A 55,646-nucleotide genomic window follows, 5' to 3' on the forward strand; every position below is an offset into this window, starting at 1 on the left:
GACATACGGGTGTACTGCGCGGTGAAGATCGTCGACATCACGAGCCAGGGGAGCAGCAGCCCCATGAACCAGCCGGCGGGGTCCGAGGTGAAGTCCACGTACTTGGGGGACTCCATGATGCCGCTGTAGACGAAGAGGCCGAGCGCGATCGGACCGAGGATGTAGATCTGCGCCGAACTCAGCACCATCGAGATCGAGGTGAGCGCCTTGTCCAGGAACGACCCGCGCTTGTAGGCGGCGATCAGTCCGGTGCCCAGGCCCACGGTCAGGAACACCAGGGCGCCGCCGATGGCCAGCGAGGCGGTGGTCGGCAGCCGGTCCATCATCGTCGACCAGACGTCCTGCTTGGTCGCGAAGGAGTAGCCGAAGCACGGGGCGCTGCAGTGCCCGATGGAGTAGTCGCGGCCGGCGAAGATGCCGACGATGAAGTCCCAGAACTGGGTCGTCAGGGGCTTGTCGAGGCCGAGGTTCTGGTGGATCAGCGCGATGTTGTCCGCGGTGCAGTTCTTGCCGCAGGACATCGCGGCCGGGTCACCGGCACCGAAGAAGACGAAGAAGGTGAAGGCACTGAGCAGAACAAGGATGACAACAGCGCCGAACGTCCGGCGAAGTAGGAATTGAAGCATGGCAGTTCGCTGCTCTCAGGACGGCGGCGGCAGTGGGTGTGAGGGGTGGGCTGGGAAGGCCCCGGAGGGCGCGCGTTCCGCCGTGTGCGCGCTCTCCGGAGTGCCTTCGTCAGACGAGGTGGTGCGCTCTCGTCACTTCTTCAGGAACAGCGTGTTCGGGTCGACGTAGCTGACGTCCAGGTTGTAGCGCGTGCCGCCGACGTTCGAGCCGTAGAGCTGGAGCACCTTGGTGTAGAAGACCGGCGCGGCCGGGTTGACCTTCTCCACGATGTACTGGTGCAGCTTCTGCCACTCGGCGGTGGCCTTGGCGACGTCCGTGATCTTCGTGATGCGGGCGATCTCGGAGTTCACGTGCTTGTCGTTGATGTGCGAGTAGTTCGACGAGCCGTCCTGGATGGTGGTGCCGTCGTAGGACGGCGGGATGACGGTCGAGGCGTCCGGCCAGTCCTGGCCCCAGCCGGTCATGTAGATGTCGAAGCCGTTCTTGACCTTGCCCATCTGCTCGTACCAGGAGGCGGCGTCGACCTCCTTCTTCTGCACGTTGAAGCCGGCCTTGGTCAGCGCGTCCTCGATGACGACGGCTTCCTTCTGGCGCGCCTCGGTGTTGGAGTAGGCGTAGACGAGCTTCATGCCCGTCTTGCCGGCCTCCTTGAGGAGCTTCTTGGCCTTCTCCGGCTCACCGTTGGGGTGCGAGAGCTTGCCGTAGGGGTCGTAGCCCTTCTTGTAGCCCGCGACGGTCGGGGCGAGCAGACCGCCGGCGTTCTCACCGCCGTAGCTGCCGCCGTTGACCCGGACGATCTGCTGGTTCGGCAGGGCGTAGGTGATCGCGTCGCGGATCTTCTTGTCCTTGAGGCGGTCCATGTTGAAGTTCATCTGCCAGACGTAGGGCTGGTAGCCCTGGACCAGGCGCTTGCTGGCGCTGGGGTTGTCCAGCACGTTCTTGGTCAGCGTCGGGTCGACCGAGTTGGTGAAGCTGATCGCGTTCTTGGCCTCACCCTGGTCGGCCATCAGGCGCTTGGTGGAGTCCGAGGCCTGGTGGTTGAAGGTGATGTTGTACCCGTCGGGGTACTGGTGGCGCATCGCGTCCGTCTTCGGGTCCCAGTTCTTGTTCCGGACCAGCTGCATGGACTTGCCGGACTTGAACGAGGCGATCTTGTACGGGCCGGAGCACACCGGGGCGACGTCGTAGGCGTCCTTGGTGTCCTTCGCGCTGTCCGGCACCGCGCTGTAGCCGGGCATCGTCAGCGCGTACGGCAGCTGCGAGTTCGGCTCCTTGAAGTGGAAGATGATGGTCTTCGCGTCCGGGGTGTCCAGCACGTTCTTGGGCAGGTGATCGCCCTTGTACGGACCGTCCGGCAGCGCCTTGCGGTACGCGGTGCCGGCGCCGGACAGCCAGGTCTGGATGTAGGTCGGACCGTCGGTGATGAACTTGGAGTACAGCCGCTCGATACTGTGGCGGATGTCCTTCGAGGTGATCGGCGTGCCGTCCTCGAACTTGATGCCGTCCTTGAGCGTGTACTTCCAGGTCTTGCCGCCGTCGGACATCTGGCCGGCGTCGGTGGCGAGGTCGCCCACGACCTTGGCGTTGCCCTTGTCGTCCTGCTTGAAGCTGGTCAGGCCGCGGAAGATCAGCTGCGACAGCGCCTTCATGTCGCTGACGTACATCTGGCCCGGGTCCAGGTGGTTGTAGCTGTCACGCTGGTAGACCCGGATCGTGCCGCCGGCGTGGGCGCCCTTGACGGCGACCGCCGGGCCGGTGGAGTCGGCGGCGGTACCCATCGGGATCGCCTTCGCCTGGGCCGCGGCGTCCTTGTCGGTCTGCGACTTGTCCTGGTTGGAGCCGCTGCCGCCGCTGCAACCGGTGAGCGCGAGCGAGCCGGCCGCGAGGGCCACTATCGCCGCGCGTGCTCTGCGCGTAGAAAGTGCGTTCATGGGATTCCAAGCACCTGCCTGTCAGTTGGTGACGAGATGTGCTGTCTGACGCATCCCGGGCAGGCCCGGCAGGGGTGACAGCAAGCCCCCCTTCAAGTGGACGATCAGCGCCCGGACTTGGGATCGAAGGCGTCGCGTACCGAGTCTCCGAGGAGGTTGAAGCAGAGCACGAAGATCAGCATGGCTACGGCGGGGAAGAGCAAGAAGGTGGGGTCGTTCTCGTAGTACCGGGCGCCCGCCTGGAACAGCCGGCCCCAGTCGGGGGTCGGCTCCACGATGCCGACACCCAGGAAGGACAGGCCCGCCTCGGAGGTCACGAAGAGGGGCAGCATGTAGGTGCCCTGCACCAGGACCGGGGTGACGACGTTCGGCAGCAGCTCCTTGCGGATGATCCGCCAGGGCGAGGCGCCGGTGATCTTGGCCGCCTCGACGAACTCCCGCTCGCGCAGGGACAGCACCTGACCGCGCAGCAGTCGCGCCAGACCCATCCAGCCGAGGAACCACTGCACGATGACCAGGGCGCAGACCCGCACGTACGTGGGCGTCTCATCGCCCGGCGGCACGAAGAGGGCCACCACGACCGGCATGAACGCCACGAACGTCAGCTGGCTGGGGAACGCCAGCAGGAAGTCGATCACCCGGCTGAGGAAGTAGTCGGTCCGGCCGCCGACGTATCCGGCCGTGACGCCGATGAGGATGCCGGTGACCACGGTCAGCAGGGTCACCGCGACGGAGATGCCCAGCGACATCCGCATCCCGTAGATCAACTGCATGAACACATCGCGGCCCAGGGACGGTTCGACGCCGAACCAGTGCTCGGGGGAGATGCCGCCGTTGGCGCCCGCGGGGTAGCCGAACTCGTCGAGGAGGTTGGGGTCGTTGTTCCCGTACAGCGTGTACGGGTCCTTGCCGTACAGCGAACCGATCACCGGGGCCAGCGCCGCAATGACGAAGAAGGCCAGCACGACGATCGCGCAGATGACGCCCGTGCGGTCGCGCTTGAAGCGCATCCACATCAATTGGCCGGGGGATCGGCCGACGAGCTCACCGCCCTTGCTCTTCTTTTCCTTCTTCAGACCTTGGGGCTCAAGTCCTGGGGTGTCGGACTGTGCAGCCGCGGTCTGGGATGGACTAGTCATCGCGAAGTGCCCCCGCGCCGAGTTCTCTTGGAACGTGAAGCGGCACCGATTCGCACCGCTGGATGAGCGGACTTTCGCAAGTTATTTACGGCGGAGTCAAGGGGATCGCGTGCGCTCATGCGCAGGTCGTCTGCTTCTTGAGCGAAGATTGCGCATATCGACGCCCGGGCGTGCTTGACAGGTGGGCGGGATATGCGGCATGAGCGGACATATCGGTACGAATTGCTTTAACATGCTGGCAACTTCCCCGTCGCAACTCCGATATACGGACGCGCCACGATGAACAACGTACGGCCGTGCGGGTGCCGTAGACCGGCCGGGACGCCAGGTGAGCGCCCCGGCCGGTCGTCGTGTGCGGGTTTCGTCCGTTGCTCCATTCGGGTCAGTTGTCCCGGCGCCGAGACTGCAGTAGACCTGCGGTAGGTGCCGCCGGAACGGGGGCGCCGGGAACGAACCGAGGACAACGACGTGGACAGGGGGCAGGCCGTGTCCACAGTGCGGGACAGCGTTCTCACCCGCGGTGCGCGCGGGGCCGGCGCCGTGATCTGCCTGCTGCTCGCGCTGCTCGCCGCGGGCTGGATCATCCGGGACCTGGTCGTCGCCGGGCACCCCGCGGATGTGTGGTGGGCCTGGCTCGGCGAGACCCGCAGGCCACGGGAGTTCACCGCCTGGGCCACCTCGGCGCTCGACCCGCTGCTGCTGCTCGGTGCGCTCGCCGCCGCGGTGGCCCAGGTGCGCACCGCCGTCGCCTCGTCCGTCGCCGTGGGCGCCCTGCTGTCCCTGGCTGCCGCCGTCGCGCTGCTGCGGATCCCGCTGGTGTGGGTGCTGGGCGCGGACTGGCTCCAAGGGCTGGACGGCGGGCTCACCGCGTGGGCACGGATCACCGTCCTCGCCCAACTCGCCCTGGCGGCGGCACTGTTCGTGGTGGTCGCGACGGGTCGGCGGCGGCCGCCCGGCAGGCCGGGCCGGCACACGGCGGGGGCGCCGGCGCCGGTGTACGGCGTGGTCCGAGCGGTGCCGTCCGTAGGGGGGCCCGGGCGCCCCGGCAGCCCGTACCGGGGGCCGGCCGTCACTGCCGGCGTCCTCCTGGGAGCCGCCGGCCTCACCCTCGCCGGCTGGGAGATCCACTGGCGGCAGCAGCTCGGCTGGTACCTCTACCGCAAGGGGCTGCTGGGCGACGCCTCCGTCTTCCGGGCCCTGTTGCAGCCCCCGGTGCACTGGCAGGGGGCGGCGCTGGCCGTCCTGGCCCTGGGGGCCGCGGCCGCCGCACTGCGCCGTGCGGCCGCCGGCCGGCCCGCCGCGCTGACGGCCGCGGCGCTGCTGCTGACGCACGCGGCCGTGGCGCTCGTCCATACCGCCCGGGCCGGGGAGTTCGGCCGCCTGGCCGCGCTGCCCGCGCACACCCAACTGGAGGCGGGAACCGCCGTGTTCGTGGCGGCCGCCGCCCTCGTCGTCCTGCTCGCGGCGGCCCGGCCCGGCCTGCCGGACACCTCCCGGGACCTCGACGCCGTGCGGGCCTACGGCATGGCCCCGGACGAGGAGCGGCCGCCGCACGCCCCGCCCCCGCCGTCCACGCTGCCGCCCGGCTGGTAGCGCGCGCTCCGCCGTCCCGCCGTGTCCCCGGGGGCACGGCGGGGGCGTGGCGTGTCAGGCGGACATCCCCAACGACCGCTTGAGGAAGTCGACTTGGAGCAGCAGCAGGTTTTCGGCCACCTGCTCCTGCGAGGCCATATGGGTCACCCCGGTCAGCGGCAGCATCTCGTGCGGCCGGCCTGCGGCCAGCAGCGCCGCGGACAGCCGCAGCGCATGCGCCACGACGACGTTGTCGTCCGCGAGGCCGTGCACCAGCAGCAGGGGACGGTGCGGCTCCACCGCTCCGGACAGCCCCTCGTCCGTGACCAGCGAGTTCGCGGCGTAGACCGCCGGTTCCTCGTCCGGGTGGCCCAGATACCGCTCCTGGTAGTGGGTGTCGTACAGCCGCAGGTCGGACACCGGCGCACCCACCACCGCCGCATGGAAGACATCGGGGCGGCGCAGCGCCGCCAGCCCCGCGAGGTAGCCGCCGAAGGACCAGCCGCGGATCGCCACCCGCGACAGGTCGAGGGGAAAGGATCCGGCCAGCGCGTGCAGGGCGTGGATCTGGTCGTCCAGCGCGACGCCGGCGACGTCGCGGAACATCGCCTTCTCCCACGCGGGGGAGCGGCCCGGGGTGCCCCGGCCGTCCGCGACGATCACCGCGAAACCCTGGTCGGCGAACCACTGCGAGGTCAGATGGGCATGGTGCGAGGCGACCACCCGCTGGCCGTGCGGACCGCCGTACGGATCCATCAGCACCGGCAGCGGACCGTCGTCGTCCTTGTATCCGGCGGGCAGCAGCACCGCGCACGGAATCTCCCGCTCCCCGGCCCGGACCAGGCGGGGGCGGGCGGTCAGCACCGGCTCCTCGGCGCACGAGCCGATCGTGGCGAGGGTCTTCTCCCCGCCGTCCGGATCCAGCCGCACCACCTCGGCCCGGGTACCGGGCCACTCCAGCGACGTCTGGGACAGCACGGTCAGCGCGCCGCCGCGCACCGCGGAGGACACCGTCGGATACGGCCGCTCGCCCACCCGCTCCCAGCCGCCCTGGTCACCGCTGCCGCGGAACCAGGCGCGATAGACCCCGATGTCGTGCATGTCGGCGCCGCTCGCGGAGAAGAGGACGTCGTCCTCGCCGATGTCCAGGACGGCCCGGACGTGCAGCGGCGCCCCGGTCAGCGGGCGGGCGCCGACGAACAGCTTGCGTGCGCCGCCCTCGTCGGCGATCCGCACCAGCCGGCCGTCCGGGGTCCAGGCCGGCACCCCGGGGAACGGCTCGACCCATGCCGCGTCCTCGTCGTCGTGCACCGTGCGGGTCGCGCCGGTCGTGGTGTCGACGGTCAGATAGCGCTGGTCGCGCTGGTCGCGGGCCTGGACGAGCAGCAGCGGCGGCCCGGCCGCGGACCAGTGGACGCGCGCGAGGTAGGGGTAGCGCTCGGTGTCCCAGACGACGTCCGTGCGCGAGCCGTCCAGCCCGAAGAGTGCGAGGGTGACCTCGGCGTTGCGGGTGCCCGCCGCCGGGTACGCGATCCGGACGGGCTCCTGGTCCGGATGGGCGGGGTCGGAGATCCACCAGCGCTGCACCGGCGCCTCGTCGACCCGCGCGGCCAGCACCGCGTCGCTGTCCGGGGACCACCAGAAGCCCCGGTAGCGGCCCATCTCCTCGGCCGCGATGAACTCCGCGAGCCCCCAGGTCACCTCGGGCCCGTCGGGCTCCGCCAGCACCCGGTCGGCCTGCCCGGCGGCCGCGGGATCCGCGTCGCCCGCGTCCGAGGTCGTGGTGGAGTCCACCGCGACCACCCGCAGCCGGCCGTCCGCCACGAAGGCCACCTGACGGCCGTCCGGCGACGGGCGGGGGTCCACCACCGGTCCCTGGACCGGGAGTTCACGGGTGGTGCCGGCCCGCAGCTCGGAGACGAACAGCCGGCCGGAAAGGGGGAAAGCGGCCAATTCCACCGCGGAGTCCGTGGCGTAGCCCACGATGCCCGCCGAGCTCTCCCGGCTGCGCTCACGGCGGGCCCGCTCCTGCGGCGGAAGCTGCTCTTCCGCGCCGGCCAGGAGGGCCTCGGGGTCGGCGGCCGTGAACTCCCGCCCCTGCTCCAGGTCGAGGACCCACAAATGCTGTCGTCGATCGGTGCCCGAAGGGGAGCGGAGGAAGACGACGCGGGCACCGTCGGGGGAGAGCGCATAGCTGCGCGGTGCACCCAGAGTGAAGCGCTGCGTACGGGCGTATTGCCGCGGGAACGAAGGCTGTCCGGTCATGGTGTCGAGCCTACGGGCTCACCGCGGTCGCGTTCGTGAAGATCATGTGCGCCCCCGCTCTGCTTCCGTGCTCCGATTTATGCGCTAGCACGGAAAGTTATGATCCCTTGCGCGTAGTGGGTTCGGGGTAAAGAGCCTTTGGCATACCCCGGTGTGCGTGCCGCGCAGGCGGCTCGGGCACCATCAACCCTGTCCGGACCACGAGTACTTGGAGGTGAGCCGCCGTGGCACTCTCGATTTCGGCGGTGGTGCTGCTGGCGATCATCGTCTTCTTGCTTGTCAAGAAGTCCGGGCTGAAGGCCGCGCATGCGTTCGTCTGCATGCTGCTGGGCTTCTATCTCGCCGGCTCGTCCATCGCCCCGACGATCAAGCAGCTGACGACGAACGTCGCCGGCATGCTCGGCAACATCAAGTTCTGACGCGTTCCGGGCCCGGCCCGTCCGTCCCGTGCCCGCCCTCGGGCGGGGCGCACGGGCGGCGGCCGGGCTCGGCTGCGGGCTGCGGGCCGGGCGGCTCGTAGGCTGTCGGCATGACCGACCGGCCCGCCTCCTTCACGCCAGCGTCCGCGCCTTCCGGTACGGAGCCCGCCCCGCGCCCCGTCCCGGCGCGCCGGCTGCTGCTGGTGCACGCACACCCCGACGACGAGTCGATCAACAATGGCGTGACCATGGCCAGGTACGCGGCCGAGGGCGCCCAGGTCACCCTGGTGACCTGTACCCGCGGCGAGGAGGGCGAGGTCATCCCGCCCGAACTCGCCCACCTCGCGCCGGACCGCGACGACACCCTCGGCCCGTACCGCGGCCGCGAGCTGGCCGCCGCGATGGGAGCCCTGGGCGTCACGGACCACCGCTTCCTCGGCGGGCCTGGCCGCTACCGCGACTCCGGCATGATGGGCGCCCCGCAGAACGAGCGGCCCGACTGTTTCTGGCAGGCCCCGCTCGACGAGGCGGCCGCCGAGCTGGTCGCCGTGATCCGCGAGGTCCGGCCGCAGGTCATGATCACGTACGACCCGCAGGGGGGATACGGCCACCCCGACCACATCCAGGCGCACCGGGTGGCGATGCGCGGCGCCGAGCTCGCCGCGGCCGCGGACTTCCGGCCCGAGCTGGGCGGCTCCCACACGATCGGGAAGATCTACTGGAACTGCAACCCCCGCTCCGCGGTCGAGGAGGGCTTCGCGCGGCTGCGCGCGGCCGGCCACACCTTCCCCGGCATCGCCTCCCCCGACGACGTGCCCGGAGTGGTGCCGGATGCCGAGGTCACGGCGTCCGTCTCCGGCGGTCGCGCCGCCGCGGAGGCGAAATCCGCGGCGATGCGCGCGCACTACACCCAGATCGCGGTCGACGGACCGTTCTTCGCGCTCTCCAACGACCTGGGCCAGCCGCTGTTCGCCACCGAGCACTATCGGCTGGTGCACGGCGTGCCGGGCGCGGCGGACGGCGTACGCGAGGACGACCTCTTCGCCGGCGTCGGTGACACGGTGGGGACGCAGGAGAGCACCCGGATCGAGGAGGCGGCGGAATGAGCACACCCAAGGGCGGCGGAGCCGCCGGCAAGAGGAACGGCGGAGCCGCCGGCAAGGGGAAGGGCGGAGCCGCCGGCAAGAGCAACGGCGGGGCCGCCGGCAAGGAGAGCGGCGCGGCGGGCGCCGGCAAGGGGCAGCGGTCCAGGGCGGGCTCGGGCGCGTCCGCGGCCGGGCCGCCGGTGGCGGACGCCGGCGTCCCCCCGCTCACCGGGGGCCGGGCCGGCACCTATGTGCTGCTGCTGGTCACCGGCGTACTGGTCGCGTTCGCCGGGACGCTGGTGCAAGCGGCGTGGTTCCCCGGCGGGTTGCTGCTGGCGCTCGCCGGTGTCGGCGGCCTCTTCTACGGGGGCGGCCGCGCGACCGGCACTCCCGCGGGCGTGCTGGTACCCGGCGCGGCCTGGCTGGTGACCGTGTTCCTCCTGCTCGGCGATGTCCGGCCGGAAGGGGACTTCCTCTTCGGCGCCGGGCTCGGCTCGTACATCTTCCTGCTGGGCGGCATCCTGGTCGCTGTGATCTGCGCCACCGCCGCCCAGATGCGTGTGGCGGGTGTCCGGCACGGCCGAGTTGGCGGATGACGTGGTGCATACCGGGGCGGATGCCGCGCGGGTCGGGGTGAACGGACCGGGTACCGGGGGTTCGCCCATGGCGGCGGTGTTCGTACGCTCCCCGGGTGCCCGCCCGCGGCGGACAGTATGGTGGTGCGCGCCGTCGCGCCGCCCTGGGGGCGCCTCCCGGCCTGTGGGCCGGGAAACATCTCTGACGAGCGGCGGAGCCAACCGGGAGAACCTGCTTTGAGTCGTGAATCTGACAGTTCGTCCTCCGGCCCCCAGGGCCGTGGCGGAGCCGCGTACCCGTCAGGGACGCCGCCGTACGGCTCGCCCAGGGGAGATGCCGACGAGGCGCCGGCGCCCGGTGCCGCGGCGCGGCCGGAGGAGCCCAAGACCGAGACCACGCTGACGACGCGGATCAAGATCAACATTCCGGGGTCGCGCCCCATCCCGCCGGTCGTCGTGCGCAAGCCCGTCGGTGAGGAGTCCGGCATGAACGGATCGGCTGGATCCGGCGGTTCCGCCGGCTCCCGGGGAACGCCGCGCCCAGGCGGCGAGCGGAACGCGGAGCGCACGGCGAACACGCCGCGGCCCGAGGCTCCGGCGGAGGAGGCCCCCGCGGCCGGCCGGCCCGAGAAGACCAGCGACTGGTTCGCGCCGCGCAAGCCGCAGGCCGGCTCCGGCGGTCAGTCCTCGACCACCGGTTCGCACCCGGCGCCGCCCGCCCCGGGCGGTGCGACCCCGCCGCGCGGCACCTCGGGCGCCACGCCGCAGCAGCGCCCCGACCTGCCGTACTTCTCCGACAGCCCGGCCCCGCAGGACCGCCCGGGCCCGCGGGAGGGCGCGTCGCCGTTCGACAGCGGTGCCCGTACGGACGGCGGTTCGCCGTTCGACGGCGGTGCGGCCGGCGGCCCGTCGCCCTTCGACGGTGCGGCCGGCGGCCCGTCGCCGTTCGACGCCGCCGCGGGTCCCGCCCGCGACCGCAGCCCGTTCGACACCCCGGGGGCCGGCCCCAGCGGACCGACGACCGGGCCGGCGCGCGGCAGTTCCGCGCTCAACCTCCCGCCCGGCTTCAGCGACTCCGGCACCGGCGGCACGCCCCGGATCGACGACACCGCCGAGCTCACCCCGCAGCCGCCGGCGCCGCTCGCCGGGCCGGGCAGCGGCCTCGGTGCCGGCGGCGGGATCGCGGGCGGACTGCCCGGCGGCCCCCAGGGCGGCGCGCCCGGCGGCCCGAAGGGCGGGCGGGGGAAGAGCGGCCCGGCCGGCGGCCACGACCGGGTGTCCGGGGACACGCTGGTCAGCGGCATCCCGAAGACCCCCGGCGCGGACGGCCCGTCGTCCCCGTCGCCGTTCCCGGCCGGCCCGGCCGGTGAGGGCGACAGCGCGGCGCCCAAGCCGCGGCCCAAGATCCCCGAGCCGATCAACCCGCCCAAGAACGGCCGCAACAAGCTCGTTCTCCTGGGGGTGGCCGTCGTGGTCCTGGCCGGCGTCGCCTACGGCGCGGGGCTGCTGCTCGACCATGCCGACGTGCCCAACGGCACCACCGCGCTCGGGGTGGACATCGGCGGCTCCAGCAAGGAAGACGCCGTGAAGAAGCTGGAGGCGGAGCTCAAGGACGTCCGCAGCCAGCCCCTCAAACTCACCGTCGACGGCAAGTCCGAGACCCTCCAGCCCGCCAAGGCCGGCCTGGACATCGACCCGCAGGCCACGGTCCGCAGGGCGGCCGGCCGGGACTACAACCCCGTCTCCGTCATCGGCTCGCTGTTCGGCGTGAGCCGCACGGCCGAGCCGGCGGTGCTCGTCGACGACGAGAAGCTCCAGATCGCGCTGGAGAACGCCGCCGGCCCCGGAGGAGCCACCGCGGACGGCGGGATCACCTTCGAGAACGGCAAGGCGGTGCCGCACTACGGACGGCCGCACAAGGCCATCGATGTGAAGGCGTCCAAGAAGAAGGTCGCCGACGCCTACCGCTGGCGCGCCACGACCGGCAGCGACGCCCCGGTGGTGCTGGCCGCCACCACCCAGCAGCCGCAGGTGAGCAAGGCCGCGGTGGACAAGGCGCTGAAGCAGTTCGCCGAGCCCGCGATGTCCGGCCTGGTGACGGTCCGTACGGACGCGGCGCACACGGTCTCCTTCAGCCCGCAGAAGTCCATCCCGAAGTTCCTGTCGTTCAAGATCGTCAACGGCGCGCTGGTGCCGTACTACGACCGTCCGGCGCTCAAGGCGCTCTACGGCGACACCTTCAACGGCGTGCTGGTGACCAAGGGCGACGGCTCCAAGCACCCGGTCAGCGTCGAGGAAGTGGCGAGCGCGGTCGGCCGGGCGCTGCTCGGCACCACCCCGTCCGAGAGGGTCCAGACCATCGCCACCAACGGCAACTGACCGCCGCGCGGCGCCGGATCCGCAGGCAGGAGGCCCCCAGGGCGCGTTCCCGGTTCACACCGGGGACGTCCCCTAGGGGGCCTTCCCCATGACAGATGTCATCGCACACTGCGGACACCCGACACTGCCGCTCGCCGGGCGCCTCCCGGATGCTGAGGGGTATGACGACCACATCGACCACCACAGCCGATACCGCGCAGGGGGCGGACCGGGCTCCCGTGGTCAGCTTCCGGCAGGTCAGCAAGAGTTACGGCGCGGTGCGCGCGGTGGCCGACCTCGATCTGGAGCTGTACCCGGGTGAGACCGTCGCCCTGCTGGGCCCCAACGGCGCGGGCAAGTCCTCCACCCTGGACCTGCTCCTCGGGCTGCGCACCGCCGACGCCGGCCGCGTGACGCTGTTCGGCACGACGCCGCAGCGCGCCATCGAGCAGGGCAAGGTCGGCGCGATGCTGCAGAGCGGCGGCCTGATGGAGGGCGTCAAGGTCAGGGAACTGGTCAAGCTCGCCCGCGATCTGCACCCGCGCGGCCGTCCGCTCGACGAGGTCCTGGCCGCGGCGGGCCTCACCGACATCGCCGACCGCATGGTCGACAAGCTCTCCGGCGGCCAGGAGCAGCGGGTCCGCTTCGCGCTGGCCACCGCCGGCGCGGGCGAGTTGATCGTGCTGGACGAGCCGACCACCGGTATGGACGTCTCCGCCCGGCAGACCTTCTGGGGTGCGATGCGCCGGCAGGCCGAGCAGGGCCGTACGGTCCTCTTCGCGACCCACTACCTCGAAGAGGCCGACGCGATAGCCGACCGGGTCATCGTGCTGCACCGCGGCCGGGTGCTCGCCGACGGCACCGCCGCCGAGATCAAGGCCCGGGCCGGCGCCCGCCGGATCGCCTTCGACCTCGAAGAGCCGATCGACCGCGAGGCGCTGCTGGGCCTGCCGTCCCTGACCTCCCTGGAGGTCTCGGGCCGTACGGTCCGCATCCAGTCCCAGGACGCCGACGCCACCGTCCACGCCCTCTACGCCCTCGGCTGCTACCCGCACCACCTCGAAGTCTCCGGCCTCGGCCTGGAGCAGGCCTTCATCGCCCTCACCACGGCGTCCGACGCGCACACCACCACCGCCGAGGAGGCGGCCCGATGACCACTCTGATCAAGCTGGAGATCGTCCGCGCCCTGCGGAACAAGAAGTTCATGTTCTTCTCGGTGATCTATCCGCCGGCGCTGTATCTGATCATCGCGGGCGGCGCGGACAGCAAGCCGATCCCCGGGATGCAGCTGAACATGGGGCTCTACTTCATGGTGTCCATGGCAGCATTCGGTGCCATGACCGCCGTCCTGCTGGGCAACAGCGAGCGCATCGCCAAGGAGCGCGAGAACGGCTGGGTGCGCCAGCTGCGGCTGACCGCGCTGCCCGGACGCGGCTATGTCGCCGCGAAGATGGCTGCCGCCGCGACCGTCAGCCTGCCGTCGATCCTGCTGGTCCTGCTGGTCGGCGCGGTGGTCAAGGGCGTACGGCTGGAGGCCTGGCAGTGGCTCGCCATCGCGGTGGGCACCTGGCTCGGCAGCTTCGTCTTCGCCGCCCTGGGCGTGGCCATCGGGTATCTGGCCACCGGTGACGCGGTGCGCCCGCTCTCCATGCTGTGCTACTTCGGCCTGGCGTTCCTCGGTGGCCTGTGGATGCCGCTGACGTTCCTGCCGCAGTGGGCGCAGAATGTCGCCGAGTGGCTGCCGACGCATGCGTACGCGGCGCTCGGTACCGCCGTCGAGGCAGGCGGCGCACCGCACGGGAAGGACATCGCCATCCTGGCCGGCTACCTGCTGGTCTTCGCCGGCGGCGCGGCCTGGCTGTACCGCAAGGACACCAGAAAGGCGTGAGAGGCGGGGAGATGAGGAGCGAGCCCGGGGTCGGTAACCCCATGATGATGGGGCAGGCGGCCCGCACCCGCCGCCAGGCGCTCGGCAAGACGGCCTGGATCTCGGTCTGGCTGCTGTATCTCGCCGGCCCGGTGAGCCAGATGCTGCAGCCCCGCACGCCCGCCGCCGAGCGGATATGGGGCGTCCTGGGGCTGACGCTCTTCGTCCTCGCCTACGTCCTGCTGATCTTCCGTCATCTGTGGCGCAGGACCAGCGTCCTGCCGATGTACGGCCTGCTGGCCCTGATGCTGACGCTGTCCGTCACCCTGTCCTGGACGCTGGACGCCTCCTGGCTGGTGCTGTTCGTCTTCACCAGCGTCGGCTCGGCGGTGGTGCTGCCCTGGCAGCAGTCCCGGTGGTCCATTCCGCTGATCACCGCGGCACTGCTCGCCATCGGGGCGAGCTATCCGCAGATCCACGGCTACTACGTCTTCGCCTACGGCCTGCCCGCGCTGGGCAGCGGCTTCATGATGGTCGGGGTGCAGTACCTGATCCATACGACCATGGAGCTGCGCGCCGCCCGCCAGGAGGTCGCCCGCCTGGCCGCCAACGACGAGCGGCTGCGGCTCGCCCGCGATCTGCACGACCTGCTCGGCCACTCCCTCTCGCTGATCACGCTCAAGAGCGAGCTGGCCGGCCGGATGCTGCCCGACCGGCCCGAGGACGCTGCCCAGCAGGTCGCCGACATCGAGCGGGTGAGCAGACAGGCGATGGTCGACGTGCGGGAGGCGGTCTCCGGCTACCGAAGACCGCGGCTCGCCGTCGAACTGGCCGGTGCCCGGGCCGCCCTGCGCACCGCGGGGATCGCGGTCACCGTCGACCCGGCGCTGGAGGGCGACTACCGCGGGCTCGCCGCCGATGAGGAGGGCGCGCTGGCCTGGGCGTTGCGCGAGGCCGTCACCAACGTCCTCCGGCACAGCGGGGCGCACCGCTGCGAGCTGCTGCTCTCCGAGGAGTGGGAGGCCGATGAGCGCCGCTTTCTGTGTCTGACGGTGCTCGACGACGGCGCGGGCCCGCCCCGCGCCCAGCACGACGGCAACGGTCTCAGCGGTCTGCGCGAACGCCTCGGGGCGGCCGGCGGCCGGCTGGAGACCGGCCCCGCCCCCCGCGGGCGGGGCCTCGCCCTGCGCGCCTATGTCCCGCTGGGCGCCGCCGCGGGGGGCCCCGTCCCCGCCCCGGGCAGCTCTCCCGAGCCCGTCACCGGCCCGGACCGGGACGGGCCGGTGGAGCACGGCCTCCCGTCCCCCGGTGCGTATCCGGCGCCGCGGCACCCCACCCGTACGGCTTAGGCTGGCCCGCATGATCAGAGTGCTGCTGGCGGAGGACCAGTCGATGGTCCGCGAGGCGCTGGCCGCGCTGTTGTCGCTGGAGGCCGATCTCGACGTGGTCGCCCAGGCGGCCCGCGGGGACGAGGTGGTCCCGGCCGCGCGCGACCACGCCGTGGACGTCGCGCTCCTGGACATCGAGATGCCCGGCCTCAGCGGACTGGACGCCGCCGCCGCGCTGCGCGAGGCGCTGCCCGGCGTCAAGATCGTCATCCTGACCACCTTCGGCCGCCCCGGCTATCTGCGCCGGGCCATGGAGGCCGGCGCCGACGCCTTCCTCGTCAAGGACGCCCCGGCGGCCCGGCTCGCCGACGCGGTGCGGCGCGTCCTGCGCGGTGAGCGGGTCATCGACCCGGTGCTGGCGGCGGCCGCGCTCGCCGACGGCGCCAGTCCGCTGACCGAGCGGGAGCGGGAGGTGCTGGGGGCCGCCGCCGACGGCTCCACCAACGCCGAGATCGCCGGCGCGCTCCATCTTTCCCAGGGCACGGTCCGCAACTACCTGTCCCTCGCCATCCAGAAGACCGCCGCCCGCAACCGTGCCGAGGCGGTCCGCACGGCCCGCGACAAGGGCTGGCTGTGAGCCGGGCCCCGGCCGCCGCCCGTCCCCGGCGCCATGGTCCCGGTGCGCTGCCGGGCGGCATATCGCAGGCTTGAAGTGTGAGGGCTGACGACCGGGGCACGGCCAGCGGCCGCTGGACCCCGGTGTTCCTGAGCACGGTGATCGTCGTCGTCGCCGTGCTGGACGCGACGACCGGCCCGGAGCTGCACATCTCCTCCTTCGTGGGCTTCCTCCCGCTGTATGCCGCGCTGCGCTGCTCGTTCCGCCGGACCCTGATGGTGTCCGCCGTCTTCGTCGTGTGCCTGACCTATGTCGACCTCTTCACCGTGCCCGACTGGATTCCGGCCACCCGGGCGGTGGGCATCTTCGGCTCCTTCCTGGTGGCCGCGTTCGCCCTGGTGCTGTGCCACTTCCGGCTCCAGCGCGAGGCGCTGCACGCCCGGACGTCCCTGGTGGCCGACACCGTGCAGCGGGCGGTGCTGCGCGAGCTGCCGCTGCGGGTGGGCCCGGCCGAGGCGTACGGCTTCTACGTCTCCGCTCAGGAGGGGGCCCGGGTCGGCGGTGACATCTACGAGGTCATCGACACCCCGCACGGGCTGCGGCTGGTGATCGGCGACGTACAGGGCAAGGGCATGCCGGCGATCGGCGCGGGCATCGAGGTGCTGGCGTCGTTCCGCGAGGCCGCGCAGTACCAGGCCTCGCTGGAGTCGGTGGCGGGGCGGATGGAGCAGGCGCTGGCCCGCTACAACGCGCGCTCGGCCGAGCCGGGCATCGAAGGGCGCTTCGTCACCGCGCTGCTGATGGAGGTGCGCAGCATGCCCGGCCGGACGCAGGGCCAGGTGCTGTCCTGCGGCCACATCCCCTACTACCTGGTGCGCGACGGTCAGGTCCACGAGCGCCGCGACGGCGAGGGCGCCCTGCCCCTCGGCCTGGGCGCGCTCAGTGGGGAGCCCCGGCACAGCGTGCGGATCCACCCCGCGCCCGACGACTGGATCGTGCTGTGCACGGACGGGGTGACCGAGGCGCGCTGCGCGGACGGTGAGTTCTACCCGCTGGCCGAGCGGCTGGCCGGGTGGACGCACCTGGAGCCGGCCGAACTGGCCCGTACGCTCCGCGCCGACCTGGAAGCCTTCACCGACGGCGACCTCAAGGACGACGCCACGGTACTGGTCGTCCGCCGCACCCCCGCCGCCAGTCAGTTGAGCATGGCACGCGCTGCCGCGGCCTGACGCCGGATCGCCCGCGCCCCGGCGGGTTCGACCGCCTCCACCACCCGCGCGTACTCCTCCAGCTCGGCCGCGCCCGCGAGGAACTCGCCGCGCTCGACGAGCAGTTGGGCCCGCTCCAGGCGCAGCCGCGCCGGATGGCTCGGCAGCAGCAGCGACAGCTCCAGCGCCCACAGCTGCACCGCGCTGTGCTCGGGCCGCGCCCGTGCCCAGGCCCGGATGTTGTTGAGCACCCGCAGCACGATCTCCAGGGGGTCGGCGGGCGCCGTCATCCGCCGGCTCAGCCGCTCGCCGGTCGCGCCCGCGACCAGCAGCTCGGTGTCCTCCTCGGTCAGCAGCCGGCCGCCCCCGAACGGATCGGCCAGCACATGCGCGCCCAGGGGGTCGCCGAAGCCGACGACGAAATGGCCGGGCAGCGCCACCCCGTACACGGGGGCGCCGGCCCGCCGGGCGACCTCCATCCACACCACCGACAGCAGGATCGGCAGGCCACGGCGCCGCCGCAGCACCTCGTGCAGCAGCGAGGACTCCAGCCGCCGGTAGTCGGCGGGCGAGCCGCCGAAGCCGTACCGGGTGCCGAGCAGTTCGGCGAGGTTGCGGGCCCAGGCGGCGGGACCGCTGTCGGACGCGCGGCGCGCCGCGCTGTCGGGCGGGGCGGAGGCCGGGCGGCGGTCGGGCGCGTACGGGAGCAGCCCGGCCAGCCGGTCCAGTTCGATCTGCGCCGCGTCCAGGCCCGCCTCATCGAGCGCGGGATCGGCCTCGGCGCAGATCAGCAGGCACAGCAGCGCCAGATCGGGCCGCTCGGCGCGCGCGGCCTCGGCGAACTGCTGCCGTCGCGCCGCGCGGGCGCCGTCCGCGTCGTGCTCGGGTTCCTGCCCGGGTTCCTGAGGCATGGGGGCACACCCTTCAGCGCCGGGCGTCCGGCCGGGGCCGCCGGTAGTGATAGCCGTGGTGGTCGGTGAAGCCGAGCCGGTCGTAGAACCCGAGGGCGTCGGTGTTGTCCGCCTCGACCTGGAGATACGCCGCCGAGGCGCCCTCCGCGAGGGCCCGTTCGGCGAGCGCCGCCATCACCAGGGTGGCCAGCCCCTGCCGCCGCGCGTCCGGGGCCACCTCGACCGCCGCGAACCCCGCCCAGCGCCCGTCGACCACCAGTCGCCCGATCGCCGCGGTCCGGCCGTCCGCGCCGCGCACCGTCGCGCACCACACCGAGGGTCCGCCGGTCAGCACCTTCAGGGCGTCCTCGGTGACCTCCTGGCCCGGGCCGCCCTCGCCGGTCCGGTTGTACAGGGCCAGCCAGTCCGCGTCCGGCTCCCGGGACAGGGCGACCCGGGCGGTGTCCGCCCCGGTGTCGGCGAGCGGCGCCAGCGCCGCGATCCGGACCCGGGTGTGCGCCTCGTCGGCCCAGCCGCGCTCCGCCAGCCGGGCGGTCAGCTGCGCGTCGGTCTCCGCCCGCCCGGTGGCGACCGCGATCACCGGCGGCAGCCCGCGGGCGCCGTACCACCGGCCGACGTGCTCCAGCGCCGCCTCCAGCGGGAGACCGGGGTCGCCGAGGGGCAGGACGGAATTGGCGCGGCGGGTGAAACCCCCCGAGGCACGTAGCGTCCACTCACCGAGACGCTCCGTCTCGACGGCGGGCCAGCCGCGGGCCGCGACCTCCTGGAGTTCCCGGGCGGCGGCCGCCGGGACCTTCCGGCGGGCCGGGGCGGCGGGCACCACCTTGGCCGCCACCAGCGAGGACTCGTCGACCCGGACACACTCGCCGGTGCGCCGTGTGATGCTCAGCACACCTTCGTCCCAGGATGTGAGAACGCCGACCGCGTCCGTGAACGCCTCCGGCCCCTCCCCGCCCCCGGTCAGGCGCCGGACGGATACCCTTTTGCCCACGTCAGCGCGGGTGATGCGAACCTCCCCGCGGCCACCGGCCAGGAATTCCATCGCTCAAACCGCCCCTCTTGTTCGTCTCGCGCCCGGGAACGGAGATACTAGATGGCGGGCATCGACGACGCCGCGCTCCCGCGCGCCCAGCGGCGGTACTGCCAATCGGTCCGCCGGCCCTACCGAGGAGGAACGACAGCGTGACCTACGTCATCGCGCAGCCTTGTGTCGACGTCAAGGACAAGGCGTGCATCGAGGAGTGCCCGGTCGACTGCATCTACGAGGGCCAGCGGTCCTTGTACATCCACCCGGACGAATGCGTCGACTGTGGCGCCTGTGAGCCGGTCTGCCCGGTCGAGGCGATCTTCTACGAGGACGACACTCCCGAGGAGTGGAAGGACTACTACAAGGCGAATGTGGAGTTCTTCGACGAGCTCGGCTCGCCCGGTGGCGCCAGCAAGCTCGGCCTGATCGAGCGTGACCACTCCTTCATTGCGGCGCTGCCGCCGCAGAACCAGTAAGACCCCAGGGTCAAGGGGGAGCCGCCGCTCCCTCTTGCTTCCCGAAGTCTCGCGGTCGCACGGCGCCGCCCGGTCCCGTACGGCCTGTTCCGTACGGGGCCGACGCATGTGTGCCGCGGTCCTGGCACCACCGAGAAAGAGAGCACCGTGGGCGCAGCCTCCTCTTCCCAGCCCGTCTCCCCCCGCGCGTCGCTCCGCGACCGCCCGCCCGTCTCCCACCACCACCCTTCCAGGGAGTCGCTCCGCGACCGTCTTCCGGTCTTCCCCTGGGACCGGCTGGAGCCGTACAAGGCCACCGCTGCCGCGCACGCCGACGGCATCGTCGACCTGTCCGTCGGCACCCCGGTCGACCCGGTCCCCGCGGTGGTGCAGCAGGCGCTGACCGCGGCGGCCGACAGCCCGGGCTATCCGACGGTGTGGGGCACGGCAGCGCTGCGGGACGCCCTCACCGGCTGGGCCGCCGACCGCCTCGGCGCCCGGAACCTGGACCACACCCATGTGCTGCCGGTCGTCGGCTCCAAGGAGCTGGTGGCCTGGCTGCCGACCCAGCTGGGCCTGGGCCCCGGCGACAAGGTCGGCTACCCGCGCCTGGCCTACCCGACGTACGAGGTCGGCGCCCGCCTGGCCGGCGCCGAGCCGGTCGTCTACGACGACCCCACCGAGCTGGACCCCAGCGGCCTCAAGCTGCTCTGGCTGAACTCGCCGTCCAACCCCACCGGCCGGGTGCTCGGCGCCGACGAGCTGCGCCGCACCGTCGCCTGGGCGCGCGAGCACGGCGTGCTGGTCTTCAGCGACGAGTGCTACCTCGAACTGGGCTGGGAGGCCGACCCGGTCTCCGTGCTGCACCCGGACATCTGCGGCGGCTCTCCTGAGGGCCTGGTCGCCGTGCACTCGCTGTCCAAGCGCTCCAACCTTGCCGGCTACCGCTCCGCCTTCCTCGTCGGCGACCCCGCGGTCCTCGGCGACCTGCTCCAGATCCGCAAGCACGGCGGCATGATGATCGCCGCCCCGGTCCAGGCCGCCACCGTCGCCGCGCTGGGCGACACCGCCCACGTCGCCGAGCAGCGCGAGCGCTACGCCCGCCGCCGGGCCGCGCTGCGCGGGGCCTTCGAGGCCGCGGGCTTCCGCATCGAGCACAGCGAGGCCGCGCTCTACCTCTGGGCGACCCGCGACGAGCCCTGCTGGGACACCGTCGCCGCGCTCGCCGAACGCGGCATCCTCGTCGCCCCCGGCGAGTTCTACGGCTCCGCGGGGGAGCGCTTCGTACGGATCGCCTTCACCGCGACCGACGAGCGGGTGGACGCCGCGGTGCGCCGCCTGTCGAAGTGAACCGCCGCCGCGCATGACCACGCGCAGGGGCCCGGGGAGCGGACGCTCCCCGGGCCCCTGCGCGTGGCGGGCGGGCGGCCGGTCAGCGGCCGCCGAGCGGCAGCCCGCCGAGCAGGCCCTGGGCGGAACCGAGCAGGGCCTTGGCCGCGTCGCGCGGCAGCGAGTTGGTGGAGATGCCGTGCTTGGCGATCGGGCGGACCAGGGACTCGGCCTTGTCCGCGGCGCCCTGGGTGAGCGGCATGGCCTTCTTCACGGCCGGACCTGCGGTCTCGACGAGCGCGGGGGCGAGCTTCGTCGCCGCTTTGCCGCCGGCCTCGTTGACCAGGCCGACGCCGTGGTGCGCGGTGCGGTCGAGGGTGGCGCTGGTGTTCTTGGAGTCCAGGGGCGCCGTCAGTCCGCCCAGGTCGGGTGTCTTGGCGGGCAGTTCCACGGCGCTCGCGGAACCGGCCGCAGCGACCACGGGAGCGGCACCCGCTGCAACGAGCAGGGCGGCTCGGGCGATCCGACGCGTAACGGGGAGGGACATGGTGCTCCTTTTACGGAGAAGGACTCGGACTTCTGACAGATGTGCCATGTCCGCCGGGCGGACGCACTGACTACCGCTTCAGAACCCCGAAGGTTGCGGTGAACTAAGGTAAAGAGTTGGTAACGCGTCAGATAATCGGCCCTTGCTGAAGACGGGCAATATGTGCACGGCCGCGGGCGCCGCGGAAACGTCACGGCCCTTTACGTGCAAGGCAATTGAGGAAACCCGGGAAAGCCGCGTTCTCAACTGCCGCCGCGAGAAAGGGAATTGCTTCGGGTGCCCCTTACGGGGGACCCGGCAAACTATTGCGCGGTAATGATACGAACGTCGTGTGCGGCCGCCGGGGAAGCGGCCTGCTTCGGCTGCCACCCCTTCCCGGAATCGGCCGCGCGCCACGTCCGGCCGGCGTAAGAGATCTGTTCGATGCGCAGCTCGGCGGAGTGCGCCACGGCCCACGTCGCCAGCTGCCAGCCGCGCCGCGGGGCCTCGCCCGCCGCCGGACCGGCCTGCCGCACCGGTATCGTCACCCCGCGCCCCCCGCCGGCCGCGTGGCCGGCCGCCCCCGGGAGCACCTGCGGGCCGAACTCCCGCACCAGCTTCTCCCGCACCTGTGCGGCGCCGCCCGCCTGCGCGTTCACCGGCCCGCTCTCGGTGCAGGTCATCGCGTCCTGATAGCGGCCCGAGAGGGCCCCGGTCAGCCGCGCGGCATTCGCCTCGTGCTTGGCGTACGCCTGCGGAAAGCCGCTGCGCTGCACCTTCTGGGCGGCGACGGTCAGCGGCAGCCGGGAGTACCCGGGCACCTTCGCCAGATGCCGGTAGAACTCCCCGGCCGAATAGACGGGATCCATGATCTGTTGCACGGTTCCCCAGTCCTGCGAGGGCCGTTGCTGGAAGAGTCCGACCGAATCCCGGTCACCGAATTCGATGTTGCGCAGCCCCGACTCCTGCATCGCGGTCGCCAGCGCGATGGTCACCGCCCGCTCCGGCAGCCCGCGCGAGGACGCCACGGCCGAGATCGTCGCGGCGTTCGCGGCCTGCTCCGGGGACAGCTCGTACTCCTTGGAGCCGCCCTCGGCGCGCACCGTGCAGTGCGGCGCCCCCGGGCCACCGGTGACGTACTGCACGACGAGATAGCCGACCAGTCCGAGGAGTACGGCCACGGCCGCAGCGGTACGCCACAGGCGGGCACGGGAGACAGAGGATGAGGGCTGGGCGAACACCGCCCCACCGTACTGGAGTGCTCCGGATAGGGTCGGCCCCATGGAGCACTCCGGACACCACCCCGCCCTCGACCTGTCGCTCGACGCCGCCGCGCTCACCGCGCAGCTGGTGGACTTCCCCTCCGAGAGCGGAAACGAGAAGGACCTGGCCGACGCCGTCGAGCACGCCCTGCGCGCGCTGCCGCACCTGACCGTCGACCGCTACGGCAACAACATCGTGGCCCGTACCCACCTCGGCCGCGACGAGCGGGTGGTGCTCGCCGGACACCTCGACACCGTGCCGATCGCCGACAACGTCCCCTCCCGGCTCGACGAGGACGGCTTCCTGTGGGGCTGCGGCACCAGCGACATGAAGTCCGGCGTCGCCGTCCAGCTGCGGACCGCCGCCACGGTCCCCGCGCCCAACCGCGACCTGACCTTCGTCTTCTACGACAACGAAGAGGTCGCCGCGCACCTCAACGGCCTCGGCCATGTCGCCGACGCCCACCCCGACTGGCTCGCGGGTGACTTCGCCGTCCTCCTGGAGTCCTCCGACGGCGAGGTGGAGGGCGGCTGCCAGGGCACCCTGCGGGTCCTGCTGCGCACCACCGGTGAGCGGGCCCACTCCGCCCGCGGCTGGATGGGCGCCAACGCGATTCACGCCGCCGCCCCGATCCTGGCGAAGCTCGCCGCGTACGAGCCGCGCCGCCCGGTCATCGACGGCCTCGAATACCGCGAGGGCCTCAACGCCGTCCGCGTCGAGGGCGGGGTCGCCAACAACGTCATCCCGGACGCCTGCACGGTCACCGTCAACTTCCGCTACGCCCCGGACCGCACCCCCGACGAGGCGGTGGCCCATGTGCGGGAGGTCTTCGCGGACTGCCCGGTGGACGAGTTCGTCATCGACGACCACTCCCCGGGCGCGCTGCCCGGGCTGTCCCACCCGGCGGCCAAGGCGTTCATGGAGGCCGTGGGCGGCAGTGCGCGGCCCAAGTTCGGCTGGACCGACGTCTCCCGTTTCAGCGCGCTGGGCGTGCCCGCCGTGAACTACGGCCCCGGCAATCCGCTGCTCGCGCACAAGAGGGACGAGCGGGTCGCCGTCGAGCGCATCCTGCACTGCGAGGAGCGGCTGCGCGCCTGGCTGACCGCCTGACCTCGCCGGTCCGGCGGCCGACCGCTGCCCTCCGCACCGAATTCCCCTGCCCTTCACGTCGGCGGATCTAGGCTGAAACGGCACACGTACTGCCAGCGGAGGGAGCACGACATGGCCAGTCCCGAGGGAGCACCGGTCCCCGAGGAGCAGCGGCTGGGCCCCGTACTGCGCCGCCAGGAGCAGGTGCAGGCCGGTACCACCGACCAGCGGCTGCTGGACTCCGAAGGACCTTCCGAATGGGTGCACACCGACCCCTGGCGCGTGATGCGCATCCAGTCGGAGTTCGTCGAGGGCTTCGGCGCGCTGGCCGAGCTGGGCCCGGCCGTCAGCGTCTTCGGCTCCGCCCGCACCCCACGGGACGCCAAGGAGTACGACGCCGGGGTACGGCTGGGGCGCGCCCTGGTGGAGGCCGGGTTCGCGGTGATCACCGGGGGCGGCCCCGGCGCCATGGAGGCCGCCAACAAGGGCGCCAACGAGGCCGGCGGCACCTCCGTCGGGCTGGGCATCGAGCTGCCCTTCGAGCAGGGCATGAACGAGTACGTGAACCTCGGCGTCGACTTCCGGTACTTCTTCGTGCGCAAAACGTGTTTTGTGAAGTACGCCCGCGGGTTCGTGGTGCTCCCCGGAGGGCTCGGCACCCTCGACGAGCTCTTCGAGGCGCTCACCCTCGTCCAGACCCGTAAGGTCACCCGCTTCCCGATCGTGCTGTTCGGCACGGCCTACTGGAGCGGACTGGTCGACTGGCTGCGCGACACCCTCATCGCCGAGGGCAAGGCGTCGATGCACGATCTGGAGCTCTTCCACCTCAGCGACGACGTGGACGAGGCGGTCGCGCTGGTGACCAAGGAGGTCGGCATCCAGGGCCTGTCCGAGGGGGCGGGGTCGGAGAGGCCCTAGGAACCGGGGCCGCAGGGCCGCAGGGGAATGCCGCCGCCCACTGACGGTGCCTGGAATACCGCCGCCTCCTGGCGACGCCTGGGAATGTCGCCTTTGCCGCCGCCCACTGGCGACGCCCGGGAATGCCGCCGCTCCCCACCCCGTTGTGGCCCCGCAGGGGGCCCAGGCATCCCCTACGGCATCTGTTCGCACGAGCCCTAGGGTTCTGTCCACCCTGACCCCTCTGACAGACCCTGAGGGGCGTCTTCCTCAGGCCAGGCCCCGGCGGGCGACCGCCGGGGGCCGGTGGCCGGCGATCGAGGCCACCATGTCCAGCACCTGGCGGGTCTCGGCGACCTCGTGGACGCGGTAGACCTGAGCGCCCAGCCAGGCGGAGACGGCAGTGGTCGCCAGGGTGCCGAGCACCCGCTCCTTGACCGGCCGGTCGAGCGTCTCGCCGACGAAGTCCTTGTTGGACAGCGACACCAGCACCGGCCAGCAGGTCGCGGTCATCTCGCCCAGTCGCCGGGTCGCCTCCAGGCTGTGCCGGGTGTTCTTGCCGAAGTCGTGCCCGGGATCGATCAGGATCGCGTCGCGCCGGACCCCCAACTCCACGGCCCGCTCGGCCAGTCCGAGTGTCACCCGCAGGATGTCGGCCATCACGTCGTCGTACGTCACCCGGTGCGGGCGGGTACGCGGCTCGGCGCCGCCCGCGTGGGTGCACACCAGACCGACGTCATAGCGGGCCGCGACCTCGGCGAGTCGCGGATCGACACCGCCCCAGGCATCGTTGAGCAGATCCGCGCCGGCCTCGCAGACCGCCTCGCCGACCTCGTGCCGCCAGGTGTCGACGCTGATCACCACATCGGGGAAGCGCTTGCGGACCTCGGCGACGAACCCGACCGTGCGGCGGGCCTCCTCCTCGGCGGTGACCTCCTCGCCGGGACCGGCCTTGACGCCGCCGATGTCGATGATCGCGGCGCCGTCGGCCACCGCGCGCTCCACGCGGGCCAGCGCGGGCTCGTCACGGAACGTGGCGCCCTGGTCGTAGAAGGAGTCCGGCGTCCTGTTGACGATGGCCATGATCACCGGCTCGTGCGCCCCGAACTCGCGATTCCCCAGCCGCAGCATTCCCTGACTCCCTCTCCGTGGTCCGGGAGCGACCCTAACTGTCACACCCGCATGGCACGATCAGTGCAGGCACATAGTCCGGGGAGTTGGTCGTGTTCTGGTTCTTGCTGATCGCGATGGTCGTGGTGGTGGCCGCGGTCACGCTCGTGGTCGTCGGCGGTGGTGACGGCGGCGGGCTGCGGGATTCCGAGCCGGACCGGCTGCACGATCCGCTGCCGGACGAGCGTCCGCTGGGCCGCGCCGACGTGGAGGCCGTCCGGCTTCCGGTGACCGTCCGTGGTTACCGCATGAACGACGTCGACGACGTCCTGGACCGCCTGGGCGCCGAGCTGGCCGCGCGCGACGCCCGGATCGCCGAGCTGGAGGCGGCGCTCGCCGGGGCGCACGCCTCCGCGATGGGCGGCCCGGGGCTGATACAGGACGGCCCGCCGGTGCTGGGGCCGGTGCCGGAGCCGGGGGAGAGCTCCGGCGACCGGACGTCCGCGGACGGGCCCGAGGCCCCCGCGCCCCCGGAAGGCGAGGACCGGGCATGAGCGGGGTGGTGCGCGAACCGGACGGCATCCCGCGCTGCCCGTGGGGCATGGAGTCGCCGCAGATGGCCGATTACCGCGCCTATCACGACACCGAATGGGGCCTGCCGGTCCACGGTGACGACGCCCTCTTCGAGCGGATGAGCCTGGAGGCGTTCCAGTCCGGGCTCTCGTGGATCACGATCCTGCGGCGCCGCCCCGGCTTCCGCGCCGCGTTCGCCGGATTCCGCATCGCGAAGGTCGCGCGGTTCACGGACACGGACGCCGAGCGGCTGCTCGCCGACCCCGGCATCATCCGCAATCGCGCCAAGATCGCCGCGACGATCGGCAACGCCAAGGTCGCCGCCGGGCTGGCCCCCGGTGAACTCGACGACCTGATCTGGTCCTACGCCCCCGACCGGACCGGGCGGCCGGTGCCGCGCACCGTCGACGAGGTGCTGCCGGTGACCCCGGAGTCGACGGCGCTCGCCAAGGACCTCAAGAAGCGCGGCTTCCGCTTCGTCGGCCCGACCACCGCGTACGCGATGATGCAGGCGTGCGGCCTGGTCAACGACCATCTGGCGGACTGCCATGTCCGCCGGGCCGTGGACGCGGCGGCCCGCTGACCCGGGCCGGGCGGGCGGCAGCGGCCGGGCAGCGGGAGCCGGCGGCCCCCGCCGGCGGTGGCCGGTCACCCGGCTGCCCGGGGCCGGCCGGCGGGGCCGGGGTCAGCGCCCCAGGAAGACCGGCTTCTCCTTCTTCACGAAGGCCTCGACCGCGATCCGGTGGTCCTCCGACGCCCCGGCGCGGCCCTGCAACTCGTCCTCCTTGCCGAGCGTCTCGGTGAGCGAGTGCCCCGCCCCGTAGGCCAGCGATTCCTTGATCGCCGCGTAGGCGGCGGTCGGGCCCTGGGCCAGCCGGCGGGCGATCGCCGCGGCCTGGTCGGCCAGCTCCGCGGCCGGGACCACCTTGTTGGCGATGCCCAGGTCGTACGCCTCCTGGGCGCTGACGTTGCGGGGGAAGAGCAGCAGATCGGCGGCCCGGCCATGGCCGATCAGCCGGGGCAGCGTCCAGGACATCCCGGAGTCGGCGGTCAGCGCGACGCCCGCGAAGGAGGTGTTGAAGGACGCCGAGTCCGCGACGACGCGGTAGTCGGCGGCCATCGCAAAGCCCGCGCCGGCGCCCGCGGCGACCCCGTTCACGCCGGCGACCACGGGCTTGGGCATCCCGGCCAGCGCCGTCACGATCGGGTTGTAGTGCTCACGCACGGTGTTCATGGTGGCGCCGGAACCGGTCGCCCGGTCCTCGGCCAGCAGGCCGATGTGCTCCTTGAGGTCCTGCCCGACGCAGAAGGCGCGCCCGGTGGCGGTCAGCAGAACGGCCCGTACGGCGGGGTCGGCCGCGGCCTCCTTCAGGGTGTCCCGCAGCAGGACCTTCGCCTCGATGTTCAGCGCGTTCATCGCGTCGGGGCGGTTGAGCGTGATCGTCGCCAGCCCGTCGGTCACGTCGTAGAGCACGGTGTCGGCCATAGTGGGAGTCCCCTCCGTCGCGGCTCGGACTGCTCGGCAGCGGCAGTCCGCGCTCAGGATGCCGGAGATCATCGGGCCCCGGCATGTGACGTACGTCAAAGATTGCGGGCGCGTCGGAGGGCGGCGGTGGGCGGAGTACGGCAGGCCCTCTCCCCGAATTGAGGGGGTTTGCGGGAGCACCTTGCCGAAGGGATGCTGCCCGATGTTGGTCATCGGGTCGTTCGATGCGGGATAATGGCCTGGAAGCAATGTGTTCGATGCCGGTGACACGTGCCTATCCGGGCCGTCGGCTGAGATGAGCTGGTTTCAGGAAGGGGAACGAGCATGGCGGCCATGAAGCCGCGGACGGGCGACGGCCCGCTCGAGGTGACCAAGGAGGGGCGGGGCATCGTCATGCGCGTTCCGCTCGAAGGCGGCGGGCGGCTCGTCGTCGAGCTGACCCCCGACGAAGCCAAGGCCCTGGGTGAGGCCCTGGACAAGGTCACCGTCTGACAAGGGCGGCGCAACCGGCGGTTTCCCGGGGCTGACCCCGGTATCCCCAGCCGAATTACCCCGGCCCCGGCATGCGGCGCGCGCAGGACGTGCGCGCCGCATGCCGGGGCCGTTTCGCATCCGGGCGCCGGACGGGTCAGCTGCGTTTGACCGCGCAGAGCAGTCCGTCGCCGACCGGCAGCAGGGCCGGTACCAGTGCCGTGCTCTCCCGTACGGCCCGCAGCAGCTCCCGCAGCCGCAGCACCTCCGCGGGCTGCACCGCCGAGTCGACCGTACGGCCGTCCGCGAAGACGCCCTCGAAGCAGACCAGGCCGCCGGGGCGCAGCAGACGCAACGATTCAGCGAGGTACTCCAAGCACTCCATCAGGTCGCCGTCGCAGAAGACGAGGTCGTAGCCGCCGTCCGCGAGGCGGGGCAGGACATCCAGGGCGCGGCCGGGGATGAAGCGGGCGCGGTTGCCGGCGAAGCCCGCGGCGCGGAACGCCTGCTTGGCGAAGGCCTGCCGCTCGGGTTCGAGGTCCACGGTGGTCAGTACCCCGTCGGGGCGCATGCCGTGCAGGAGGTGGATGCCCGACACGCCCGTGCCGGTGCCGATCTCGGCGACGGCCTTGGCGTCCGCGGCGGCGGCGAGCAGGCGCAGGGCCGCGCCGGTGCCGTTGGTCACCGTACGGATGCCGGCCTCCTGCGCACGGTCACGTGACCAGCTCAGGGCGGCCTCGGCGCTGTCGTCGATGGTCCCGGCGCCGTACGCCTCGGCGAATGCCAAGATCGTCTGCCGGTTGCCGGTAATGGCCCTCTCCTGTCCCCGTAGTTGACGCAACCGTGACTGTATCCGCTGGACGCGGGAACTCGCAGATGGGACCGGGCGTTGAGGAGGGGTGGAGGGATGACGGGGGGACGCACCGGTGAAGACCGCGCGAGACATGCAGCAAGACCAGAAGCAGGACCAAATGCAGGTCAAAACTGCTTATCCGGAGCTAACGGGCGAGGTGGATATGGTAGGGGCTCTACTGGACACCACCAGAGCCACCAGGGGAGGTGCGGCTGCGACGGGTGACCGTCGAGTGCTGAGGCGCTTGAAGAGGTCGTTCGCCGAGCCGAAATCCGTGACCAACACCGCTGACCGTTTCCTCCCCCACTCTCGACTCCGCTCGAGTGGGGGGACCGCCGCCGATTCCGCAACGACCGCGACCTTCGCCGCAGACGCGGACGCGCAGGCGTGGACTCCGCCCAGCTGGGAGGAGATCGTCAGCACCCACAGCGCACGGGTCTACCGCCTCGCCTACCGCCTCACCGGCAATCAGCACGACGCCGAGGACCTCACCCAGGAGGTGTTCGTCCGCGTCTTCCGCTCGCTGTCGACGTACACCCCCGGCACCTTCGAGGGCTGGCTGCACCGCATCACGACCAACCTCTTCCTGGACATGGTCCGGCGCCGTCAACGTATCCGTTTCGATGCGCTCGGTGACGATGCCGCGGAGCGCCTCCCCAGCCGGGAGCCCTCCCCGCAGCAGCACTTCAACGACACCCACTTCGACGCCGATGTGCAGCACGCGCTGGACACCCTCGCGCCGGAGTTCCGGGCCGCCGTGGTGCTGTGCGACATCGAGGGCCTGTCGTACGAGGAGATCGCCGCGACGCTCAACGTCAAGCTCGGCACGGTCCGCAGCCGGATCCACCGTGGCCGTTCGCATCTGCGCAAGTCCCTCAAGCACCGCGCCCCGGCCACCCGTGCCGAAGAGCGCGAGCAGCGGCGCTCGCTGGCCGTGGTGCCCACGGGGGAGGTCGGAATCGCGTGAGCGGCAGCGGCGGTCCGTCCCCTGCCGAGCAGCATCTCGGCGACCGCCTCGCGGCCCTGGTCGACGGCGAGTTGGGGCATGACGCGCGCGAGCGGGTGCTCGCGCATCTTGCGACCTGCGGCAAGTGCAAGGCGGAGGCCGACGCCCAGCGTCGGCTGAAGAACGTCTTCGCCCAGACCGCGCCCCCCGGCCCGTCCGAGGGCCTGCTGGCGCGTCTGCAGCAGCTGCCCGGCGGTGACGTGGGCGGTCCCGGCAGCCGGCTCGGCAACGGCAGCTTCGGACGGGGCGACTTCGCCCGGGACGGCGGCGCGTTCTCCTATGCGCCCGCTCCGGGCCACCCCGGCCGTGCCCTGGCCGGCATCGCCCCCCAGCCCGGCGCCCGCGGCATCCGCGTCCACGAGGCCGAGCGGGCCGGCCAGCGGCGCCGGTTCGCCTTCGCGGCGGCCGGTGCGGTCTCCCTCGCGGCCATCGCTTTGGGCGGCGCCCTTCCGCTGGAGGCGGCCACCGATCTGCCCGGCGGACGCGCCGACGGCAGCGGCAGCACCGTCACCCCGCTCAGCGTCAGCCCCGCGGCCGACAGCGAGGTGCGCTTCCGCGGTGACGCCTTCCCCGCCGGCTCGTCCCAAGTGGACGGCCGGCAGCCGTCCGGCGGTCCGACCCTCGCCCCGGCCCCCAGCGCCATGACCCTCTACGGCCCCGGTGCGGCGCCCCCCGCCCCGGCGTACTCCGCGCCGGCCGGCGGATTCGGGCTGTCGCCGCTGATAGCAGCCACCGGTCCGGTCACGGCGTACGACTTCCCGCCCCTGACGTCGGCCACCGGCGGACCTCCCGTGCGGAAGAACCCGCCCCCGCTCTCCCCACCGGAGCCCAGGCGCCCGCTGAGCGGCCCCGCCGCCACGGCCGGCCCCTCCGTCCATGGCTCAACCCCCGCCCAGCACTGACCGTCCCCTGCGCGGCCCCGCGCGGAACTGGTTGAATCCCCCTGGGCGGCGCACCCCTGAGCGGGCGTATGCCGCGAGGTGGTGGTGCCCGCGCAGGACCGCGGGCGAATTCTGGGGAGAGCATGGACGACGGTAAGGCCGCCGGGCCGAAGCTGAAGTGGTGGAGCCGCCCGGGAGGCACCGCGCGCACGGAACCCTCCGCCGAGCCCGGCCCGGTGGAGGGGGCCCCGGCCGCAGTGTCCGGCACGTCCGGCACGTCCGGCACGTCCGAGACGTCCGGCACGTCCGAGGTACAGGGTTCGGAGGACTGGCTCATGCGTCCGCCGGAGCCGCGCAACGGCGCGGCGGAGCGCGAGGTTCCGCAGCCGTCCGAGGGTGAGGTTTCAGCCGAAAGCGCTGCGGAAAGCGCCGAGTTGACGCCCGTTCCGGGCGGGACGGGCGCGGACGCCGCGGCCCGGGAAGCCGCCGGGGACCGCGGAGACGGGACGGCCGGTGCGGGCCCGGAGCCGTCGACCGTGACGCTCGGCAAGGTGGCCGAGGGCGCGCGGGACGGGGCGGCGGCCGGTCCGCGGACGACGGACCCGGATCGCACGACGACGGGCGCCGCGCCGGCTCCGCCATCCGCCGAGGCCTCGCCCCTCGCGTCGGTGACGGCCGGCGGCCCGGCCGCGGCGCCACGGCGGCAGCGGCCGCTGCACGACGAGGACCCGTACGGCACGCCTCCCTACGGCGACCCAGGACCGTGGGCGCCGGCGCCGCCCGTACAGCGGCCGGTGGCGACGCCCGCCCACGGCACCGTGCTGCCGTCGGCCACCGAGCCTGCCGCCTCCCCGCAGCCGGGACCGTCACCCGCGGCCCCCCAGCCCGCCCCCGGCGGCGCCGCCGGGCCGTACGACACGGCACCGCAGCCGGCCACCCCGCACCCGGCGCCCCTGGACCCCGCGGGCCCGCCGCCGCTCGCCGCCGCACCGCCCGGCGACCCCGGAGCGGCCCCGGCCGCGGGCCACGCCGCCGCGCCGCACGGCGCCTGGCAGCAGTACGACCCCTGGAGCGCGCCGCTGCAGGGCGCACCCGTCGCCCCGCCGCGCGCCCGCCGCCGGGGGCCGGTGATCGCCGCCGCGGTGGCGCTCGCGCTGCTGGCGGGCGGCGTCGGTGGCGGCGTCGGCGCCTACGTCGAGCGCTACGGCGGGTTCAACGACATCCAACTGCCGCAGGCCGGCGGGGACGAGGGCGGCCGCAAGCCCGACAGCGTCGCCGGGATCGCGCAGGCCGCGCTGCCCGGCGTGGTCACGATCCATGTCCGGGGCAGCGCCGAACAGGGCACCGGCACCGGCTTCGTCCTCGACCACCAGGGGCACATCCTCACCAACAACCACGTCGTCGAACCGGCGGCCACCGGCGGTGAGATCTCGGTGACCTTCAGCGGCGGCCAGACGGCCAAGGCCAGGGTCGTCGGCCAGGACGGCGGTTACGACCTCGCCGTCGTCCAGGTGGAGGGCGTCACGGGGCTGCGGCCGCTGCCCCTCGGCAACTCCGACGCGGTGCGGGTCGGCGACCCGGTGGTGGCGATCGGCGCACCGTTCGACCTCGCCAACACCGTCACCTCCGGGATCATCAGCGCCAAGCAGCGCCCGATCACCGCGGGCGGCCAGAAGGGCGACGGCAGCGATGTGTCCTACGTGGACGCGCTGCAGACCGACGCCCCCATCAACCCCGGCAACTCCGGCGGCCCGCTGGTCGACACCAGGGCGCGGGTGATCGGCATCAACAGCGCCATCCGCGCGGCCGACAGCGGCGGCGGCCTGGAAGGCGGCGGCCAGGGCGGCAGCATAGGGCTGGGCTTCGCCATACCGATCAACCAGGCCAGGCGGGTGGCCGAGGAGCTGATCAACACCGGCAAGGCGACCCACCCGGTGATCGGCGTGACGCTGGAGATGGAGTACGCCGGTGACGGGGCGCGGGTCGGCGAGCACAGCAAGGACGGCAAGCAGCCGGTCGCCCCGGGCGGCCCCGCCGCCAAGGCCGGGATCAAGGCCGGCGATGTGATCACCGAGGTGGACGGCACTCCGGTGCACAGCGGCCAGGAGCTGATCGTCAAGATCCGCAGCCACCGGCCGGGCGACACCCTGGTGCTGACCCTCCAAAGGGGCGGCAAGGAGCGGTCCGTTCGGCTCAGTCTGGGTTCTTCCAGCACCGGGTGATCGTTTGCATGGTGTTGGTACGGGCGACTCCCGTCTGACGTACGGGGCCAGGTACGGTGAGAGGCGGCCCGGCCCCAAAGGCATACGAAGGCCGCGGATACCCAAGGGAGCTGCACGGTGTTCTTCGACATAGGACCCCTCGAGCTGGTCGCGCTCGTGATCCTTGCCGTGCTCATCTTCGGTCCGGACAAGCTCCCCAAGGTCATCCAGGACGTCATGGCCTTCATCCGCAAGGTGCGGGCGTTCTCCGACAGCGCCAAGGAGGACATCCGCAGCGAGCTGGGGCCGGAGTTCAAGGACTTCGAGTTCGAGGACCTCAAGCCCAAGAATTTCGTGCGCAAGCACGTCCTGGAGAAGGACGAGTACGGCCTCAAGGACCTCCAGGAGATCCGTAACGGCTTCGACCTGAAGAAGGAGATGGCAGAGGTCACCGACGCCGTCAACGGCCACGACGGCGCGTCGTCCGCCACGCCCTCGAACGGCTCAGGTCCCAGCCTGTCCAAGGGGTCCCCGGCCGCCTCCGCCGGCGCCCCTGACCTGCGAAAGAAGCCTCAGGGGTCGGAGTCGGGCGAGCGTCCGCCGTTCGACGCGGACGCCACCTGACCACATGATATGACCGGCTGTGTTGACGCCTATGGCTATGCTCCGGTTGTCCGGGGTTCGGTCGCCTGAGGGGGGCGGGCCGCCCACGACGCAGGGCAACTAGGAGGCTTCGCGCAGATGGAGACGACGAGTCCGTCAGCGACACACGAGGCGGCCGCCGAAGCCGGCCGGAAGGTCGACGGCTATCTGCTGGCCGCATTCCCGTGGTACGGCCTCGACGAGGCGTTCACCGGTCCGCGCTGGCTGATGCGGGTCGGGGCGGCCGCCGACGGCACCGTCGAGCACGGCGCCACGGGGCACGGCGAGGAGCCGACCATCAAGGTGGAGCCGCCGCAGGACGAGCGGTTCGCGGTGGTGGTGACGGTCGCCAGCCGCCCCGTACGGCGCAGCGGCGACGGCACCGGCGTACTGGAGGCGACCTCGGTCTCGACGGCCGCCTGGCTCGCCGGATCCGGGCTGCTCGCGCAGACCTGGCCGACCCAGATGGACCGGACGCTGCGCCAGGACTGGCTGGACCAGCAGACGATGCTCGCCTGGGAGCTCGCCGACGACCTCGGCGGCGGGGGCTGGAGCGAGCTGATGCTGCCGGTGGACGGCGTGCCCACGTCGTTCGCCTATCGCGAGTCCGAGTACGGCTGGGTGCTGGCCGGTTCCGCGAACGAGGGCCCCGAGGGGGTGCACATCGGCGCCTACGGGCGCGGGATGAGCGCCTACGGGCTGGGTTTCTCGGTGATCAAGGACCTCACCGCGTACGCGGGCTGAACGGCACGACACGAAGGGGGCGGACCCGTACGGGCCCGCCCCTTCGTCGTGCGCGGGAGCCGGCGCGGGCGGTTTCCCGTCCCGCGGCGGCCCGCGGCCGTCAGAACTTGTTGCGCGGGGTGATCCCCAGCGACATGCCGGACAGGCCCCGCTGCCGGCCGCCCAGCTTGCCGGCGATCGACCGGATCGCCGCGCCGGCGGGGGAGTCGGGGTCGGTCAGCACGACCGGCTTGCCCTCGTCGCCGCCCTCGCGCAGCCGGACATCGATCGGGATGGCGCCGAGCACCGGCACCTGCGCGCCGGTCGTCCTCGTCAGGCCCTCGGCGACCCGCTCGCCGCCGCCGGTACCGAAGACGTCGACCATCTCGTCGCAGTGCGGGCAGGGCAGCCCGGACATGTTCTCCACCACGCCGACGATCTTCTGGTGGGTCTGCACGGCGATCGAACCGGCCCGCTCGGCGACCTCGGCGGCGGCCTGCTGCGGGGTGGTGACCACCAGGATCTCGGCGTTCGGCACCAGCTGCGCCACCGAGATGGCGATGTCGCCGGTGCCCGGGGGCAGGTCCAGGAGGAGGACGTCGAGGTCGCCCCAGTAGACGTCGGCGAGGAACTGCTGGAGGGCGCGGTGCAGCATCGGGCCGCGCCAGACGACCGGGGCGTTGCCCGGGGTGAACATGCCGATCGAGATGACCTTCACGCCGTTCGCCGACGGCGGCATGATCATGTTCTCGACCTGGGTGGGCTTGCCGTCGGCGCCCAGCATCCGGGGCACGGAGTGGCCGTAGATGTCGGCGTCCACGACACCGACCTTCAGCCCGTCGGCCGCCATCGCCGCGGCGAGGTTGACCGTCACCGACGACTTGCCGACGCCGCCCTTGCCGGAGGCGACGGCGTACACCCGGGTCAGCGAACCGGGCTGGGCGAACGGCACCTCGCGCTCGGCGGTGCCGCCGCGCAGCGACGACGCCAGCTCCTTGCGCTGCTCGTCGCTCATCACGTCCAGCTCGACGGCGACGGAGGTGACGCCCTCGACCCGCTCGACGGCCTCCCGCACCGTGCGGGTGATCGTCTCGCGCATCGGGCAGCCGGAGACGGTGAGGTAGACCACCACCGCCACCGCGCCGTCGGCCGCGATGTCCACCGATTTGACCATCCCCAGCTCGGTGATGGGGCGGTGGATCTCGGGGTCGTTCACCGTCGCGAGCGCTGCGCGGACCGCGTCCTCGCTCGGGGTGGCGCCATGGGGCGTGTCGGTAGCCATGAAGAGATAGTACGGCCGCGCGAAGGCGCGTCCCAAAGGGGCGGTGGTCGGGCGACGGGAGGGCGGTACGGCTCGTGAGGGGGCCTCCGGTAAGGCCGTCAGCGGTCGCGTTCATCACTCTGTGCGCCGGCCGGCTGCCGCTGTTCCAGATCCCGTTGCAGGTCCTGGAGCTCGGAGCGGAGCCAGTCGCGGGTGGCGACCTCGCCCAGGCCGAGCCGCAGCGCCGCGATCTCCCGCGTCAGGTACTCGGTGTCGGCGATGGAGCGCTCGTTCTGCTTGCGGTCCTGCTCCTGGGTGATCCGGTCCCGGTCGGCCTGGCGGTTCTGCGCCAGCAGGATCAGCGGCGCCGCGTACGAGGCCTGCAGCGACAGTGCCAGGGTCAGGAAGATGAACGGGTACTGGTCGAACCGCCAGGCGCCCGGCGCGGCGACGTTCCAGGTGATCCACACGATGACGGTGGCGGTCATCCAGGCGAGGAAGCGGCCGGTCCCCAGGAAGCGGGCGATCTTCTCCGAGAGCCGCCCGAACGCCTCCGGGTCGTACTCCGGCAGAAAGGTACGGCGCGGGGCGCGCGGCTGGTCGATACGCGCCCGGGGGCGGTCGGTGGCGCCCCGGCGCAGCGCCGAGGCGCCGTTCGCGCGTGTCCGTTCCCTGCCGCCGTCCCGCTCCTCAGCGCCCATCCGCGGCCTTCCCCGGGCTCCCGCCGCCGGTCATACCCGGCGCCGCGGAGCCGTGCAGTCCGTCCTCGCGCCAGTCGTCCGGCAGCAGATGGTCCAGCACGTCGTCCACCGTGACCGCGCCCAGCAGGGCCCCGCTCTCGTCCACGACCGGTGCCGCGACCATGTTGTACGCGGCCAGATAGCTGGTCACCTCCGGCAGCGGGGTGTCCGGCGGCAGGGCCGGCAGATCGGTGTCGGCGATCGAGCTGACGAGGGTGAACGGCGGGTCGCGCAGCAGCCGTTGGAAGTGCACCAGACCCAGGTACTTGCCGGTGGGGGTCTCGTCGGGCGGCCGGCAGACGTAGACCTGGGCGGCCAGCGCGGGGGACAGGTCCGGATCCCGCACCCGGGCCAGCGCGTCCGCGACGGTCGCGTCCGGGCGCAGCACGATCGGGTCGGTGGTCATCAGCCCGCCCGCGGTCCGCTCCTCGTACGCCATCAGCCGCCGCACGTCCGCGGCCTCCTCCGGCCGCATCAGCGCCAGCAGCCGTTCCTTCTCCTCCTCCGGCAGTTCCGAGAGCAGATCGGCGGCGTCGTCGGGGTCCATCGCCTCCAGGACGTCGGCGGCCCGCTCGTCCTTCAGCTTGCCGAGGATCTCGACCTGGTCGTCCTCGGGCAGCTCCTCCAGGACGTCGGCGAGCCGGTCGTCGTCGAGCGCGGCGGCGACCTCGGCCCGCCGCTTGGGGGAGAGGTGGTGCAGGACGCCCGCGAGGTCGGCAGGGTGCAGCTGTTCGAAGGTGGCCAGCAGGCTCGCCGCGCCCTGGCCGTGCTCCTCCAGCGAGAAGCCGGTCACCGCCGACCACTCCACGGTCAGCGCCTCGCCCTTGCGGCGCAGCCCCCGGCCCTTGCCCTTGCGGACGAAGACCTTCTCGATCTCCCAGTCGCGCCGTGCGGGCAGCTGGGTGATGCCGATGTCCAGGACGGTGACCTCCTCGCCGGTCTCCACCAGCCGCACCCGCCGGTCGAGCAGTTCGCCGAGCACCAGCGTCTCGGACGCCCGCTGCTCGAAGCGCCGCATGTTGACCACACCGGTGATGACGATCTGGCCGGAGTCCACACCGGTCACCCGGGTCATGGGGACGAAGATCCGGCGTCGGCTGATCACCTCGACGACCACCCCGAGGAGCCGCGGCGGACGGTCGCCGACCCGGAGCAGCGCGACGAGGTCCCGCAGCCGGCCGACCGGGTCGCCGTTGGGGTCGAAGACGGCGCTGCCGGCCAGATGGGAGACGAAGACCCGGGGAGTCACGACTGCCATGCCGAGCGCCGCCCTTTCTCCCATGAGGTCCGGAATACGGCATCAATCCGGGTTCAGGCTAACGCGCCCGGGTCGGCGCCGTCCCGGTGGAAGCGCCGTAGGGTGACCGCCGCGCACCCCGCCGACGACCGTGCGTGTCCCAGGTACGCTGCCGTACTGCTGTCGAGATCACCCGCATCAGGAGGCAGAGCCGACGTGAGCGCAATCCCCCCGGGCGCCGGCCCCCGATCCCCCTCCGTCACCCGTCGTACGGGACGGGCGGCGCTGGTGGGGGCGGCCTGCGCGGCACTGGCCGCGGCGCTGACGGGCTGCGGCGGCCAGGACCCGGACGCGGGCACCAACGGCCTGGGAAAGCTGCCCCCCACGAAGATCGAATCCAAGGCGCGGGCCGCGGCCCAGCGCGCCGGGACGGTGCACCTGTCCGGCAACGTCGTCAGCCAGGGCCGCACCTACAAGCTCGACATGAGCCTGGCGAAGGACGGTGCCAAGGGGGAGCTGACCACGAAGGCGGCGGCCTTCCAGTTGCTGCGGGTCGGCGACGCGCTCTACCTGAAGGCCGACGCGGCTTTCTGGGCAGGGGAGAAGGGCGGCGCCTCCGGCGGGGCGGCGAGCAAGCTCGACGGCAAATACGTCAAGGTGCCCGCGGCGGACCCGGTCTACAAGCGCTTCAGCGGCTTCACCGACAAGGACACGCTGCTCGCCGGTCTGCTCGGGCTGCACGGCAAACTGACGGCCGGTGACCGCGGCGACGTCGGCGGGGTCCGCACCATCCGACTGGCCGCCGCGGCCGGCGCGGGCGGCACCCTGGACGTCTCGCTGGACGGCACGCCCTACCCGCTGCGGCTGCAGCGCGCCGGTGGAGCGGGCGTGCTCCGGCTCGACGACTGGGGCAAGCGCGTGGACCTGCGGGCCCCGGACAGTGGCCAGGTCGTGGACTACGGCAGCAAGATCTCCGGCAAGGGCTGAGGGGGCGGGCGCCGGGCGTCAGCCCTTGCGTCCCCGCCGCAGCAGCTTCGGCAGCGCGGCCGGGACGGGCCGCCGGGTGATCGCGGGCGTGGCCCGCGGCGGCACGGCGTGCGACTCGTCGGGCATCAGGCCGGGGCGCTGCCCGGCCTCGCCGGTCGGCTCCAGGCGCAGCACCCGGCACTCCCGGGCCCAGCGCTCGGTGAGGGTGTCCGCGTCCGGAGCGTTGAGGCGCTTGCCCTTGAGCTCGTCGACCGCGGCCCGCCAGGCCTCGCTCTCCGGCGCCGGCTCGACGACCCGGGCCTGCCAGGCGATCAGCCGGCCGCCCTTGTCCTTGCTGCGGACGGTCACCGTCGCCGTACCGCCGTCGGTGAGCCCGAGGCCGGCCAGCGGCTGTTCGCCGGGCCCGTCCCCGACGAGGCAGGCGGCGCCGTCGTGCCACAGATGCCACAGCGCCCGGGCCGGGCCTTCGCTCCCCCGCACCCAGATGAGGCCGGACTTCTTCGTGGCCTCTTCGATGAGCGCCCGATCCTGCAGGGCCTGCGACACGGTCTCCGTCATACGAGCCAGCCTAATGGCCCCGCCCGGGGCGGCCCGGAGCAGCCCGGACACCGAGATACCCGGACCGGACACGCGGACCGGCAGCGGACCGGGTCACAGCCACCCGTTGCGCTTGAACCCGCGGCGGATGCCGAAACAGATGGCGACCGTCGCCAGCAGCACGGCCGGATAGCCGAACTTCCAGTGCAGCTCCGGCATGTAGTCGAAGTTCATGCCGTAGATCCCGGCGATCATCGTCGGGACGGCGAAGATCGCCGCCCACGCCGTGATCTTGCGCATGTCCTCGTTCTGCGCGACGGCCGCCTGCGCGAGGTTGGCCTGCAGGATGGAGTTGAGCAGGTCGTCGAAGGACAGCACCTGCTCGTTGACCCGCGCCAGGTGGTCGGCGACGTCCCGGAAGTACTTCTGGATGTCGGAGTCGACCAGCCGCATCGGACGCTCGCTCAGCAGCTGCATCGGCCGCAGCAGTGGCGACACCGCGCGCTTGAACTCCAGTACCTCACGCTTGAGTTGGTAGATCCGCCCGGCGTCCCCGCCCTTGGGGGAGCCCTTGGCGCCGGGGCCCTTGCCGTTGGTGCCCGAGCTGAAGACGTCGATCTCCACCTCGTCGATGTCGTCCTGGACCGCGCCGGCCACCGCCATGTAGCCGTCGACGACCTGGTCGGCGATGGCGTGCAGCACCGCGGACGGGCCCTTGGCCAGCAGCTCCGGGTCGTCCTGCAGCCGGTGCCGCAGCGCACGCAGCGAGCCCTGGCCGCCGTGCCGCACGGTCACGATGAAGTCCCGCCCGGTGAAGCACATCACCTCGCCGGTCTCCACGACCTCGCTGGTCGCGGTCAGCTCGGCGTGCTCGACGTAGTGGACCGTCTTGAAGACCGTGAACAGGGTCTCGTCGTAGCGCTCCAGCTTGGGCCGCTGGTGCGCATGCACGGCGTCCTCCACGGCGAGCGGGTGCAGCCCGAACTCCTGGGCGATACCGGCGAATTCGGCCTCGGTCGGCTCGTGCAGCCCGATCCAGGCGAAGCCGCCTTCGGACCGCACCGACGCCATCGCCTCGGCAGGGGAGACGTGCTCACTCACCCGGCGGCCCTCGCGGTACACGCCGCAGTCCACGATGGCGCTGTTGGCGCAGCTCTTCGGGGACGCGTCGTAGGGGTACGGGGTGTCGCCGCGGCGCCGGGCAGGGCGGACGGCGGCACGCAGGTCACGGATCATCGACATGGCAGGCTCCTTCACGGGCCGGCCGTCAGCTGCGGGCGCGGGGCGCAGCGCTGCCCGGAACGTGGACGTACGGGGCGTCATCGGCCGTACGTCCGCAAAGCGGGCGGCGCTCCGTGCGGGGGTACTGACGGCAGTTCGCAGAAAACACGGAACAAAGAGTCGAAGGCGCTCTTCCGTCATCTACTTCCGGCGCAAAGATGCTTCCCTGGTTTCGCCGCTGGACGGCGGGGTACGGAAGCTCTCGGATCAGGAGATTCGCTGCGCGAGCGGGATGACGGGAGAACTATCGGTACTGCACGGTCGACTCGGATCCACCGCAGCCCCACCTCCTCCGGCCGGTCCCCGTTGGGGGACGACGTCATTCCCTGAGCAGACGGCAAGGCTATCAGCCGCCTGCCGCTCTGCCGCGCCGCTTTGCCTGTTCCATACGAAGAACGGGCCGTCGCGGAGCACCTCGTGGACGGGCGACGGCGAGCCCGAGGACCGGCCCTATGCTCACGGCATGTCTGACGTTCTTGAGCTGGTCGAAGCCCGGTTGCGCACAACTCTGGGCGAGCCGGACGCGCGCGCCGCCGTCACGTTTCTCGGGACCGACCGTATCGAGGTCCTCCGCTTCGTGGACAACGGGGTGGTGCGTTACGCCACGCTCGGGATGTCCGCGCAGCCGATGGCCGACCCCACGGCCGTCCTGGCCGACCCCCTGCGCGGACCGCGCGCCGAACTCCTGCTCTCCGTGCGCGAAGGCCGCGCGGACACCGACAAGGTGCTCCGGCCGCTCGCCGTGCTCGCCGCGTCGCCGCAGGTGGAGGGGGTGATCGTGGCTCCCGGCGCCTCGCTCGACGTGGGGGAGCCGCTGTGGCCGGGCGCGGTCTTCACCTCGGTGCTGGTCGCCTCGTCCGGCGGTCTCGTCGAGGACCTCGCGCTCGACGAGCCGATGGAGCCGGTCCGCTTCCTGCCGCTGCTGCCGATGACGCCCAACGAGGCCGCCTGGAAGCGGGTGCACGGCGCCGAGGCCCTGGAGAAGCGCTGGCTGGAGCACGGCACGGATCTGCGGGACCCGCTGCGGGCCGGCGTACCGCTCGACTGACCCGCAGGCCGCCGGGTGGCGACGCGCCCCGCCGGGCCTCCCAAGAGGGGGCCGACGGGGCGTCAGTTCTTTACGGGGACGGGGACGTGGCGTGCCTCACCGGGCGAGGGCCGTGACCCCGTCCTCCGTCGCGTGCCACGGCGCCCGCTCCTCGGCCTCGGTGGTCAGCGCCCGGCGGCGGACGGCGACGATGCCGGCGCCGGTCACCGCCGCGACGGCCGCGACCACGAAGGGCAGGTGGATGTCGGTCCACTCCTCGATCTTGGGCGCGAGGAACGGTGCGGCCGCCGCCGCGAACCAGCGCACGAAGTTGTAGCCGGCGCTCGCCACCGGACGGGGCGCATCCGAGACGCCCAGCGCCAGTTCCGTGAACACGGTGTTGTTCAGGCCGATGAGGGCGCCGGACAGGACGGTGCAGACGACGGCGGTGGTGTGGTTGCCGTAGCCCAGCACGACCAGATCGGTGGCGAGCAGCAGCAGCGAGGCGCACAGCACCTTCAGTGAGCCGAAGCGGCGCTGCAGCCGGGGAGCCAGGATCACCGAGAACACCGCGAGCAGCACACCCCAGGCGAAGAAGACGGCCCCGGACCTGTAGGGGGACATGTTCAGCACGAAGGGGGTGAAGGCCAGCACCGTGAAGAATGAGTAGTTGTAGAAGAACGCGGCGGCGGCGGTGGCGGCCAGCCCGCCGTGACCGAGCGCCTTGACCGGGTCGAGGAGCGACGTCCTGGCGGCCGGCGTCGGCTGTTCCTTGAGGAAGACCGTGATGGCGAGGAAGCCGACGGCCATCAGGACGGCGGTCCCGAAGAACGGGTAGCGCCACTTCAGGTCGCCGAGGACCGCGCCGAGCAGCGGGCCGCAGGCCATCCCGAGCCCCAGCGCGGACTCGTACAGCAGGATCGCCGCGCTGCTCCCGCCGGCCGCCGCGCCCACGATGACCGCCAGCGCCGTCGAGACGAACAGGGCGTTGCCCAGCCCCCAGCCCGCCCGGAAGCCGACCAGTTCGCCGACCGACCCCGACATGCCGGAGAGCGCCGCGAACACCACCACCAGTGCCAGTCCGGCCAGCAGGGTCCGGCGGCCGCCGATCCGGCTGGAGACGAAGCCGGTGACCAGCATCGCGACGGCGGTGATCAGGAAGTAGGAGGTGAACAGGAGGGAGACCTGGCTGTTGGTGGCGTGCAGGCCGCGGGCGATCGACGGGAGGATCGGGTCGACGAGCCCGATGCCCATGAAGGCCACGACCGAGGCGCCCGCCGTGGCCCAGACGGCCATCGGCTGGCGGAGCAGTGAGGTGCCGCCCTCCTCGAACGGATCGTCCGGGCCGCCGTGGCCGCCGTTCTTCGTGTCGCTCATGCTGCGGTTCCCCTTCCGGTTGCCGGTCGCCGGGTGCGTGTCCCTGGTCCGCGGCGAGCGCGGTGCCCGCCCGCGAGGTCGTTGTCGTTTACACACAATAAGTTAGGCGATCTAAAGAATGCAAGCTACAACTAATTTTCCCGGTGGGGTGCGCGGAGCGCGGAAAGCCGTCAATTGCGCGACGGCGTACGAGATTCGGGGCACACCCGCCGGGTGATCGTCCTTGACGCGGCGGCGGACCCGGAGGACCGTGGATGCCTATGAGGGGCGAACCCAGTTGCCCGAAGTGCGGAGGCCGGGTGAGGGCGCCCGGTCTCTTCTCCGACACCTGGCAGTGCGCGAAGCACGGCGCCGTGCATCCGCTCCAGCCGGTCGTCCCGCCGAGCGTCGAGGCGCTCGGCGTCGTCGTGCACCGCGCCCAGGTGCCCGTGTGGATGCCCTGGCCGCTGCCGGTCGGATGGCTGTTCACCGGTGTGGCCTGCGCCGGCGACGAGCGCAGCGGCGGCCGCGCCACCGCGGTGGCCTGCTCGGGCCCCGGACCGCTCGGTGGCCCCGGTGAACTCCTGCTGATCGCCGAGGAGCTGGGCGTCGGACTCGGCGCGCGCTATGCCGGGATCGACGGCCCCGACCCCGGCCCCCACATGTGCGTGGACACCTCCCCGCACGGCAAGGTGCTCGCCGCCGGCCGCCCGACCCCGCTGTGGCACGTCGATCACGCACCCCCGGACCGCGCGGTCTTCGCGGGCGAGGCGCGCGGACTGTGGCTCTGGGCGATCGCCTGGCCCGAGCAGGCGGGGCTGCTGCTCTACGACGAGCTGGTGCTGACGGATCTGCGCGAGGCCGGTGCCGAGGTGGATCTGCTGCCGTGCGGGGCGCTCTCCCCGCGGATCCTGGGCTGACGGGCGCCCCTGCGGGGCCGCCGCCCGCGCCGTCGGGGCGCCACCCGGCCGCCCGGTATCCTTCTGGGGTCCCCTTACGGTGTACCTGTACCCGATGTCCCCCGGGTCCGGTCCCGGGTCCGTCCCGCAGCAGTCTGGAGTCCGCGTCGTGCGCATCGATCTGCACACCCACTCCACGGCGTCCGACGGTACGGACACCCCCGCCGAGCTGGTGCGCCATGCCGCGGCCGCCGGGCTGGACGTCGTCGCGCTGACCGACCACGACACCGTCGGCGGGCATGCCGAGGCGCGTGCCGCGCTGCCCGCGGGGCTGACGCTGGTCACCGGCGCCGAACTCTCCTGCCGGATCGACGGGGTGAGCCTCCATCTGCTCGCCTACCTCTTCGACCCCGAGGAGCCGGAGCTCGCCCGGGAGCGGGAGCTGGTGCGCGACGACCGGGTGCCGCGGGCCCAGGGCATGGTCGCCAAGCTGCGCGACCTCGGAGTGCCGATCACCTGGGAGCGGGTCGCCCGGATCGCCGGCGACGGCGCCGTGGGGCGGCCGCACCTCGCCACCGCCCTCGTCGAGCTGGGCGTGGTCCCCTCCGTTTCGGACGCCTTCACCTCCGAGTGGCTCGCCAATGACGGCCGGGCGTACGTGGACAAGCACGAACTCGATCCGTTCGACGCGATCCGGCTGGTCAAGGCCGCGGGCGGGGTCACCGTCTTCGCGCATCCGCTGGCCGTCAAGCGCGGCAGCTGCGTACCCGAGAGCGTGATCGCCGAACTCGCCGCGTCCGGGCTCGACGGCATCGAGGCCGACCACATGGACCACGACGCGCCGACCCGCGCCCGGCTGCACGGCATGGCCGCCGACCTCGGCCTGCTGGCCACCGGCTCCAGCGACTACCACGGCAGCCGTAAGAGCTGTCACCTCGGCGAATACACCACCGACCCCGAGATCTACGGCGAGATCGTGCGCCGCGCGACCGGCGCCTTCCCCGTCCCCGGCACCGGCGGCTGAGTCCACCGCGGCCCGACCGGCATCCCGCTTCCCGCGCCCACCGTCCGCACCGGGCCGGCGGCGGCCGAACGGTGCGTCCTGCGCGCCGGCGCCCCGCCTCCCGTTCTCCCTGTCTGCTGCCCTGTCTCCTCACGGCTCCGCGTACGGCGCCCTGCCCGTGAGCGCTCGTCCCGTACCACCTCTCGCAAGGCCTTCACCGTGTTCGACATCGCCGTCTTCAGTACCCTGTTCGTCACCCTCTTCGTGATCATGGATCCACCGGGGATCACCCCGATCTTCCTGGCCCTGACCTCAGGGCGCCCGGCCAAGGTGCAGCGCCGTATGGCCTGGCAGGCGGCCACCGTCGCTTTCGGTGTCATCGCCGTCTTCGCCCTCTTCGGCCGGCAGATCCTGGGCCGGCTGCACATCTCGACGCCCGCGCTGATGATCGCGGGCGGGCTGCTGCTTCTGCTGGTCGCGCTGGATCTGCTGACCGGGAAGTCGGAGGAGCCGACCCAGACCAAGGACGTCAATGTGGCGCTGGTGCCGCTGGGCATGCCGCTGCTGGCCGGACCCGGCGCGATCGTGTCGGTGATCCTGGCCGTGCAGCATGCGCACGGCGCCGCCGCCCAGCTCTCCGTCTGGACGGCGATCGCGGCCATCCATGTGGTGCTCTACCTGGTGATGCGGTTCTCGCTCGTGATCATCAGGGTGATCAAGGACGGCGGAGTGGTCCTGGTGACGCGGCTGGCGGGCATGATGCTCTCCGCGCTCGCCGTGCAGCAGATCATCAACGGCGTGCTGCAGGTGGTCCGGTCGGCCTGACACCCGGGCCGCCGGCCTGCCGCGGACGGCACAGCGCCCCCGTACGAGAGGTGTGTACGGGGGCGCTGCGCGCGTCGCGCGCGGCCGGTCGGGCCGCGGTCGGCGGATCCGCCGCATCGGGCGGCGGGGCAGGTATCAGCGGGCGGCGGTGTCGGCCGGGCGGATGTAGATGCGCTGGCCGGTGGCGGCGGCCTGCTGCACGATCCGGTTGACGGAGGCGGCGTCCACGACGGTGCTGTCCACGGCGGTGCCGTCGACATCGTCCAGGCGCATGATCTCGAAGCGCATAGGGCTTCTCCCTTCGTCTGATCCTCCTGTGGAGAACTCTTGAGTACGGGGGTCGCGCGGCGTCGCTGCCGTGCGCTCCCGTTCCGTACAACGTCCTGCCCAGTGCAATCATTCCCTACGCTAAAGAAAAATTTCGAACGTCTAAATATGGCCAGGGGGATGCGGTTGTGCCCGGAGAGTGAGCGCCCGGACAATGGGACCCGTATGAACGATGTCCAGCCCACGGGCCCCACCGACCTCGCCACGCTCTCCGCCGGGATCGAGCGCACCAACGAGCTGCTCACCCGGGTGCTCGCCGAGGTCGCCACCACCCCGTCCACCCATGCCGCCTTCGTGGACGCGGGCTATGTCTACGCGGCGGCGGGGCGGCTGGTCGCCGGCACGGAGGACCGCAAGGCCTTCGACCTGGACGCCGAGGGCATGATCGAGGCGTTCATCGACAAGGCCCGGACGATCTTCCCGGACAGCCGGCTGCTGCGCGTCTACTGGTACGACGGCGCCCGCCGCCGCATCCACACCCAGGAACAGCAGCGGATCGCCGAGCTGCCCGATGTGAAGGTCAGGCTCGGCAACCTCAACGCCAACAACCAGCAGAAGGGCGTCGACTCCCTGATCCGTTCCGACCTGGAGTCGCTGGCCCGGCACCGCGCGATCACCGACGCGGTGCTCATCGGCGGCGACGAGGACCTGGTCTCCGCGGTGGAGGCGGCGCAGGGCTACGGCGCGCGGGTGCATCTGTGGGGCATCGAGGCCTCCGGCGGCCGCAATCAGGCCGAACCGCTGCTGTGGGAGGTCGACAGCGCCCGGACCTTCGACCTGGAATTCTGCAAGCCGTACGTCAGCCGCCGGGTCGGCGCCGAGTACTGCGCCCCGACGACGGGCGAGGGGCCCGCGCCCCAGCGCGAGGAGGTCCGCTTCGTCGGCGCCCAGGTCGCCGCGCAGTGGCTGTCGGAGCGCGGCCGGGAGTGGGTCGCCGAGCTGCTGCCCGGCCATCCGTATCTGCCCGGAGCGGTCGACCAGGAGCTGCTGACCGCCGCCGAGGCCCTGCTGCGGCACTCCCTGCGCAGCCATGCCGATCTGCGGCGGGTGCTGCGCGACGGCTTCTGGGAACACGTCCAGGGGCAGTACTGACCTGTCTGCGGGACCCGGGCCGTGCCGGCCGGGCCTGACCTGAGCCGTCCCGGCCGCCCCGGGCCGCCCCGGCCGGTTCAGGCCCGAGCGAGAAGCTCCCGCAGGCGGTCGAAGAAGCCCGCCCAGCCGGCCTCCGCCTGCCGGTACTGCTCCGCGCTGAGATGGCCGCCGAGCTGCCGGAAGGCCATCTCCGTACGGCCCTCCAGATCGGTCAGCGTGACCCGGACGAGCTCGCCCTCGGCGCCGTGGGGCTCGGCCGTGTCGTTGACGGTGAACTCCAGCCGCTCCGGGGCGGCGACCTCGCGGTAGACACCGGAGAACGGCAGCTCACCGCCGTCCGGGGTGCGCATCACCAGGCTCCAGACGCCGCCGGGCCGGGCGTCCATCGCCATCCGGTCGACCGGCACCTCCAGCTCCCCGCCGAACCAGTACGCGAAGTGCTCGGGTGTCGTCCACGCCTCGAAGACCAGCTCGCGCCGGGCGTCGAAGGTCCGGGTGAGCGCGATGCCGTGGGGGCCACCGCCCTCGTCGGTCGGGGGATTCGCCGCGTGCTCGGTCATGGTCGGGCCCTTCCTGTGCAGCAGGTGGCAGCCGGACGCCGGTGCCGGCCCGCCTGCTTCGATGCTCGCCGAACGGCCCGGCGCTGTCCTGGTGACGCCGTCCGCCCGGCCCACCCGGCCGGCTCGGCGCTCAGCCCCCGGCCCCGCCCGGCGCTCAGCCCACCCCGCTCCAGAACCCGGCGAGCGCCTCGGCCGTCTTCTCCGGCCGTTCGGCGTTGGGGGAGTGCTCGGCGCCCTCGATGACGGTGCGCCGGGCGGACAGCCGCGCGGCCATCTCGTCCATCGACGGCACCGGCCAGGCGTAGTCGACAGCCCCGGAGACGACATGGGTGGCCAGCCCGGTCCGCGCCAGCTCCGCCACCCGGTCGGGCTCGTCCAGCATCTGCCGGCCGGTCGCGATCAACTGCTCGGGGACGGTGTTCAGCCAACGACGGTGCAGGAACGCGCCGATCTCCGGGGGCGTCGCCGCGTCCGCCGCCTCCGGGGGATCCAGTTCGCGCATCGCCCGCCAGACACTCTCCATGTCGAGCCCGCCGAGCGCGTCGATCAGCATCCGCACCCGCGCCTGCTGGCCCGCGGAGATGGCGGCGGGCCCGGAGCTGAGCACGGTGAGCGAACGGAACGGGGCCGCGTCCAGCAGCACCGCGGCGCGGGTGACCAACCCGCCCAGTGAGTGCCCCAGCAGATGCAGCGGCCCGCTGTCCGGCTCCCGCAGGGCCTGCGCCTGCGCCAGCACGTCGAGGGCCAACTCCCTTTGCGCGTACGCCTGTTCCGTGCGCGGGCCGGGGGATTCGTGCTGGCCGCGGCCGTCCACCGCGACCGTCCGGAACCCGGCCGCCGCCAGTGGCGCCAGCAGGGCGATGAAGTCCTCCTTGCTGCCGGTGAATCCGGGCACCAGCAGGGCCGTTCCGATCGGCGCGGCATCGGGCCGGGCGTCCTGCACGGCGAAGGAGCCGCGCGCGGTGTCGAGTCGGTACGCACGGGCGCACGGGGGCAGCGTGAGGGTGGGCGGCCTGCTCATGATCCGAGGTTATCCGGGCCGGGCGGCAAAACGGGTCCGGGACGCCGAACGACCCGGCACCCGCGGGCGGCGGGGCCGGGTCGTTCGACCGTGCGTGCCGGCGGCAGCCGGCGGGGCGTCAGCTCTCGGGCGTCGCCTCGGCGACGGCAGCCTTGGCCCGGGTACGGCGGCGCACCGGCTTGGCCTCGGCGGCCTCTGCGGTGTCCACCGCGGCCTCGGCGGCCTTGGCGGCGGCGCTCTTCCGGGTCCGCTTCGGCTTGGCCGGGGCGTCCTCGGCGGCGGGCGCCTCCGCCGTGGCCTTCGCGGCGGCGGTCTTCCGCGTACGCCGGGGCTCGGCCGGTGCGGCCTCGGTGCCCTCGGCGGCGTCGGCGACCGGCTTGGCGGCGGACTTGCGGGTCCGCTTCGGCTTGGCCGGCGCCTCGACACTGCCCTCGGCGGTGTCCACCGCGGCCTCGGCGGCCTCGGCGGCCTTGGCGGCGGCGCTCTTCCGCGTCCGCTTCGGCTTGGCCGGAGCGGCCTCCACCACGGCCTCCGCGGCCTCGGTCACGGTCTCCGTCACTGCTGCCGGCGCGGTCGCCGCGGCGGCCTTGGCGGCGCCCCGGGTCCGGCGGCGCGGCGCGGCCGGCGCCTCGGCCGGCTCGGTCACCGCGGCGGCCGGGGCCTGCACCGATGCGCCCTCGGCGGTGTCGACCGCGGCCTCGGCGGCCTTGGCGGCCTCCGGACGCGCGGCCCGGGTACGGCGGCGGCGCGGCTTGGCGGGGGCCTCGGTCACCTCGGCGGCCGGTGCGGGTGCGGCGGCCTCGGCCACCGTCTCCGCGGCGGCCGGAGCGGGCACCGCGGCCGACTGACCGCCACGGGTACGGCGGCGCCGGCGCGGCTGGCGCGGTTCGGCGGCCTCCGTGTTTCCGGTGCCTTCCGCGGCGTCGAGCGAGCCGGTCGCCTGCGCCTCGGAGGCGGCGGCGCCGTCCAGCGGCGTGCCACCCCGGGTGCGGCGGCGCTGCCGCGGCGTACGGGTGCGCGCGGGGCGCTCCTCCTCGACGGCGCCCCGGCGGGGCCCGCGGCCGCGGCCGCCGGTCTCGCCCAGGTCCTCGACCTCTTCGGCGGCCAGCCCCGCGCGGGTGCGCTCGGCGCGCGGCAGCACGCCCTTGGTGCCCGCGGGGATGTGCAGCTGCTCGTAGAGGTGCGGCGAGGTGGAGTAGGTCTCCTCCGGCTCGTCGAACGGCAGGTCCAGCGCCTTGTTGATCAGCTTCCAGCGCGGGATGTCGTCCCAGTCGACGAGGGTGACCGCGGTGCCCTTGGCGCCCGCGCGGCCCGTACGGCCGATGCGGTGCAGGTAGGTCTTCTCGTCCTCGGGCGACTGGTAGTTGATGACGTGCGTCACACCCTCGACGTCGATGCCGCGGGCCGCGACGTCGGTGCAGACCAGGACGTCGACCTTGCCGTTGCGGAAGGCGCGCAGCGCCTGCTCACGGGCGCCCTGGCCGAGGTCGCCGTGGACCGCGCCGGAGGCGAAGCCGCGGCGCGAGAGCTGGTCGGCGATGTCGGCGGCGGTCCGCTTCGTACGGCAGAACACCATCGCCAGGCCCCGGCCCTCGGCCTGCAGGATGCGGGCGACCATCTCCGGCTTGTCCATGGAGTGGGCCCGGAAGACGTGCTGGGTGGTGTTGGCGACGGTCTGGCCCTCGTCGTCCGGCGCGGTGGCGCGGATGTGCGTGGGCTGCGACATGTAGCGGCGGGCCAGCGAGATGACCTGGCCGGGCATGGTCGCGGAGAACAGCATCGTCTGGCGCTTGACCGGCAGCAGCTGGATGATCTTCTCGACGTCGGGCAGGAAGCCCAGGTCGAGCATCTCGTCGGCCTCGTCCAGCACCAGGCTCTTGACCTGGGAGAGGTTCAGCTTGCGCTGGCCCGCGAGGTCGAGCAGCCGGCCGGGCGTGCCGACGACGACGTCGACGCCCTTCTTCAGCGCCTCGACCTGCGGCTCATAGGCACGGCCGCCGTAGATGGCCAGCACCCGGACATTGCGCACCTTGCCGGCGGTGAGCAGATCGTTGGTGACCTGCTGGCACAGCTCACGGGTGGGCACGACCACCAGCGCCTGCGGCGCCTCGGTCAGCTGCTCGGGCCGGGCCCGGCCCGCCTCGACGTCGACGGGGACCGTGACGCGCTCCAGCAGCGGCAGGCCGAAGCCCAGCGTCTTGCCGGTGCCGGTCTTGGCCTGGCCGATGACGTCGTTGCCGGAGAGGGCGACGGGGAGCGTCAGCTCCTGGATGGGAAAGGGGGAAACGATGCCGACGGCTTCGAGGGCCTCGGCCGTCTCGGGAAAAATCCCGAGGTCTCGGAATGTAGACAGAATCTTGCCTCTTCTGTGAGACGCGGCGTGAGGCGGCGAAGGGGGTCGTACCGCACCGTCGTACGGGTTCGTACGGGGCCGGCCTGATACAGCCGGTGGGGCGGGACCACTGCCAACGCTCAGGCACTCCTGCCGCGAGCGGTGTCCCCCCTGCGGTGCGTATGTCTCGTACGCGGGGCAGCAGAGGGCGGTCGGTTTGGAGCCGATCGGGCCACCGACCGGGCATCCGCTTCGTGGAACGACCCACCGATACTCGGCAGGTCCGCATACCACTGTACCCCGGATATGGCGCGTCCATCCGAAGGCTTGTATGAGTGAGGAATACATCACGGCCCGGCGCGGCCCCCGGGAGCCGGTTGCGGCTGTCGTTCGTACGGGGGAACGGCAGTGGCTGACCAGGCCCTTCCCCGAGCCGCCGAGCGGGCTATTGTGCCGGTCATGGGAACGCCTGACAACGCCGCCGCTGACGCGCAAGAACACACCGGGATCGCCGCCCAGGACTGGACGCAGGCATCCGTCGACCCGCAGTACCGGGCCGCCGTGATCGACCTGCTCGGCGCGCTCGCCTACGGCGAGCTGTCCGCCTTCGAGCGCCTGGCGGAGGACGCGAAGCTCGCGCCGACGATGGACGACAAGGCCGAACTGGCCAAGATGGCCTCGGCAGAGTTCCACCACTTCGAGCGGCTGCGGGAGCGGCTCGCGCAGATCGAGGCGGAGCCGAACGAGGCGATGGAGCCGTTCGCTGCCGCCCTGGACGAGTTCCACCGCCAGACCGCACCGTCCGACTGGCTGGAAGGCCTGGTCAAGGCCTACGTCGGCGACTCGATCGCCAGTGACTTCTACCGCGAGGTCGCGGCCCGGCTGGACTCCGACACCCGCGGTCTGGTGCTGGCCGTACTGGACGACACCGGGCACGCGTCGTTCGCCGTGGAGAAGGTGCGCGCGGCCATCGAGGCCGAGCCGCGGGTCGGCGGGCGGCTGGCGCTGTGGGCGCGCCGGCTGATGGGCGAGGCGCTCTCGCAGGCGCAGCGGGTCGTCGCGGACCGCGATGCGCTCTCCACGATGCTGGTGGGCGGCGTGGCCGACGGTTTCGACCTGGCCGAGGTCGGCCGGATGTTCTCGCGGATCACCGAGGCGCACACCAAGCGGATGGCGGCCCTGGGGCTCGCGGCCTGACGCGCGACGGGGGTGCCGGGCGGATTCAGGCCGTCCGGTGCCCCTTCAACGCCGCGGTCGGCCGCCGAAGGCGGTGGTGCGGCGGGCGTGCCACGACCGACAGCAGGGCCGCACCGACGGCGCACGCGGCGATCATCACCTGGACGGGATGGCCGGGGCCGAGGATCGAGCGGGTCAGCAGCGCGCCGAGCAGCGCCGCGACCGGGCCGGTGGCCAGCGTGAGGGTGCGCGCGGGGAAGCGGTCCGGCAGCCAGTGGGTGGCGGACAGGGCGATGGCGAAGCCGATGAGCACGGCGCCGAGCGCTTCCCAGATCATGCTGTTCCCTCCCGCGAGACGGTTCGACCGGCTGAACACCTCGGTCGTTGCGGTGGTACCCAAGGGGCACCGGCAGCAACCCTCCCCGCGCGGGTCCCCTGCCCGATCAGCTCAGCGGCACCGACTCGAACGGCCTGATCTGCAAAAAGGCCGGCGGGCCGGGGACGGATCGGACCGGAAAGAGGGGCGGCGGCCCGGAGAGGAGTCCCCGGGCCGCCGCCCCTGTGCCTTCGGCTGCCGCCTCGGGCGCGTGCTGCTCAGAGCGTGCCGAAGCCGACCTTGCGGGCGGTCGGCTCGCCGAGCTCCACATAGGCCAGCCGGTCCGACGGGACCAGCACCTTGCGACCGTGGTCGTCCACCAGGGTCAGCAGCTGAGACGTGCCGCTCAGGGCCTCGGACACCGCGCTCTCCACCTCTTCGGCAGTCTGCCCGCTCTCCAGAATGATCTCGCGGGGCGCGTGCTGCACGCCGATCTTGACCTCCACGGCTTTTGTCCCTCCGACGGTCACTTGGGTGCGCGGCCATCCGCGCCGTACGCAGCACACATTAGCCCGGTACGGCGAAGCGTAGGGCGCCATGGACCACGCCCGCAGCGAACAGGGTCAGTGTGCCTCGGTGTCCTGCAGCGGGAAGCCGGCGATGCCCTTCCAGGCGAGCGAGGTCAGCAGCTGCACCGCGGTGTCCCGCGGCACCTTGCTCTCCGAGGACAGCCAGTAGCGCGCCACGACCTGGGAGACCCCGCCCATGCCGATGGCGAGCAGCATCGACTCGTCCTGCGACAGGCCGGTGTCCTCGGCGATCACCGCGCTTATGGCCTCGGCGCACTCCAGGGACACCTTGTCCACCCGCTCGCGGACCGCCGGCTCATTGGTCAGGTCCGACTCGAAGACCAGCCGGAAGGCGCCGCCCGGGTCCTCCACATACGCGAAGTAGGCGTCCATCGTCGCCGCGACCCGCTGCTTGTTGTCGGTCGTCGACGCCAGCGCCGCCCGTACCGAGTGCAGCAGCGCCTCGCAGTGCTGGTCGAGCAGGGCGAGGTAGAGGTCGAGCTTGCCCGGAAAGTGCTGGTAGAGGACGGGCTTGCTGACCCCCGCCCGCTCGGCGATGTCATCCATCGCGGCCGCGTGGTAGCCCTGCGCGACGAAGACTTCCTGGGCGGCGCCCAGAAGCTGGTTGCGCCGGGCGCGACGTGGCAGGCGTGTGCCCCGCGGGCGCGCCGCCTCGGTCTGCTCGATGGCGCTCACGCTGCCTCCCAGAGATTGGTTCGTACGCGGTCCGTACAAGGTGGTGCACCGCGCCCGCCATCGTACTTTTGGGTAACCCGGCTGTGCGCGGTCCCGGTCGGTTTTTTCTCTCCGACCCCCTCACCAGAAGCCGACATAACGTCCCAGGTCATCGGTATTCGTCTTCGTTGGTCTCCACGACACGGGCCTGTTCGACGAGATCCGCCTCGTTCGCCTCGTCGGGGTCGAGGACGGTCAGCGGTTCGTCGCGCTGGGGTGCGAGGTCCGCGTACTGTTCGGCGGCGTCCGCTTCCGGAGCTTCGACGTCGAGGTCGGTGGCGTCGCTCTCGTCCACGAAGGTCTCCGGATCTGTCGGGTCGACGCGCATGGTGGCTCCCTTTCCGCGTGCTCGTTGCTTCGGCTGGTGCCTGACCTGAAAGCAGGGGCCGGGCCGGCTGCCCTCGCCTACGAGCGTAGGAGAGTGGCCGCGGCAGCGCGATGCGGTGTGTGACGGCGGACACACGATCGGAGGCGTGATCGTCTCGTAACATCGACCCCATGTCTTCGACCGAGTCGCCGGACACCGCGACCGCCGCCCTACCGGTGCCGCCGGCCGGCCCCGGCCGGCGCGGAGGGGCGGAGACGGTGCGCACCGCGACCCTGCCGGGACTGACGCTGACCGTACGGGCGCCGGCCGGACCTTCGGCCGGGCCCGACGGCGCCGGGCAGGGCACAGCGGGCGACGGCGCCGCGGGCGAGCGCGAGGCCGCCCTCTACGTCCACGGCCTCGGCGGGTCCTCGCAGAACTGGTCGGATCTGATGCCGCTGCTCGCCGACCGGCTGGACGGCGAGGCGATCGACCTGCCCGGCTTCGGGCAGTCCCCGCCCCCGGACGACGGCAACTACTCCGTTTCGGCGCAGGCCCGCGCGGTCATCCGCTACCTCGACGCCGCCGGGCGCGGACCCGTCCATCTCCTCGGCAACTCCATGGGCGGCGCCGCGGCGACCCGGGTGGCGGCGGTGCGCCCCGATCTCGTCCGCACCCTGACGCTGGTCTCCCCGGCGCTGCCCGAGCTGCGGCCGCAGTTGACGGCGGTGCCCACTGCGTTGCTCGCCGTCCCCGGCATCGCCCGGCTCTTCGGCCGGCTCACCCATGACTGGACGCCCGAGCGCCGCACCCGCGAGGTGCTGGCGCTGTGTTACGGCGACCCCGGCCGGGTCAGCCCGGAAGGGTTCAACTCCGCGGCCGACGAATATGCCCGTCGCCTCGAACTCCCTTATTTCTGGGAGGTGATGGAGCGCTCGGCCCGCGGGCTGGTGAACGCCTACACGCTCGGCGGGCAGCATAATTTGTGGCGTCAGGCAGAGCGCGTACTCGCCCCGACGCTTCTCGTCTACGGTGGACGCGACCGCCTGGTCTCCTTCCGGATGGCGCGGCGGGCGGCCGCGGCGTTCCGCGGTTCGCGACTGCTGACGCTTCCGGAGGCGGGGCATGTGGCGATGATGGAGTACCCCGAGGCAGTGGCGCGGGCCGTCCGCGAACTGCTCGACAGTGAAGTGACCGATGTGACCGCTGATGCCGGCAGGAGCTGACACGCCCCGTGGGACGCCATAGCCGACGAAGCCGGCCCGAGACCGCTGCGGAGAGTTCACCGACGGCCGGTCCGCCCGGCAACAGCCCCTCAGGGGGCGGTTCTTCCGGACCCGGCACCGGGCGCCGCAGACGTGAGTCGCTCCAGGGTGACCCGGTGCGCGGCGGCCACCCCGAACAGCACGAGCCGGGCGGCGGCTGGGGCGCGCTCCCCGGCGGCCCGTCGGGGGCGTCCCGGCAGGGTGCGCCGAGGATTCCCCGGCCGCGCACGGAACTTCCCGGCGGACCGCCGCTCGCCGCACCGGGCAGTGACCCGGGGCCGCGGCGCGACTATGTGGAGGCCTTCGACGGCCGGCCGTTCCCGGGGGCGACGGGTGTCGTGGACCCGGACGACGACGTGT

General features: G+C 72.6%; 55 protein-coding genes and 1 pseudogene (1 of these 56 running past the window's edge). 31 read left to right on the top strand and 25 right to left on the bottom strand.

What is annotated here, in order from left to right:
* The 3 genes and pseudogenes from EST92_RS09355 to EST92_RS09365 all read right to left on the bottom strand — a co-directional run.
* Window positions 1-626: pseudogene (locus EST92_RS09355) on the bottom strand (ABC transporter permease); the annotation flags it as partial.
* Between the two features lie 132 nt (window positions 627-758).
* Complete coding sequence (locus tag EST92_RS09360; protein ID WP_129280477.1) at window positions 759-2,558, bottom strand: ABC transporter substrate-binding protein; 1,800 nt, start codon at window positions 2,556-2,558, stop codon at window positions 759-761.
* A gap of 104 nt (window positions 2,559-2,662) precedes the next feature.
* Window positions 2,663-3,697, bottom strand: a complete 1,035-nt coding sequence (locus tag EST92_RS09365; protein ID WP_129280478.1) for an ABC transporter permease — start codon at window positions 3,695-3,697, stop codon at window positions 2,663-2,665.
* A gap of 486 nt (window positions 3,698-4,183) precedes the next feature.
* On the opposite strand from EST92_RS09365, the gene EST92_RS09370 reads away from it, so the two are divergent.
* Window positions 4,184-5,290 (top strand): hypothetical protein, encoded by a 1,107-nt coding sequence (locus EST92_RS09370; protein ID WP_254068689.1) that lies wholly within the window; start codon window positions 4,184-4,186, stop codon window positions 5,288-5,290.
* A gap of 54 nt (window positions 5,291-5,344) precedes the next feature.
* On the opposite strand, the gene EST92_RS09375 is transcribed toward EST92_RS09370, so the two are convergent.
* On the bottom strand, window positions 5,345-7,534 hold the full coding sequence (locus EST92_RS09375; RefSeq protein WP_129280479.1) for a prolyl oligopeptidase family serine peptidase: 2,190 nt from the start codon (window positions 7,532-7,534) through the stop codon (window positions 5,345-5,347).
* A 224-nt stretch (window positions 7,535-7,758) separates the two neighbouring features.
* Here EST92_RS09375 and EST92_RS09380 point away from each other — a divergent pair, with 224 nt between their 5' ends.
* The 9 genes from EST92_RS09380 (at window position 7,759) to EST92_RS09425 (ending at window position 17,011) form a co-directional block, all read left to right on the top strand.
* Window positions 7,759-7,953, top strand: coding sequence for a hypothetical protein (locus tag EST92_RS09380; protein ID WP_129248201.1), 195 nt, complete (start codon window positions 7,759-7,761; stop codon window positions 7,951-7,953).
* A gap of 110 nt (window positions 7,954-8,063) precedes the next feature.
* On the top strand, window positions 8,064-9,059 hold the full coding sequence (gene mshB, locus EST92_RS09385) for an N-acetyl-1-D-myo-inositol-2-amino-2-deoxy-alpha-D-glucopyranoside deacetylase (RefSeq protein WP_254068698.1): 996 nt from the start codon (window positions 8,064-8,066) through the stop codon (window positions 9,057-9,059).
* Entirely contained in the window at window positions 9,056-9,634 is a 579-nt protein-coding gene (locus tag EST92_RS09390; RefSeq protein WP_129280480.1) for a DUF6113 family protein, read from the top strand. Before mshB ends, EST92_RS09390 begins: the two co-directional genes overlap by 4 nt.
* 216 nt (window positions 9,635-9,850) lie before the next feature.
* On the top strand, window positions 9,851-11,992 hold the full coding sequence (locus tag EST92_RS09400; RefSeq protein WP_174243967.1) for a hypothetical protein: 2,142 nt from the start codon (window positions 9,851-9,853) through the stop codon (window positions 11,990-11,992).
* Between the two features lie 161 nt (window positions 11,993-12,153).
* A complete protein-coding gene (locus tag EST92_RS09405; protein ID WP_129280481.1) occupies window positions 12,154-13,125 on the top strand; it encodes an ABC transporter ATP-binding protein in 972 nt (323 codons plus the stop codon).
* Window positions 13,122-13,859, top strand: coding sequence for an ABC transporter permease (locus tag EST92_RS09410; protein ID WP_129280482.1), 738 nt, complete (start codon window positions 13,122-13,124; stop codon window positions 13,857-13,859). The genes EST92_RS09405 and EST92_RS09410 overlap by 4 nt, the downstream gene beginning before the upstream one ends.
* An 11-nt stretch (window positions 13,860-13,870) precedes the next feature.
* On the top strand, window positions 13,871-15,187 hold the full coding sequence (locus EST92_RS09415; protein WP_254068700.1) for a sensor histidine kinase: 1,317 nt from the start codon (window positions 13,871-13,873) through the stop codon (window positions 15,185-15,187).
* A gap of 10 nt (window positions 15,188-15,197) precedes the next feature.
* Window positions 15,198-15,803 carry a response regulator transcription factor gene (locus EST92_RS09420; RefSeq protein ID WP_161981722.1) on the top strand — a complete coding sequence of 202 codons (606 nt, stop codon included), beginning with the start codon at window positions 15,198-15,200 and terminating at the stop codon, window positions 15,801-15,803.
* Window positions 15,804-15,880: 77 nt separating this feature from the next.
* On the top strand, window positions 15,881-17,011 hold the full coding sequence (locus EST92_RS09425) for a PP2C family protein-serine/threonine phosphatase (protein WP_254068702.1): 1,131 nt from the start codon (window positions 15,881-15,883) through the stop codon (window positions 17,009-17,011).
* On the opposite strand, the gene EST92_RS09430 is transcribed toward EST92_RS09425, so the two are convergent.
* Both EST92_RS09430 and EST92_RS09435 read right to left on the bottom strand, forming a co-directional pair.
* Window positions 16,978-17,901, bottom strand: a complete 924-nt coding sequence (locus tag EST92_RS09430; RefSeq protein WP_129280483.1) for a transglutaminase-like domain-containing protein — start codon at window positions 17,899-17,901, stop codon at window positions 16,978-16,980. The two genes, EST92_RS09425 and EST92_RS09430, sit on opposite strands and share 34 nt — an antisense overlap.
* A gap of 13 nt (window positions 17,902-17,914) precedes the next feature.
* Window positions 17,915-18,943, bottom strand: a complete 1,029-nt coding sequence (locus EST92_RS09435) for a GNAT family N-acetyltransferase (protein ID WP_129280484.1) — start codon at window positions 18,941-18,943, stop codon at window positions 17,915-17,917.
* A 140-nt stretch (window positions 18,944-19,083) separates the two neighbouring features.
* Between EST92_RS09435 and fdxA the strand changes: the two genes are divergently transcribed.
* Window positions 19,084-19,404: a ferredoxin gene (fdxA, locus tag EST92_RS09440; protein ID WP_006603298.1), complete on the top strand. Its 321-nt coding sequence runs from the start codon at window positions 19,084-19,086 to the stop codon at window positions 19,402-19,404.
* 147 nt (window positions 19,405-19,551) lie between these two features.
* Window positions 19,552-20,733 carry a succinyldiaminopimelate transaminase gene (dapC, locus tag EST92_RS09445; RefSeq protein ID WP_129280485.1) on the top strand — a complete coding sequence of 394 codons (1,182 nt, stop codon included), beginning with the start codon at window positions 19,552-19,554 and terminating at the stop codon, window positions 20,731-20,733.
* Between the two features lie 82 nt (window positions 20,734-20,815).
* Here the strand turns inward: dapC and EST92_RS09450 are convergent, their stop codons facing one another.
* A complete protein-coding gene (locus EST92_RS09450) occupies window positions 20,816-21,259 on the bottom strand; it encodes an ATP-binding protein (protein ID WP_129280486.1) in 444 nt (147 codons plus the stop codon).
* Window positions 21,260-21,561: 302 nt separating this feature from the next.
* A complete protein-coding gene (locus EST92_RS09455) occupies window positions 21,562-22,479 on the bottom strand; it encodes a heavy metal transporter (protein WP_129280487.1) in 918 nt (305 codons plus the stop codon).
* A 40-nt stretch (window positions 22,480-22,519) separates the two neighbouring features.
* On the opposite strand from EST92_RS09455, the gene dapE reads away from it, so the two are divergent.
* Both dapE and EST92_RS09465 read left to right on the top strand, forming a co-directional pair.
* Complete coding sequence (gene dapE / locus EST92_RS09460) at window positions 22,520-23,611, top strand: succinyl-diaminopimelate desuccinylase (protein ID WP_129248212.1); 1,092 nt, start codon at window positions 22,520-22,522, stop codon at window positions 23,609-23,611.
* Between the two features lie 111 nt (window positions 23,612-23,722).
* Window positions 23,723-24,508 (top strand): TIGR00730 family Rossman fold protein, encoded by a 786-nt coding sequence (locus EST92_RS09465; protein ID WP_129280488.1) that lies wholly within the window; start codon window positions 23,723-23,725, stop codon window positions 24,506-24,508.
* A gap of 249 nt (window positions 24,509-24,757) precedes the next feature.
* Here EST92_RS09465 and folP read toward each other — a convergent pair whose 3' ends face one another.
* Window positions 24,758-25,618, bottom strand: coding sequence for a dihydropteroate synthase (folP, locus tag EST92_RS09470; protein ID WP_129248215.1), 861 nt, complete (start codon window positions 25,616-25,618; stop codon window positions 24,758-24,760).
* A gap of 92 nt (window positions 25,619-25,710) precedes the next feature.
* Here folP and EST92_RS09475 point away from each other — a divergent pair, with 92 nt between their 5' ends.
* Complete coding sequence (locus EST92_RS09475) at window positions 25,711-26,151, top strand: DivIVA domain-containing protein (RefSeq protein WP_129280489.1); 441 nt, start codon at window positions 25,711-25,713, stop codon at window positions 26,149-26,151.
* On the top strand, window positions 26,148-26,753 hold the full coding sequence (locus EST92_RS09480) for a DNA-3-methyladenine glycosylase I (RefSeq protein WP_129280490.1): 606 nt from the start codon (window positions 26,148-26,150) through the stop codon (window positions 26,751-26,753). Before EST92_RS09475 ends, EST92_RS09480 begins: the two co-directional genes overlap by 4 nt.
* A 102-nt stretch (window positions 26,754-26,855) precedes the next feature.
* Here the strand turns inward: EST92_RS09480 and EST92_RS09485 are convergent, their stop codons facing one another.
* Window positions 26,856-27,656, bottom strand: a complete 801-nt coding sequence (locus tag EST92_RS09485) for an enoyl-CoA hydratase-related protein (protein WP_129280491.1) — start codon at window positions 27,654-27,656, stop codon at window positions 26,856-26,858.
* A gap of 324 nt (window positions 27,657-27,980) precedes the next feature.
* Here EST92_RS09485 and EST92_RS09490 point away from each other — a divergent pair, with 324 nt between their 5' ends.
* A complete protein-coding gene (locus EST92_RS09490; RefSeq protein ID WP_006603288.1) occupies window positions 27,981-28,148 on the top strand; it encodes a DUF3117 domain-containing protein in 168 nt (55 codons plus the stop codon).
* Window positions 28,149-28,284: 136 nt separating this feature from the next.
* Here EST92_RS09490 and EST92_RS09495 read toward each other — a convergent pair whose 3' ends face one another.
* Window positions 28,285-28,914: an O-methyltransferase gene (locus tag EST92_RS09495; RefSeq protein WP_129280492.1), complete on the bottom strand. Its 630-nt coding sequence runs from the start codon at window positions 28,912-28,914 to the stop codon at window positions 28,285-28,287.
* 340 nt (window positions 28,915-29,254) lie between these two features.
* Here EST92_RS09495 and sigE point away from each other — a divergent pair, with 340 nt between their 5' ends.
* From sigE to EST92_RS09520, 5 genes are all read left to right on the top strand, one after another.
* On the top strand, window positions 29,255-29,947 hold the full coding sequence (gene sigE, locus EST92_RS09500; RefSeq protein ID WP_129248220.1) for an RNA polymerase sigma factor SigE: 693 nt from the start codon (window positions 29,255-29,257) through the stop codon (window positions 29,945-29,947).
* Window positions 29,944-30,888, top strand: a complete 945-nt coding sequence (locus tag EST92_RS09505; protein ID WP_129280493.1) for a zf-HC2 domain-containing protein — start codon at window positions 29,944-29,946, stop codon at window positions 30,886-30,888. Before sigE ends, EST92_RS09505 begins: the two co-directional genes overlap by 4 nt.
* A 122-nt stretch (window positions 30,889-31,010) precedes the next feature.
* On the top strand, window positions 31,011-33,089 hold the full coding sequence (locus tag EST92_RS09510) for a trypsin-like peptidase domain-containing protein (protein ID WP_129280494.1): 2,079 nt from the start codon (window positions 31,011-31,013) through the stop codon (window positions 33,087-33,089).
* A 117-nt stretch (window positions 33,090-33,206) separates the two neighbouring features.
* Window positions 33,207-33,692: a sec-independent translocase gene (locus EST92_RS09515; RefSeq protein WP_129280495.1), complete on the top strand. Its 486-nt coding sequence runs from the start codon at window positions 33,207-33,209 to the stop codon at window positions 33,690-33,692.
* Between the two features lie 117 nt (window positions 33,693-33,809).
* The gene (locus tag EST92_RS09520; protein WP_129249916.1) at window positions 33,810-34,454 is read left to right on the top strand and encodes a hypothetical protein; all 645 of its coding nucleotides are present in this window, start codon (window positions 33,810-33,812) and stop codon (window positions 34,452-34,454) included.
* Between the two features lie 100 nt (window positions 34,455-34,554).
* Here EST92_RS09520 and EST92_RS09525 read toward each other — a convergent pair whose 3' ends face one another.
* The 3 genes from EST92_RS09525 to EST92_RS09535 all read right to left on the bottom strand — a co-directional run bounded on the left by EST92_RS09525 (window position 34,555) and on the right by EST92_RS09535 (window position 37,692).
* On the bottom strand, window positions 34,555-35,715 hold the full coding sequence (locus EST92_RS09525; protein WP_129280496.1) for a P-loop NTPase: 1,161 nt from the start codon (window positions 35,713-35,715) through the stop codon (window positions 34,555-34,557).
* A 98-nt stretch (window positions 35,716-35,813) separates the two neighbouring features.
* Window positions 35,814-36,395 carry a DUF1003 domain-containing protein gene (locus tag EST92_RS09530; protein WP_129280497.1) on the bottom strand — a complete coding sequence of 194 codons (582 nt, stop codon included), beginning with the start codon at window positions 36,393-36,395 and terminating at the stop codon, window positions 35,814-35,816.
* Complete coding sequence (locus tag EST92_RS09535; protein WP_129280498.1) at window positions 36,385-37,692, bottom strand: CBS domain-containing protein; 1,308 nt, start codon at window positions 37,690-37,692, stop codon at window positions 36,385-36,387. The genes EST92_RS09530 and EST92_RS09535 overlap by 11 nt, the downstream gene beginning before the upstream one ends.
* Window positions 37,693-37,959: 267 nt before the next feature.
* Between EST92_RS09535 and EST92_RS09540 the strand changes: the two genes are divergently transcribed.
* On the top strand, window positions 37,960-38,658 hold the full coding sequence (locus EST92_RS09540; protein ID WP_174243969.1) for a hypothetical protein: 699 nt from the start codon (window positions 37,960-37,962) through the stop codon (window positions 38,656-38,658).
* A gap of 18 nt (window positions 38,659-38,676) precedes the next feature.
* On the opposite strand, the gene EST92_RS09545 is transcribed toward EST92_RS09540, so the two are convergent.
* Together EST92_RS09545 and EST92_RS09550 are read right to left on the bottom strand one after the other, a co-directional pair.
* Window positions 38,677-39,216 carry a hypothetical protein gene (locus EST92_RS09545; protein WP_129280500.1) on the bottom strand — a complete coding sequence of 180 codons (540 nt, stop codon included), beginning with the start codon at window positions 39,214-39,216 and terminating at the stop codon, window positions 38,677-38,679.
* A 93-nt stretch (window positions 39,217-39,309) separates the two neighbouring features.
* A complete protein-coding gene (locus EST92_RS09550; protein WP_129280501.1) occupies window positions 39,310-40,437 on the bottom strand; it encodes a magnesium and cobalt transport protein CorA in 1,128 nt (375 codons plus the stop codon).
* Window positions 40,438-40,939: 502 nt separating this feature from the next.
* On the opposite strand from EST92_RS09550, the gene EST92_RS09555 reads away from it, so the two are divergent.
* Entirely contained in the window at window positions 40,940-41,524 is a 585-nt protein-coding gene (locus EST92_RS09555; protein WP_129280502.1) for a suppressor of fused domain protein, read from the top strand.
* A 96-nt stretch (window positions 41,525-41,620) separates the two neighbouring features.
* Here the strand turns inward: EST92_RS09555 and EST92_RS09560 are convergent, their stop codons facing one another.
* Window positions 41,621-42,880, bottom strand: a complete 1,260-nt coding sequence (locus EST92_RS09560; protein WP_129280503.1) for an MFS transporter — start codon at window positions 42,878-42,880, stop codon at window positions 41,621-41,623.
* 260 nt (window positions 42,881-43,140) lie between these two features.
* Here EST92_RS09560 and EST92_RS09565 point away from each other — a divergent pair, with 260 nt between their 5' ends.
* The 3 genes from EST92_RS09565 to EST92_RS09575 all read left to right on the top strand — a co-directional run bounded on the left by EST92_RS09565 (window position 43,141) and on the right by EST92_RS09575 (window position 45,586).
* Window positions 43,141-43,779 carry a DUF6758 family protein gene (locus EST92_RS09565; protein ID WP_129249907.1) on the top strand — a complete coding sequence of 213 codons (639 nt, stop codon included), beginning with the start codon at window positions 43,141-43,143 and terminating at the stop codon, window positions 43,777-43,779.
* Window positions 43,780-43,927: 148 nt separating this feature from the next.
* A complete protein-coding gene (locus EST92_RS09570) occupies window positions 43,928-44,782 on the top strand; it encodes a PHP domain-containing protein (protein ID WP_129249906.1) in 855 nt (284 codons plus the stop codon).
* Window positions 44,783-44,980: 198 nt separating this feature from the next.
* Window positions 44,981-45,586, top strand: coding sequence for a MarC family protein (locus EST92_RS09575; protein WP_129280504.1), 606 nt, complete (start codon window positions 44,981-44,983; stop codon window positions 45,584-45,586).
* A gap of 135 nt (window positions 45,587-45,721) precedes the next feature.
* Here the strand turns inward: EST92_RS09575 and EST92_RS31570 are convergent, their stop codons facing one another.
* On the bottom strand, window positions 45,722-45,874 hold the full coding sequence (locus EST92_RS31570; protein ID WP_093485054.1) for a hypothetical protein: 153 nt from the start codon (window positions 45,872-45,874) through the stop codon (window positions 45,722-45,724).
* Between the two features lie 204 nt (window positions 45,875-46,078).
* Here EST92_RS31570 and EST92_RS09580 point away from each other — a divergent pair, with 204 nt between their 5' ends.
* On the top strand, window positions 46,079-47,005 hold the full coding sequence (locus EST92_RS09580; protein ID WP_129249905.1) for an NYN domain-containing protein: 927 nt from the start codon (window positions 46,079-46,081) through the stop codon (window positions 47,003-47,005).
* A 77-nt stretch (window positions 47,006-47,082) separates the two neighbouring features.
* Here EST92_RS09580 and EST92_RS09585 read toward each other — a convergent pair whose 3' ends face one another.
* The 3 genes from EST92_RS09585 to EST92_RS09595 form a co-directional block, all read right to left on the bottom strand.
* Entirely contained in the window at window positions 47,083-47,565 is a 483-nt protein-coding gene (locus tag EST92_RS09585) for an SRPBCC domain-containing protein (RefSeq protein ID WP_129280505.1), read from the bottom strand.
* Window positions 47,566-47,719: 154 nt separating this feature from the next.
* Window positions 47,720-48,586 carry an alpha/beta hydrolase gene (locus EST92_RS09590; RefSeq protein WP_129280506.1) on the bottom strand — a complete coding sequence of 289 codons (867 nt, stop codon included), beginning with the start codon at window positions 48,584-48,586 and terminating at the stop codon, window positions 47,720-47,722.
* 118 nt (window positions 48,587-48,704) lie between these two features.
* Window positions 48,705-51,212: a DEAD/DEAH box helicase gene (locus tag EST92_RS09595; protein ID WP_254068704.1), complete on the bottom strand. Its 2,508-nt coding sequence runs from the start codon at window positions 51,210-51,212 to the stop codon at window positions 48,705-48,707.
* Between the two features lie 165 nt (window positions 51,213-51,377).
* Between EST92_RS09595 and EST92_RS09600 the strand changes: the two genes are divergently transcribed.
* Entirely contained in the window at window positions 51,378-52,115 is a 738-nt protein-coding gene (locus EST92_RS09600) for a ferritin-like fold-containing protein (protein WP_129249902.1), read from the top strand.
* Between the two features lie 25 nt (window positions 52,116-52,140).
* Here EST92_RS09600 and EST92_RS09605 read toward each other — a convergent pair whose 3' ends face one another.
* The 4 genes from EST92_RS09605 to EST92_RS09620 all read right to left on the bottom strand — a co-directional run bounded on the left by EST92_RS09605 (window position 52,141) and on the right by EST92_RS09620 (window position 54,042).
* On the bottom strand, window positions 52,141-52,431 hold the full coding sequence (locus tag EST92_RS09605) for a hypothetical protein (protein WP_129280507.1): 291 nt from the start codon (window positions 52,429-52,431) through the stop codon (window positions 52,141-52,143).
* 257 nt (window positions 52,432-52,688) lie between these two features.
* Window positions 52,689-52,916, bottom strand: a complete 228-nt coding sequence (locus EST92_RS09610; RefSeq protein ID WP_006603262.1) for a DUF3107 domain-containing protein — start codon at window positions 52,914-52,916, stop codon at window positions 52,689-52,691.
* Window positions 52,917-53,033: 117 nt separating this feature from the next.
* On the bottom strand, window positions 53,034-53,675 hold the full coding sequence (locus tag EST92_RS09615; RefSeq protein WP_129280508.1) for a TetR/AcrR family transcriptional regulator: 642 nt from the start codon (window positions 53,673-53,675) through the stop codon (window positions 53,034-53,036).
* 148 nt (window positions 53,676-53,823) lie between these two features.
* Window positions 53,824-54,042, bottom strand: coding sequence for a hypothetical protein (locus EST92_RS09620; RefSeq protein ID WP_129280509.1), 219 nt, complete (start codon window positions 54,040-54,042; stop codon window positions 53,824-53,826).
* 170 nt (window positions 54,043-54,212) lie between these two features.
* Between EST92_RS09620 and EST92_RS09625 the strand changes: the two genes are divergently transcribed.
* Both EST92_RS09625 and EST92_RS09630 read left to right on the top strand, forming a co-directional pair.
* The gene (locus EST92_RS09625; protein WP_129280510.1) at window positions 54,213-55,247 is read left to right on the top strand and encodes an alpha/beta hydrolase; all 1,035 of its coding nucleotides are present in this window, start codon (window positions 54,213-54,215) and stop codon (window positions 55,245-55,247) included.
* A 155-nt stretch (window positions 55,248-55,402) separates the two neighbouring features.
* Window positions 55,403-55,646, top strand: partial view of a DUF3152 domain-containing protein gene (locus EST92_RS09630; protein WP_129280511.1) — the beginning only. Its footprint extends 1,043 nt past the window's final position; only the first 244 of its 1,287 coding nucleotides appear in the window; the start codon lies at window positions 55,403-55,405; its stop codon lies beyond the right edge, outside the window.

The organism is Streptomyces sp. TM32, from assembly GCF_004122755.1.
GTDB lineage: Bacteria > Actinomycetota > Actinomycetes > Streptomycetales > Streptomycetaceae > Streptomyces > Streptomyces sioyaensis.

Excerpts from the sequence above, each read along its gene's own strand:
- EST92_RS09390 (WP_129280480.1), top strand. The coding sequence starts at position 9,056 with ATGAGCACACCCAAGGGCGGCGGAGCCGCCGGCAAGAGGAACGGCGGA.
- EST92_RS09550 (WP_129280501.1), bottom strand. The coding sequence starts at position 40,437 with ATGTCGATGATCCGTGACCTGCGTGCCGCCGTCCGCCCTGCCCGGCGC.
- EST92_RS09375 (WP_129280479.1), bottom strand. The coding sequence starts at position 7,534 with ATGACCGGACAGCCTTCGTTCCCGCGGCAATACGCCCGTACGCAGCGC.
- EST92_RS09580 (WP_129249905.1), top strand. The coding sequence starts at position 46,079 with ATGAACGATGTCCAGCCCACGGGCCCCACCGACCTCGCCACGCTCTCC.
- EST92_RS09360 (WP_129280477.1), bottom strand. The coding sequence starts at position 2,558 with ATGAACGCACTTTCTACGCGCAGAGCACGCGCGGCGATAGTGGCCCTC.
- EST92_RS09525 (WP_129280496.1), bottom strand. The coding sequence starts at position 35,715 with ATGGCTACCGACACGCCCCATGGCGCCACCCCGAGCGAGGACGCGGTC.
- EST92_RS09605 (WP_129280507.1), bottom strand. The coding sequence starts at position 52,431 with ATGATCTGGGAAGCGCTCGGCGCCGTGCTCATCGGCTTCGCCATCGCC.
- EST92_RS09405 (WP_129280481.1), top strand. The coding sequence starts at position 12,154 with ATGACGACCACATCGACCACCACAGCCGATACCGCGCAGGGGGCGGAC.
- EST92_RS09480 (WP_129280490.1), top strand. The coding sequence starts at position 26,148 with ATGAGCGGGGTGGTGCGCGAACCGGACGGCATCCCGCGCTGCCCGTGG.
- EST92_RS09435 (WP_129280484.1), bottom strand. The coding sequence starts at position 18,943 with ATGGAATTCCTGGCCGGTGGCCGCGGGGAGGTTCGCATCACCCGCGCT.
- EST92_RS09620 (WP_129280509.1), bottom strand. The coding sequence starts at position 54,042 with ATGCGCGTCGACCCGACAGATCCGGAGACCTTCGTGGACGAGAGCGAC.
- EST92_RS09450 (WP_129280486.1), bottom strand. The coding sequence starts at position 21,259 with ATGTCCCTCCCCGTTACGCGTCGGATCGCCCGAGCCGCCCTGCTCGTT.
- EST92_RS09565 (WP_129249907.1), top strand. The coding sequence starts at position 43,141 with ATGAGGGGCGAACCCAGTTGCCCGAAGTGCGGAGGCCGGGTGAGGGCG.
- EST92_RS09430 (WP_129280483.1), bottom strand. The coding sequence starts at position 17,901 with ATGCCTCAGGAACCCGGGCAGGAACCCGAGCACGACGCGGACGGCGCC.
- EST92_RS09600 (WP_129249902.1), top strand. The coding sequence starts at position 51,378 with ATGGGAACGCCTGACAACGCCGCCGCTGACGCGCAAGAACACACCGGG.
- EST92_RS09365 (WP_129280478.1), bottom strand. The coding sequence starts at position 3,697 with ATGACTAGTCCATCCCAGACCGCGGCTGCACAGTCCGACACCCCAGGA.
- EST92_RS09625 (WP_129280510.1), top strand. The coding sequence starts at position 54,213 with ATGTCTTCGACCGAGTCGCCGGACACCGCGACCGCCGCCCTACCGGTG.
- mshB (WP_254068698.1), top strand. The coding sequence starts at position 8,064 with ATGACCGACCGGCCCGCCTCCTTCACGCCAGCGTCCGCGCCTTCCGGT.
- EST92_RS09410 (WP_129280482.1), top strand. The coding sequence starts at position 13,122 with ATGACCACTCTGATCAAGCTGGAGATCGTCCGCGCCCTGCGGAACAAG.
- EST92_RS09585 (WP_129280505.1), bottom strand. The coding sequence starts at position 47,565 with ATGACCGAGCACGCGGCGAATCCCCCGACCGACGAGGGCGGTGGCCCC.
- EST92_RS09415 (WP_254068700.1), top strand. The coding sequence starts at position 13,871 with ATGAGGAGCGAGCCCGGGGTCGGTAACCCCATGATGATGGGGCAGGCG.
- EST92_RS31570 (WP_093485054.1), bottom strand. The coding sequence starts at position 45,874 with ATGCGCTTCGAGATCATGCGCCTGGACGATGTCGACGGCACCGCCGTG.
- folP (WP_129248215.1), bottom strand. The coding sequence starts at position 25,618 with ATGCTGCGGCTGGGGAATCGCGAGTTCGGGGCGCACGAGCCGGTGATC.
- EST92_RS09535 (WP_129280498.1), bottom strand. The coding sequence starts at position 37,692 with ATGGCAGTCGTGACTCCCCGGGTCTTCGTCTCCCATCTGGCCGGCAGC.
- EST92_RS09530 (WP_129280497.1), bottom strand. The coding sequence starts at position 36,395 with ATGGGCGCTGAGGAGCGGGACGGCGGCAGGGAACGGACACGCGCGAAC.
- EST92_RS09465 (WP_129280488.1), top strand. The coding sequence starts at position 23,723 with ATGGCCAGTCCCGAGGGAGCACCGGTCCCCGAGGAGCAGCGGCTGGGC.
- dapE (WP_129248212.1), top strand. The coding sequence starts at position 22,520 with ATGGAGCACTCCGGACACCACCCCGCCCTCGACCTGTCGCTCGACGCC.
- EST92_RS09490 (WP_006603288.1), top strand. The coding sequence starts at position 27,981 with ATGGCGGCCATGAAGCCGCGGACGGGCGACGGCCCGCTCGAGGTGACC.
- EST92_RS09520 (WP_129249916.1), top strand. The coding sequence starts at position 33,810 with ATGGAGACGACGAGTCCGTCAGCGACACACGAGGCGGCCGCCGAAGCC.
- EST92_RS09510 (WP_129280494.1), top strand. The coding sequence starts at position 31,011 with ATGGACGACGGTAAGGCCGCCGGGCCGAAGCTGAAGTGGTGGAGCCGC.
- EST92_RS09560 (WP_129280503.1), bottom strand. The coding sequence starts at position 42,880 with ATGAGCGACACGAAGAACGGCGGCCACGGCGGCCCGGACGATCCGTTC.
- EST92_RS09420 (WP_161981722.1), top strand. The coding sequence starts at position 15,198 with ATGATCAGAGTGCTGCTGGCGGAGGACCAGTCGATGGTCCGCGAGGCG.
- EST92_RS09545 (WP_129280500.1), bottom strand. The coding sequence starts at position 39,216 with ATGACGGAGACCGTGTCGCAGGCCCTGCAGGATCGGGCGCTCATCGAA.
- EST92_RS09590 (WP_129280506.1), bottom strand. The coding sequence starts at position 48,586 with ATGAGCAGGCCGCCCACCCTCACGCTGCCCCCGTGCGCCCGTGCGTAC.
- EST92_RS09485 (WP_129280491.1), bottom strand. The coding sequence starts at position 27,656 with ATGGCCGACACCGTGCTCTACGACGTGACCGACGGGCTGGCGACGATC.
- EST92_RS09555 (WP_129280502.1), top strand. The coding sequence starts at position 40,940 with ATGTCTGACGTTCTTGAGCTGGTCGAAGCCCGGTTGCGCACAACTCTG.